Origin of the sequence: Curtobacterium sp. VKM Ac-2852, assembly GCF_013205045.1 — a bacterium.
Classification (GTDB): domain Bacteria; phylum Actinomycetota; class Actinomycetes; order Actinomycetales; family Microbacteriaceae; genus Curtobacterium; species Curtobacterium flaccumfaciens.
In genome coordinates, this window is record NZ_JABMLI010000004.1 from 281,859 (window position 1) to 339,529 (window position 57,671).

Sequence of the window (57,671 nt, forward strand, 5' to 3'; positions counted from 1 at the left end):
CGACGGCCGCGTGGACCGTCTCGGTCACCGGACGGTCAGCGGCTGTGCCGCCACCGCCGGTCTGCACCCCGCCGGACGGGGTGGCGGCGGTCGCGGCGGCGTCCGTCACGGGCACGACCGTCAGGTTGCCCTTGCTGTCGTCGAGGACGAACAGGGTCGAGACGGTGTTGCCGGCGAGGTCGACCTTCGCGGTGCCCCGCTGGCCGCTGCCGGAGACGTCGAGCGACCACTTGCCGGCGTCGACCGTTGCGTACTTGGTGGCGGTGCCGAAGGTGGCGTCCTCGGCGATCGGGGTGCCGTCGGAGGTCTGCACGTCGACGCGCTTCGCGGTGGTGGCGGCCTGCACGAGCCGGAGCTTCGCCTTGCCGTCGCCGGGCTGCTGCAGGTCGTCGGTGAACGCGGTCGTCTTCAGCCCGTCGTTCTTGCCGTAGGCGACGACGGTGCTGGCGTCGCCCTTCTGCACGGTGACGTCGGTGGAGATGACCGGGGTGGAACCCGGCGCGTCAGCGGCGCGCATCGACAGGACGTAGGTGCCGACCGGCAGCTTCTCGTACGGGCTGACCTGGCCGTAGGTGACGTCGTCGAGTTCGAAGACGGTCTTCCCCCCGGCGAGGCTGGACAGTTCGACGTCGACGCCCTTCGTGTCCGGCGACAGGTGTCCGACGCGGAGCCAGCCCTGGTCGGCGGTCGCGGCGGAAGCGGTCTGGGGGGCGGCGAGCCCGACGGTCGCGGCGACGAGTGTGGCGGCGAGCGCTCCGATGACGACGGTGCGGCGGCGGTTCGTGGTGTGTGCGGTCATGATGGTGCTCCTTCGGGTCGAGGTGCGGTGGGCGTGCGGTCGTCGTGTCGAGGTGTGGTTCGTGGGGTTGTCATCCGGGCCGCCGCGCGAGCGGGCGAAATGCCAGGGTGTGCGCCGGAGTCCCCCGGGCATTTCGCCCGCTCGTCCAGCGGGCGTTCCGCCGCGATGCGTTCGCGGGGAGCGGTTCCGCGGCCGATCCGGCGAGCGGGCGGAATGCCGGGGTGAGTGCCGGAGCCCTCCGGGCATTTCGCCCGCTCGCCCAGCAGCAGCAACAGCACCAGCTCCAGCCCCGGCGCGGCCGAGCGATCGGGGGTCACGAGGCGCTCGTCGCGGTCGTCGTCGGGTCGGCCGGGGTGTACGTCACCGTGAGCCGTGCTCCCTCACGCTCGACCGAGTCCGGCCGGAACGCCTGGGACATGGCGTCGAAGGTCCGAGCGACCCGTGCTGCCGACGCGTCGTCGCTCGTGTGCAGGACGACGGTGCGGAACGGCTGGCCGGTCTCCCCGGTGCGCGGGGTGAACCGGTCGACCCGCACGTCCTGGTCGGCGAGCACCTGCCCGAGCGCGATCATCGCCCGCGAGTCGACCTGTCCGGCACGGAACTGCGACTTCGTGCCGTCGTCCGCACGCAGGGCCGGGTTCGACGCGAGCTCGGTTCCCAGGGTCTTCCGGACGTCGGTGGCCCGGGTGATCGCCGTCTCGGCGGCGCTGGCTCCCTCGGCATGGATCCGGCGGACCTCGACCTGCTGGTCACCGGTGCCGAAGGTCGCGACGGCCGTGGAGTTCTCGATCGCCTGCCGCACGTCGGTGGACGAGTTGCCGCCGGTGCGCATGGAGTCCGTCGTGATGACGTAGTCCGAGTCCTTCCAGCCGTTCGGGGACTGCCGTTCCACTGCTCCGTCGGTGTCGAGCTTGTAGTACCAGACGACGTTGTTCCGGGCGAAGCCGTCGTCCACGAGGTCGACCCACATGGCGTCGTCGACCAGCAGACGCGAGGACTTCGGCACGTTGTCGCCCACCCACTGCTCGGCCTGCTGCATGGGCAGGTCGAGATTGCCCAGCAGGAAGCCCCGCAGCTGTGTCCCCCACAGCGGCACCGCGACGACGAGGGCCGCAGCCGTGACGACGGCCCAGGTGATGCCGAGGCCGCGCCGCACCCTCGGGCCGAACCGCCCCCGCGTGTGGACCCGGCCGGCGATCGTCAGGACGGCACGCTCGACGGTGTACGCGACGAGGAGCGCTGCGAACGGGATGAGCATGATGACGTAGGGCACCGGCAGGTACCCGTTCGGCCGGAACATCACCGCGAGCAGGAACACGAGCATCGCGGCGATCGGTCGGACCCGTCGCAGGAACAGCCCGACGACGGCCGCGAGCGAGCCGAGCACGATGAACACCGGGTCGAGTGCCCACCACTGCGCGGCCGCCTCGTTCGCCAGGCTGCCCCCGTCGAACACGGATCCGGAAGCGGTCCGCGACCCGAGCTGGTAGGTGACGCCCTCCCACAGGCTGACTCGCCCGTTGCCCGGCACGAGTTCGCCCTTCACCGCGGCGAGCAGCAGGTACCCGCCGCCGATCAGCACGAGCACGGCCCCGGCGACGCTGAGCGTGTACCGGCGGGTGCTCTTGTCGGCGCGACGCACGGCCATCCAGATCAGGAACGGCAGTGCGAGCAGGTAGGTCTCCTTGGACAGCACGGCGATGCCGAGGCAGGCAGCGGCACCGGCGAACCCGGCGAGCTGCTGGCGACGGCTCAGCACGAGGACGAACGCGGCGAGCAGCCAGGGCGTCGCGACGTTGTCGATGTACACGGTGCGGTGGTACTGCAGCGCGAGCGGTGACAGCGCGAAGACGAGTCCGGCCGCGGCCGCCGTGATCCGTCCGGCACCGAGACGTCGGGCCAGGACGAACAGCAGGATGCTCGAGACGGCGGAGAAGAACACCATGGCCTCGCGCCCGGCCTCCACCGCGAAGGGGTAGCGCGCGAACGCCCCGGTCAACCCGGTGTACCCGGCGATCTGGATCCATCCGAGCGGCGGGTGGTCGTACCAGTACGTGTAGTGGGTGAGCTCGCCGAGGTTCGTGATCGCCCACGCCTGTGCGGTGTAGGTCCCCTCGTCGTCGATGCGCTGCGGTGTGCCCGACATGTTCCAGGCCTGGACGAGCACGGTCACCGCGACGACGGGCAGCAACCACGTCAGGCTGGCCGCGTGCCGGCGGAACCACGCCCCGACGCCGGCCCGGTGCGCGGTGGTGCCACCACGGATCGGGATGCCCGTGGTGTCGGTGATGCTGGCGGTCATCGGGTGCCTCCCGTGGTGGTGCCGGCGAACGCACGATCGGACGACGCGGCATCCGCGGACGACGCTGCGCCCGATCCGGCGCCGGCGGACGACGCTGCGCCCGATCCGTCCAGGTCCGAGGCGAAGCCGACCACCTGTCCGGTGCGGTGCTGGCCGGTGTGCTCGGTCTTCTCCCACCCGTTCTGGCCCTTGGCGTGCCGGACGACTGCCCGGACCGCCGCGGCGGCGAGGAACACCTGGTACGGCACCAGGCCGAGCACGAGCCGCACGTAGTCGCGGAACCGGACCTTCTCGCCGTACAGACGACCGAACTCGTTCAGCCCGACGATCTCGACGGCGAGCAGCATGAGCGTCGGCGCCACCGGCACGAACGACACGAGGGCGATCGCCGTCGGCACCTTGACGAACAGGATCATCAGGACGCTCAGCGGGATGAGCAGCCCGGTGGCCGCCTGGATGAACGGCATCGTGAGCATGTAGCGGGCGAAGAACCGCTGCCGGAAGGACGGCAGCTTCTTCCACTCCCCCTTGCCCAGCACCTGCAGGAAGCCCTGGTTCCACCGCGTGCGCTGTTTGAGCAGCGAGGCGAAGGTCGGCGGGGTCTCCTCGCGGGTGACGGCCTCGGGGCTGTAGGCGACGACGACCTTCGCGCCGTCGGCGGAGAGCCGCACGCCGAGTTCGCAGTCCTCGGCGAGGCAGTGTGCATCCCAGCCGTTCGACCACTCCAGGCGGGAGCGGGTCACGAAGACGGTGTTGCCCCCGAGGGGGATGAACTTGGACCCGGCGTGGAAGTGCAGGCGCGAGCGGAACCAGAAGTAGTACTCCAGGACGTTCCGGAGCGACCACCAGCTCGACGTGAAGTTCATCAGCTGGACGCCGCCCTGCACCACGTCGGCGTCGGTCTCCTGGAACCGCGAGTCGACGAGGGAGAGCAGCCGCGGGTAGACCTCGTCCTCGGCGTCGAACACCCCGACGATGTCACCCGTCGCGTGCTGGAGCGCCAGGTTCATCGCCTTCGGCTTGTTCTTCGGCAGGGTGTCGTCCACCACGACCTTGATCAGGGAGGGGTGCCGAGCCGCCGCAGCACGCACGACGGCGTCGGTCTCCGGGTCGTCCTCCCCGACGATCGCGATGATCTCGAAGTCGGGGTGGTCCTGGGTCGCGAGCATGTCGAGCGTCTGCCCCATCACGTCCTGCTCGTGCCGACCGGGCACCAGGAGCGTGAACCGGTGCGTCGCCGGACGCGGGGTCTGGCTGAAGCTGGTGGACTTCAGCGCGTCCCGGGAGCGCCAGGCGTGCAGCATCCACCAGAGGGTGGTCAACGCGATGATCGTGAGCAGCACGGAGAGGGCGATGAGGGTCGAGTAGCCGAGCCACTCGCCCAGCGACCAGGCGGCCTGTGGGAGCTGCCCCGAGCCTCCCGTCGGCACGTCCGTGGTTCCTCGGTTCGGGACGTCCCCCGTCGTCCCGGTGTCGTTGTCGGGCTGGAGCAGCGGCCCTGCGGCCGTCAGCAACACGGCTGAGATGGTCATTCGGGGAACCCCTTCGGACGTGTGTCGGTGGACCGGAAGACGAGGGCCTTGTACGCGGCGAACCGGAACGCGGTGCCGAGGACGAGGCCGACGCCGTTGCCGGCGACGTTGTCGGCGAGGGTGGACGTGAAGCCGAGGACGTAGTGCGAGACGAACAGGCAGGCAGCGGCGATGCCGAGGCCGACGAGGTTCGTGGCAGCGAAGAGCAACCCCTCGCGGACGGTCTCGCGGCGGCCGGTCTGGCGCTGGGCGCGGAAGGTGATGAAGCGGTTGCCGATCCACGCGATCGAGGTCGCCACGATGGCCGACACGATCTTCGCGGCGATGGGACCGTCCGACATGACGGTGGCGCGGAGCAGGTTGTAGACGCCCAGGTCGATGACGAAGCAGACGGCACCGATGGTGCCGAACGACGCGAGTTGCCTCGCGGTGGCGAGCAGGCGCGGGACCGAGCCAGGGCGTACGGTCCGCACCGCACCGGTGTCGGGTGACACCAGAACGGGGGTATGAGTTCGGGTCATGCCCCCGATTCGGGGGACGCGGACGGGTGGTTTGGGCGGGGTACGCGATTTGCCAGGCCCCTGCCAGATGCGCGACACATGCCGTTCATCTTGACGATCCGTCAGCTGCGGTGGTCATGGGGCGGGCACGACGGACGGGAGGCCCGGTGCCAGCTGGCACCGGGCCTCCCGTCCGTCGGTCGGTTGCCTCTACGCGGGGCGCGACGACGGGGACACGTTCTTGGACGCGTCCCGTTCCGGGATGTCGCCGAGTGCCTCGTCGATCGCCGCGAGGGCGTCCGCGTCGAGCTTGACGCCGGCGGCCTTGACGTTGTCGGTGACCTGCTGCGGACGCGAGGCACCGACGATGGCGCTCGCCACGTTCTCGTTCTGCAGGGTCCACGCGATCGCGAGCTGCGCCAGCGTGAGGCCGGCCTGGTCGGCGACGGGCTGCAGGCGCTGCACGGCTTCGAGGACCTCGTCGCGCATGAACCGCTTGATCATGTCCGCGCCACCCTTCTCGTCCGTGGCTCGCGAGCCCTCCGGCAGGGGCTGACCCGGCTTGTACTTGCCGGTCAGGACGCCCTGCGCGATGGGCGACCAGACGATCTGCGACAGGCCGAGCTGCTTCGAGGCGGGGACGACCTCGCCCTCGATGACGCGCCACAGCATCGAGTACTGCGGCTGGTTCGAGATGAGCTGGAAGCCGAGCTCCTTGGCGAGTGCGGCACCGGCGCGGATCTGCTCGGCGGACCACTCGCTGACGCCGATGTAGAGCGCCTTGCCCTGGCGGACGACGTCGGCGAAGGCCTGCATCGTCTCTTCGAGGGGGGTCTCGTAGTCGTAGCGGTGTGCCTGGTAGAGGTCGACGTAGTCGGTCTGCAGTCGCTCGAGCGAGCCGTTGATCGACTCCATGATGTGCTTGCGGCTGAGGCCGACGTCGTTGTGCCCCTTCGGGCCGGTCGGCCAGTAGACCTTCGTGAAGACCTCGAGGGACTGGCGCCGCTCGCCCTTGAGCGCCTCGCCGAGGACGGTCTCGGCGGCGGTGTTGGCGTACGTGTCCGCGGTGTCGAACGTGGTGATGCCGGCGTCGAGCGCTGCCCGCACGCACTGGGTGGCGACGTCGTTCTCGACCTGCGAGCCGTGCGTCAGCCAGTTGCCGTAGGTGATCTCGGAGATCTTGAGCCCGGAGTTGCCCAGGTACCTGAATTCCATGGTCCCGACGCTACTGGAGTGAGCGCGCACGTGAGGGGTCCCGCGAGTGCCTGTCGGGGCCGGGGTGGGCGGGGGCGCGGGGCTGGGCGCGCGAGCGGGCGAAATGCCAGAGTGCCGCCGACGGCACACCCGGACATGTCGCCCGCTCGCCTGCTCGCCCGCTCGCCTGCTCGACTCGGGCGACCCCGGCATCGGCTTCCGTGCAGCGGGTCCGGAACAGCGGGTCCAGAGCTGTCGGTGAGCGGGCCGCGCGAACGGGCGAAACACCGCCGTGCAGCCAGGCAGCCGGCACGGTGTTTCGCCCGCTGGCGGAAGCAACCATCCCTCCACAGCGGTGAAAGCGGGCCAGCCATCCACAAAGGAGGCCCGACTCACGTCCGCAAGACCGGCTCGCCGTCACGCTGTGGAGATGACCGCAAGACGGCGACTCCCGATGGCACTCCGCGACGCTTCGTTCCGAGTACGCGATGCGCTGCACCGAGGCGTTTCGCGTGGCCGACTCGACGCTCGCGATCTCATCCGACCGTTCCACGGCATCCGATCAGCGTTCCCACCGGTGTCCGTGGATGAACGTGCGAGAGCGCTCGCTCCTCGGCTCCGCCCCGATCAGGTGTTCAGCCACGTCACCGCCGCAGAGATCATCGGCGTCCCGCTGCCCAGACGTCTCGAACGCGACCAGCGGTTGCACGTCACGACGATCGGGACCGATCAAGCGCTCCGGGTTCGCGGCACGGTCGGCCACCGGGCTCGGTACGGATCAGTCCGCGCGACGATCGCACGAGGAGTGCCACTGACCACTCCGGCCGACACGTTCGTCGCGCTGGGCTCGATGCTGACGCTCGACGAACTCATCGTCGCGGGCGATGCACTCGTGGGGTGGCTCGGCTGGACGACGCTCGATGAACTCGCGCAGGCCGTCCGACGACGACGTGGCATCCGCGGGATCGTGAAGCTCCGCCTCGCGCTCGATGAGATCCGGAGGGGATCTCGGTCCCCCGGAGAGACCCGGACACGGCTGGCACTCATCCGCCGCGGACTCCCGGAACCGGCGCTCAACCTCGATGTCGTCGTCGACGGGCAGTGGATCGCATGTGTGGACCTCGCCTACCCCGATGCCAGGGTCGCGATCGAGTACGAGAGCGATCTGCACCGCACCGATCCAGCCAGCTTCCGAAAGGACCTCACGCGCGGCGAGCATCTGAAGGACGTCGACTGGTGGCTCGTCAGAGCAACAGCAGACGACCTCGGTCACGGGGTCGAGCGTTTCGTGCACCGCGTCAGGCGGCTGCTCGAGGTCGGTGCCAGAGGCGCTCACGACACGCGGTTTGCGACACTTGGGTGAACAATGGTTGACGCTTCAACCAAAACGGTGCACACTGTCGTAGTATCAACTCGATGCAGGCGCATGGAACGCGTCGCACCGCAGACTCTCGTTCGGAAGAAGGACCACCATGACGCTCACCGCTGATACCGTTCCCGGCTACAAGACCGGCACCTGGAAGATCGACCCCACCCACTCCGAGGTCACCTTCTCGGTCCGCCACCTCGCCATCAGCAAGGTCAAGGGCAAGTTCGAGACGTTCGACGCCACCGTCGTCACCGCCGAGAACCCGCTCGAGTCGACCGTCGAGGCCAACATCGACGTCGCGTCGATCAACACCGGCCAGGAGCAGCGCGACCAGCACCTCAAGACGAGCGACTTCTTCCTCACCGAAGAGCACCCGCAGCTGACCTTCCGTTCCACGAGCATCGAGGCGAAGGGCGACGACCTGCACATCGCGGGTGACCTGACCCTGCGCGGCGTCACCAAGCCGGTCGTCCTGAAGGCCGAGCTCGGCGGCTTCACCACGGACGGCTACGGCCAGGTCAAGTTCGGCGCCGAGGCGACCACGAAGATCGACCGCACCGAGTTCGGTGTGAACTGGAACGCGGCGCTCGAGGCCGGCGGCTTCACCCTGGGCAACGACGTCACGATCAACCTCGACGTCCAGTTCGTCCTCCAGGCGGCCTGAGCCGCCTCTGACGCAACGCCCGACTGAGGGCACCGAGCGTCACTCCCCGAACCCGAGAAGAACGCCCCGACTCCGCACGGAGTCGGGGCGTTCTTCGTTGCCCGCGCCGGTCCCCCGACCACGAGCGGGCGAAATACCCCGGAGCTTCGTCCTGGCTCGTCGGGCATTCCACCCGCTCGCCGATGCCGGGGCCGAAGTCGAGGCCGATCCCAGCAATCACGCCCACATCCACGCCCACGCCAACGCCCACGTCCACGCCCACGCCCGCGAGCGGACGAAACACCATGCCGGCCCCCGTGGCGCGCCTGACATTTCGCCCGCTCGCGCAAGGACCCGAGCGCCGGGTACGAGCGACCCCGGCGGAGATCGGAGGCGCGGCCGAACGGGCGGAATGCCCGGAACACGGCGGCGACGAAGTGCGGCATTTCGCCCGCTCGCGCACAGGGGCTCGCGCACAGGGGCGCGCGGAGGGGCACCAAGCGCGAGGCAGAGGCAGAGGCAGAGACAGAGCAAGGGCACCAGCGGGAGCGAGCGGACGAGCGAGGGCCGAGCGCCGCCCCCGCGTAACGTTGGCGCGTACGACAAGAGCGAGGGGAATCCACACTCCGGACCCCGAGTTGCACCAAGCGCACACGCCCGCACGACGAACAGGAGCACCACCATGGCCACCGACTGGATCGCGATGCAGGCCCTCGCGGCAGCCGAGTTCGGCCGCCGCGTCGCCGCCGTCACCGACTGGGACGCCCCGACCCCCGACTCCGAGTGGACCACCCGCGACCTCGTCGCCCACGTCGTCGACGAGCAGCGCTGGATCCCGAAGCTCCTGACCGGGTGCGACTACGCCCAGGCCCAGGCCGACCTCGAGCCGATCGGCGACGACCTGGTGGCCGAGTGGCACCGGTTCGCCACCGCGGCCACCGACGCCTGGCGGAACGCCCCGCAGGACACCCCCGTGCACCTCAGCACCGACGTCGTGCCCGCCGCGCAGTACCTCACCGAGCAGACGAGCGACATCACGATCCACACGTGGGACCTCGCCCGGGCGACCGGCACCGAGGAGTCCCTGCCCGACGAGCTCGTCCGCGCCGTGTGGGAGTACTTCGAGCCGCAGATCGAGGACCTCGCCGCCACCGGTCTGTACGCACCCCCGGTCGACGTCACCGAGGACTCCCCGCTCCAGGTCCGTCTGCTCGCGGTCACAGGCCGCGATGCCAGAGTGACGGCATGACCACCGACACGAAACGCCTCGGCAACTCGGGGCTCGAGATCAGCAGCGTCGTCCTCGGCATGATGTCGTACGGCGACCCGGACCGGGGCTCGCACGCCTGGAGCGTCGGCATCGACGAGGCCCGCCCGTTCGTCCGCCGCGCGTTCGAGGCCGGCATCACGACCTTCGACACCGCGAACGTCTACTCGGACGGCAGCAGCGAGGAGATCACCGGCACGCTCCTCGCCGAGCTGGCTCCGCGCGAGGACGTCCAGGTCTTCACGAAGGTCTTCAACCGGATGCGTCCCGGCCGGAACGGTGCCGGGCTGTCCCGCGCGGCGATCATGCACGAGATCGACGCTTCCCTGACCCGGCTCGGCACGGACTACGTCGACCTGTACCAGATCCACCGCTTCGACCCGGTGACGCCGATCGAGGAGACCATGGAGGCCCTCCACGACGTCGTGAAGGCCGGCAAGGCGCGCTACATCGGCGCGAGCAGCATGTGGACGTGGCAGTTCGCCGAGATGCAGCACACCGCGGAACGCCACGGCTGGACGAAGTTCGTGAGCATGCAGGACCAGTACAACCTGCTCGAACGCGAGGAGGAGCGCGAGATGCTCCCCTTCTGCGAGCACACCGGCGTCGGCGTGATCCCGTGGAGCCCCCTGGCCCGCGGCCGCGTCACCCGCCCCTGGGACGCCTCCGGTTCGGGCTCGCGCGCGCAGACCGACGAGTTCGGCAAGACCCTCTACAAGCAGGACGAGGACGCCAACCGCGCGATCGTCGACGCGGTCGAGGCCGTCGCCACGGAGCGCGGCGTCCCGATGGCACAGGTCGCCCTGGCCTGGGTCGCCGGCAAGCCCGCGGTCTCCGCGCCCATCGTCGGCGCGACGAAGGAACACCACATCGACGACGCGGTGGCCGCAGCGTCGCTGACGCTCACCGACGACGAGGTCACGCGACTCGAGTCCGCGTACACGCCCCGGGTGCCGTCGGGTTTCTGACGCCCCCACGAGCGGACGGGAGGCACGGTGCCAGCTGGCACCGTGCCTCCCGTCCGTCAGGTGGTCGCGGTGACGGCCGTGGTCAGGCGACCGCGCTGCCGTCAGCGCGCTGCAGGCGTGCGATGCGCCGCCGCGCGGCTCGTTCGGAACCGGTCTGGTCGTCGAGCACCGCACCGATCCCGTCGAGCACGAGCTTCGTGGTGCGGACCACCGGCAGCTCCACCGGGCCGACGATCGGCGCACGGAGGCCGAGGAGCGAGCGGTGCCGCGGGTCGAGCGTGGACACCGCTCCCTGGAACACGGCGCGGTAGCCGGGTCGCAGCAGGCGGGACAGCGGCGGGTCCTTGATGAACCGGACGACGTCTCGGGTGCGCGAGTCCACCAGGAGTTCGCCGCGGTCGAGGTACCCGTTCATCTGGGCACGGAGCTCCGCCTCGGACTCGGGCGGGTCGACGATGCGCATGAGCCGCCCGGCCTCGGCCCACTCGCGCACGTAGGCGTCCGCGCCTCCGGGGATCGGGCCGCCCCAGCGCTGGGCGGCGCGGAGGAACGCGTCGGTGAAGGCGAGGTGCACCCAGCGTGCCAGGTCCGGGTCGTTGGCCGCGTAGGGACGGGTGGTGCCGTGCGCGTCGACGTACTGCCCACGGACCCGCTCGTGCAGCCGGAGCACCCAGTCGCTGCCGCTGCGGGCGGTCTGCCGGTCGCCGTACGTGACCGTCGCGATCCACCGGCTGGTGCCCGCCAGGCGACCGAACGGGTCCTCGCGGTACCGGGAGTGGTCGGCGACGCCGGCGAGCGCGCCGGGGTGCAGCGCCTGGACGAGCAGTGCTCGCACGCCGGCGACGATGCCGTGGCTCCCGCCGTGCACCGCCCACGTGGCGGAGCCCGGACCGAAGAAGCCCGCGTCGGTGCCGTGTTCGAGGTCGTCCATCCAGGCTTCCGTGCCGGTCGAACCACCCGTGAACGTCTGGTTGAGGCGGGACCGGAAGACATCGGAGACAGTGGACATGTCGTCATGTTCCGTCCGTCACCTGGGCGCGGGGGTGCCATCGCGCAAAGTGGCCCTCCCAGCGTGCACGGGGGTGGCCCACTAGGTTGGGTCGGGTGAGCATCGACACGCCTCGTCCCTGGCTTGCCTCGTACGCCCCGGGGGTCCCGCACGACATCGAGGAACAGAGTGGTTCCCTGTACGACCTGGTCGAGCAGTCGGCCCGGAAGTTCCCCAGGCAGGTCGCCCTCGAGTTCTTCAAGCGCACCACGAGCTACGCCGACCTCGAGGAGCAGATCCTCCGCGCGGCGAACGGCCTGCGGAAGCTCGGCGTGGGCGCGGGTGACCGCGTCGCCATCGTCCTGCCGAACTGCCCGCAGCACATCGTGGCGTTCTACGCGGTGCTCCGGCTCGGCGCGATCGTGGTCGAGCACAACCCGCTGTACACGCCGCGGGAACTCCGCCACCAGTTCGAGGACCACGGCGCCAAGGTCGCCATCGCGTGGGACAAGTCCGTCGCGACGCTGCAGGACTTCCCGGCCGACGTGCACCTCGACGCGATCGTCTCGGTCGACATCACCCGGGCCATGCCCCGGAGCACCCGGCTCGCCCTGGCGCTGCCGGTCGCGAAGGCCCGCGAGTCCCGCGCGAAGCTGACGGCGAAGGTGCGCGGCACGGTCAAGTGGGACGACCTCGCCGACACCCGGAAGCTGTCGAAGCGGCACCCGCGACCGGCGACCGACGACGTCGCGCTGATCCAGTACACGTCCGGCACCACCGGGACGCCGAAGGGCGCGGTGCTGAGCCACCGGAACCTGCTGGCGAACGCCGCGCAGGCCCGGGCGTGGGTGCCGCAGATCCGCCGCGGCGACAACGTCGTGTACGCGGTGCTGCCGATGTTCCACGCCTACGGCCTGACGCTCTGCCTGACCTTCGCGATGAGCATGGCCTCGCGGCTCGTGCTCTTCCCCGCGTTCGACCCCGCCCTGGTCCTGACGGCGATCAAGCGCCACCCGCCGACGTTCCTGCCGGCCGTGCCGCCGATCTACGCCCGGCTGCAGCACGCGGCCGACTCGGCGAAGGTGTCGCTCAAGGGCATCGAGATCGGCATCTCCGGTGCCATGCCGCTGTCGCAGGACATCGTCGAACCGTGGGAGGCCCGGACCGACGGCTACCTGGTCGAGGGCTACGGCCTGTCCGAGTGCTCCCCGGTCCTGATGGCCAACCCGGTCTCCCCCGAGCGTCGACTCGGATCGATCGGCCTGCCGCTGTCCTCCACCGAGGCGCGCGTGGTCGACCCCGACGACGACACGAAGGTGCTCGGAATCGACGAGCCCGGCGAACTGCAGGTCCGTGGCCCGCAGGTGTTCCGCGGCTACTGGGGCAAGGCCGAGGCCACCGACGAGGTCTTCACGCCCGACGGCTGGTTCCGCACCGGCGACATCGTGGCCATCGACGCCGACGGGTACGTCCGGATCGTCGACCGCCTCAAGGAACTCATCATCACCGGCGGCTTCAACGTGTCGCCGTCCGAGGTCGAGGACACCCTGCTGAAGCACCCCAGCGTCAAGGAGGTCGCGGTCGTCGGCATCACGCAGGGCGGCAACGAGCAGGTCGTCGCCGCGGTCGTGCCGAAGGACCCCGCGACGTTCGACGGGGCCGCGCTCCGGGCCTGGTCGCGCGAGCACCTGGCGGCGTACAAGGTGCCACGCCGGGTCGTCGTGGTCGAGGACCTGCCGCGCTCGATGATCGGCAAGGTCCTGCGGCGGAAGGTGCGGGACCAGATCCTGGACGGCTGACGCGTGGGCGCCGGGCGGCGCCGCTCAGCCGGCCCGCCGCGCGGGCAGCGCCAGCACGGACAGCCCGGCCACCACCAGCACGATCCCGGCCCATCCGCCGGTCCCCAGGCGCTCCCCCACCACGAGCACCGCCAGCACCGCTGCCACGACGGGCTCGAGCAGGGACAGCAGCGTCGCGACCGACGCCGTCACCGTCCGGAGCCCGAGCGCGTACAGCGAGTGGCCGATCACCGTCGGCACCAGCGCCAGGTACAGGAACACCGGCCAGTTGTCGGCGTCGGTCAGGAACGGCCCGCCCGCCACCAGCGCGAGCACGACGAGCGGCACCGCGGCCACCCCGAACACCGCGCCGACGAGCCCGCGTTCGTTCGGCCCGCGGGCGGCCCGTGCGGCCGCGACCCCGACGTCCCCGCCGACACGCATGCTGTCGGACTCCGCTCGGACGACGGCGATCGGCATCCGGCTCGTCGCGGCGTGCATCCCCCGCGCCACCGCCCACGAGTACAGCGCGTACGTCAGACCGGCGACCAGGGCGCTGCCGACGCCGACCGCGAGTGACCGCCCGCCGCCGTCGTGCTCGGAGCGCGCGAGGGTGACCACGACCATGCCGACCACGCTCACCAGGGTGGCGAGGACCCACCGACGGGTGACGCGTCTGCGGTCGGCGACCCACTCGACCAGGCCGGCGAAGACGGGCGAGGACCCGATGGCCAGGGTCGTGCCGAGCGCGACCCCGGCGTCGGCGAGGGCCGCGTAGAACGCGACCGCGTAGACCACGAGCGATGCGGCCCCGAGCAGTGCCCAGCCGCGCGTCCGGCGCTGCGTGACGGCACGCAGCGTGCCCCGGCCCGCGGTCGCGGCGAGCACGAGGCCGCCGAGCCCGAAGGTGACCGCACCGAACACGAACGCCGGCACACCGGGCGCGAAGTGCGTCGCGGTCCCGGTGGTGCCCCAGACCGCCGCGGCGACCGCGATCGCCGCCAGGCCGCCGACGGGCCTGGAGGCACGCCCCGCGCCCGGTCCGTGCCTCACGAGACGTGGACGCTGGGCCGTCGGTTGACCTCGGGTTCCGCTTCGCGCAGGACCTCGCGCGTGACGGGGGCGACGTCGCCGGCGCCGGTGAACACGAAGCGCAGGGCGTTGCGGATCGGGCTGCCCTCGTTCCACTCGAAGTAGATGCTCGGCACCACCCCGGCGAGGTCGCGGATGGCGAGGAGCGTCGACGCGATGGTGTTCGGGACGTTGCCGGAGCGGACCTTGAGCACGCGGAACCCGTGGATGACGTGGCCTTCGACCACCAGGTCCTCTTCGAAGTCGGACGAGTCGGCGGGCAGGACCTCGAGGAACATCGTCGGCACGCGGGCCGGGATGCCCGAGTCGCGGCGTTCCTCGCGCCCCTTCGCCCGGTACGCCTCGGCCGTGCCGGCACCGGGCTCGTTCGCGATGATGCAGACCGAACTGAACTGGTCGGCGTCGGCCTCGACGAACTGCCGGGCGGTCGCGTCGAGCTCGATCGACGACGCCCGGAGCTCGAACGAACGCCGCACGCGCGAGATGAGCGACACCACGACGATCGCGATGATGAAGATCGCCGCGATCCGCACGCCGTCGGGCCGCTCGATGACGTTGGCGACCGTGGTGTAGACGAACACGATCGAGATGACACCGAACGCGATGGTGCGCTTGCGCTGCTGCTTGCGGCGCGCGGACAGCGTCACCGCGACCGCTGCGCTCGTGATGAGCACCAGCACGCCGGTGGCGTAGGCGCCACCCTGGGCGTCGACGTCGGCCTGGAAGATGATCGTGATGACGAACGCGATGAGCGTGAAGATGATCACGAGGGGACGCACCGCACGCGCCCACTGCGGTGCCATGCCGTAGCGGGGCAGGAACCGCGGCACCAGGTTGAGGAGCCCCGCCATCGCGCTCGCACCGGCGAACCACAGGATGGCGACGGTCGAGAAGTCGTAGATCGACCCGAACACCCCGCCCATGTACTCGTGCGCCAGGTACGCCAGGGCACGGCCGTTCGCACCGCCGCCCGGCTGGAACTCGCGCTGCGGGATGAGGAACGTCGTCACGATCGACGACGTGATGAGGAAGGAGCTCATGATGAGCGCCGCGACGGTCAGCAGTCGCTTGGTGCCGCGGATCCGGCCCTCGGGTCGGTCGCTGGTGTCGTCACTGGCGTCACCGCGGACCTGCGGCATCACCGCGACGCCGGTCTCGAAGCCGGAGAGCCCGAGCGCGAGCTTCGGGAACACGATCAGGGCGATGCCGACCATCACGAGCGGGTTGCCGTGCTGTGCCGTCAGCCCGGACCACCAGTCGCTGGCCACCATCGGGTTCTCGAACACGTGCCAGAGGGCGACGATGATGACGACGGCGTTCAGGGCGAGGAACACCGCGACGAGCCCGACCGCGATGCCGATGGCCTCCTTGAACCCGCGCAGGAACACGATGCCGAGCAGGAGCAGCAGCGCCAGGGTGAGCGGCACCGGGATCTCGGTGAACCAGTGCGGCGTGTACGGGTTCTCGGCGATGTGCGCCGTGGCGTCGGCCGCCGACAGGGTCATCGTGATCATGAAGTCGGTCACGGCGAACCCGAGCAACACCAGCACGAGGAGCTTGCCCGCCCACCACGGCAGGAGCTTCTCGAGCATCATGATCGACCCGGCGCCCCGGAAGCTGTCGTGGGCGATCCGGCGGTAGACCGGCAGCGCCCCGAACAGCGTGACGAGCACGAGGACGATCGTCGCGATCGGCGACAGCAGCCCCGCGGCGAGCGCGGCGATGGCGGGCTGGTACCCGAGGGTGGAGAAGTAGTCGACGCCGGTCAGGCACATGACCCGCCACCACGGGTGGGTCTTCTCGACCTCGACCTGGTGCGGGCCCTGGTGCGAGGCGCCCTGGTCGGCCCCGTGCAGCATCCACCGGCGCAGGCGGGTGCTGCGGTCGAGGGGCTGCTCGGTGGCGTCGCGCTGGGCGGCCCGCTCGGCGTCTGTCGCGGTCACGTGGTTGATGCTAAGCCGTCCGGGTGACCCCCGCGCACACCTGGACAGCCCGGTGCACGGAGCGGTCCGACTAGCGCCGTGTGCGGGACAGGGCCGCCACGATCCCCGTCACGACCAGCAGCACACCGGCGGCGATGCAGGCGGCCAACAGCAGGGTCGTGGTGTCCACTGAGAACATCGGCAGCGCACTCACGGCCATCGCTCCGGCGAACACCAGGAGCAGCACGCCCCAGAGGATCGTGCCGAAGCGTGCACCACCGCGTCGGGGCCGGCAGGCGGGCCCGTCCGGAGCCACCGGGGAGGCCACCGGTGCAGTCGCCGCGTCGTTCGTGGCACCGTCGTTCGTCGAGCCGTCGTTCGTCGGGTTGTCGTTGGTCGTGCTGTCCGTCGTCATCGTCCCGTTCCTCACTCGCCGACCGTGATCGCCCGCGGCACCTCGACGCCACCGCCGAGGATCCACAGGTGCACCGTCGTCGTCTCGTCCGCGTCGGCCGTGCGTGCCGCACGGTTCTCGAGCGTGGTGGTCCGGAGCACCCCACCGGTGCCGTCGTCGTCGCCCCCGCCGGTGTCGATCCCGTAGCCGACACCGCTCACCTCGACCCGCACCGGCAGGTCGGTCGGCAGCAGCACCTCGGCTCCGCCGGCGCCCAGCCAGAGGCTCACGTCGCCCCCGACGGCCGACGGCTCGAGTCCGCGGAGGTCCAGGGTGGGACCGCCCGCCAGCATCGCGAAGTCCCGTTCGGTCCCCGAGGCGGCGCGTTCGACCTGCCACGTCGTGCCGCCGATCAGCGAGACCTGGGTGCCGGCGGGCAGGACCCCGGTGACCACGAGGGCCACCGCGGCGACCGTCGAGAACAGTCCGAGGACGTCGTCGTCACGGCCGCGGATCCCGGCGACGATCGTGGCGATGGCCAGCACCGCGAGCGCGGCAGCGATCCCGAGGACCGGGACGGACCACCCGGCCTGCTGCGCCCAGAACGCGACGCCGGCTCCGGCAACGAGCGCGAGTCCGAGGGACACGGCGACGTACGCCGCCCCGGGGCGCCGCTCGGCCCGCTCCGCCCGCCGTTCGGCCGTCCGCTCGCGTTCCGCGCGCAGCCGCTCCTCGTGCTGCCGTCGCCGGTCCTCGGGGCTCACCGGTGCACCCCACTGCCAGGAGGCCCGACCCGCGTCCGGCGCGCCGGTCGCCTCCGCGGTCCACGCGCTCGGGGCCGGGCGCGGCTCCTCGGGGCTGGTCCAGAAGTCGCCCCGCGGTGCGGCGGTCGGGCCGGTGCCGGTGCCGGTGCTCGCTGTCCGATCACCGTCCACCCCGCGTCGGGCCAGGACCACGATGAGCCACACGATCCCGCCGACGAGCACGATGCTCCACCCGGTGGCGAGGGTCGCCTCGAGCCAGCCGGGCATCCCCCAGGCGTCCGGGACCCCCTGCCACCAGAGACCCCGGGCCGCGGGCACGAACGTCAGTGCCACGAGCGCGGCGATCGCGATGAGCGCCGGGTCGAGGACCCCGCGGATCATCCGTTCGACGTGGATGCGTCCGGCGGTGTCGGGCAGCAGCGCCCAACCGACGGCGTAGGCGAGGAAGACCGGTCCGCCCAGCAGCGCGACGACGATCGTCACGCCGCGGACCACGAGGGGGTCGAGCCCGGTGCGGCGGGCGACGGCGCCGCACACGCCGGCGAGCCAGCGGTCGTCGGTGCGCGCGATGCCGAGGCCGCGGACCCAGTCGAAGAACCGGGTCGTCGAGTCGGCGCTGCTGGCGGCGGTGCCAGGAGCGGAGTCGTGCTGGTGATCGGTCATGGCCACCAGCATCCCGGCAGTGCTGCGCCGGCACCATCGGGGTTCCCCCTGACCGGTCCCTGATCCCGGCCCCGGATCCTGCTGTGACCGCCGTCCGGGTGCCAGGATTGCCCCATGGCCACCGCGACGATGACGCGCCCGACCCCCAGGGTCGTCGGCGGGGTCTGCAGCGGGTTCGCGGCGCACACCGGGCTGCCGGTCGGGGCCGTCCGGCTCGCCACCGCGGTCCTGGTGGTCTGCGGCGGCGCCGGGCTGCTGCTGTACGCCTGGCTCTGGGCGACCGTGCCGAGCGCAGCCGCCGGAAGCGCACCGCTCAAGTCCGTGCTGACCCCCGCCGCCGACGTCGACCAGGACGAGCCCACCGCGTCCGCCCGGCACGCCCCGGTCGTCGAGATCCTGCTCGGCGTGGCCCTGCTCGCGGCCGCCGGGGCCGTCGTCGCGGCACGGATGGGCGCGACGGTCCCCCTCGAGGTCGTCGTGCCCGCCGTCGTGGTCGTCACCGGCGCCGCACTCGCCTGGCGGCAGTTCGACGCGCTCCGCAACGTCCGCACGGCCGGGTCCTCCGCCCTGGTCGTCCGCGCGCTCGGAGCCCTGGTGCTCGTCGTGCTCGGCATCCTGCTGTTCTTCACGACGAGCAGCCGCCCCAACGTCTGGACCGTGCTCACCGCCGCGGTCGCCGTCCTGGTCGGGGTCGCCGTCGTGGTCGCCCCGTGGGTGGTCCGGCTCGTCCGCGACCTCGCCGAGGAACGCGCCGCCCGCGTCCGCGACCTCGAGCGGGCCGAGTTCGCGGCGCACCTGCACGACTCGGTGCTGCAGACCCTCGCCCTCATCCAGCAGAAGGCCGAGCCGGGTTCGGACGCGGCGCGGTTGGCGCGGGCGCAGGAGCGCGAGCTGCGGTCCTGGCTCTTCACCGAGCAGGCGGAACCGGCACGCGACCTCGGCACGCAGCTGCGGGACGCTGCCGTGGACATCGAGGCCGAGTACCCCGCCCGCATCGAGGTCATCGCGGTCGGACCCGCCCGCAGCGACCTGCCGGACGGGCTCGTCGCCGCCGCCCGCGAGGCGATGCTCAACGCCGCCCGGCACGCCGGTGGGACCGTGAGCGTGTACGCCGAGACCGCCGGTGAGCGGGTCGAGCTCAGCATCCGCGACCGCGGCCCGGGCTTCGACGTCGACTCCGTGCCCGCGGGCCGGTACGGCGTCCGCGAGTCGATCATCGGCCGGATGCAGCGCCTCGGCGGCCTAGCGACCATCGCGCCGGGGCCGGGCCGCACCGGCACCGAGGTCCGGCTGACCCTGCCGCTCGCACCCGCCACCCACGACGAGGAGCACGCATGACCGGACCCGCCCCGTTGACGGTCGCGATCGTCGACGACCACTCCATCTTCCGAGCCGGCGTGCGCGCCGGGCTGCCACCGGGCCTCCAGGTCGTGGGTGAGGCGGCGACCGTCGACGAAGCCGTGACGCTCGTCGCGGCCACGCGCCCGCGCGTGGTCCTGCTCGACGTGCACCTGCCGGGCGGCGCCGGCGGCGGCGGTGCCGAGGTCATCACGCGGTCCGCACCGGGGAACCCGGACACCCGGTTCCTCGCGCTGAGCGTGTCGGACGCCGCCGACGACGTGGTGCGGGTCATCCGGGCCGGCGCCCGCGGGTACATCACGAAGAGCTCGTCGAGTGCCGAGGTCGCCGAGGCCGTGGCCCGCGTGGCGGACGGCGACGCGGTCTTCTCGCCGCGCCTGGCCGGCTTCGTGCTCGACGCCTTCGGGGCGGTCAGCGGCGAGACGGCGCAGCACGACGCCGAGCTGGACCGCCTGTCCGCCCGCGAGCAGGAGGTCATGCGGCTCATCGCGCGCGGGTACGCCTACAAGGAGGTCGCGACGGAGCTGTTCATCTCGGTGAAGACCGTCGAGACACACGTGTCGAAGGTCCTGCGGAAGCTCCAGCTGTCGAACCGGCACGAGCTGACCGCGTGGGCGCTGCAGCGCAAGCTGCTCTGATCACTTCGCGCTGATCCTTGTGTACTTGTTCACCGCCCACGGGACGAAGACCACGAGCATCACGGCGATGCCGATCAGCACCGTCAGCACGGGGTGCTGCATCGTCCAGATGTCCGGTACCGGCGCGGACCCGACGTTGCCGAAGAGCTCTCGCGCGGCCTGCACGAGCGACGACACCGGGTTCCACTCCGCGAACACGCGCAGCACCAGCGGCAGGGTGTCGCTCGGCACGAACGCGTTCGAGATGAACGTCAGCGGGAACAGGATCATGAACGAGGCGTTGTTGATGACCTCGGGCGTCTTGACGCTCATGCCGAGCAGCGCCATGACCCAGCTGAACGCGTAGCTGAACAGCAGCAGCAGGGCGATGCCTGCCAGGAACTCGAGCGGCGACGAGTTCACCCGCCACCCGACCGCCAGGCCGGTGAGCATCATGATCGCCATCGAGATCGAGTTGAGGACGAGGTCGGAGTTGGTGCGCCCGACCAGGACCGCGGACGCCGACATCGGCAGCGTCCGGAACCGGTCGATCAGCCCTTCCTTCAGGTCCTGCGCCATCGCCGATCCGGAGAACGTCGCACCGAACACCACCGTCTGCGCGAAGATCCCCGCCATCAGGAACTGCGTGTAGTCGGTCCCCTGGACCTGGATGGCGCCGCCGTACACCTGGCTGAACAGCAGCACGAACATGATCGGCTGCAGCACGGCGAACACGAGCATGTCCGGCGACCGCTTGAGCTTGATGAGGTTCCGCTTGGTGACGGTCCAGCCGTCCTCGACCCAGACGGCGAGCGGCGAGGTGACGACGACGGGCAGCTGGCGGCCCGGCGCGAGGGACGTGGTGGTCATCGTGCCGTCTCCTTCTGCTTGGTGGCCGCGGGTTCGTCGGCGTCGTCGTCCGTCGCGGCGTGTCCGGTCAGGCGGAGGAAGACGTCGTCGAGGGTCGGGCGTCGCATGCCGGCGTCGTGGAGTTCGATGCCGGCCGCGCCCAGGTCGGCGAGCACGCGCTGCAGGGCTGCCGGTCCGGCCTCCACCGCGATGGCACGGGTGCGGCCGTCGCCCGAGGTCTCGACCTCGCCGACCCCGTAGCGGCGGAGCACCGTGGTCGCCGCGTCGCCGTCGGTCTCGTCGACCAGGGTGACGACCACCCGGTGCCCGCCGACCTGCGCCTTGAGCTGGTCCGCGGTGCCCTCGGCGATGACCGCCCCGTCGTCGATGACCGCGATGTCGTCGGCGAGCCGGTCGGCTTCCTCCAGGTACTGGGTGGTGAGGAGCACCGTCGCGCCCTCGGCCACGAGGTCCTCGATGATGCCCCAAAGCGCCAGCCGGCTTCGGGGGTCGAGGCCCGTCGTCGGCTCGTCGAGGAACAGCACGCGCGGGTTCATCACCAGCGCCCCGGCGAGGTCGATGCGTCGCCGCATGCCGCCGGAGAAGCCCTTCACCGGACGGTCGCCCGCCTCGGACAGGTCGAAGACGTCGATGAGCTCCCGGGCACGATCGCGCGCGGTCCTGCGGCCCAGGTGGTAGAGCCGCCCGATCATCTCGAGGTTCTCGAATCCGGTCAGGTTCTCGTCGACCGCCGCGTACTGCCCGGACACCCCGATGGACCGCCGGGTGGCCTGCGGGTCGCCGATCACGTCGATGCCGTCGATCGTCGCGGTGCCCGAGTCGGGCGTGATGAGGGTGGTGAGCACCTTCACCACCGTGGTCTTGCCCGCGCCGTTCGGCCCGAGCAGTGCCTTCACGGTGCCCTGCGGCACCGACAGGTCGAGTCCGGCCAGCGCGTGCACCGGCCCGGACTTCGACTTGTAGGTCTTGGTCAGCCCGGAGGCTTCGATGATGGCCATGTCGCTCCTTCGTCGGACACGGTGGGTACCCGGGGGTCCGGTGGAGCGACGGACGTCACTCAGACGTCGAAGTCACCACCACCGAAGTCGCTGAAGCCACCGCCGAAGTCGGATCCGCTGTCGCCCCAGCCCGCATTGTCGAAGCCGCCGCCGTCGGATGCGCCGCCGTCGGACGCCCCGGCATCGCCGGATTCAGCACCAGTGTCCTCCGAACCACCGTCACCCGCAGCGTCGGTACCGCCATCGAACGAACCGGGGTCGGGCAGGAACGCGCTCATGATCGCCGAACCGATGACGTAACCGGCCACCGTCCCGAGGATCGAGGCGCCGATCATGCTGCCGAACGACGGGCCCCCGCGCTGGCCGCCGAAGCGTCCGCCGCCACCGCCGACGCCGCCGAGCGAGCGCTCCATGAAGCCCGGCTGGCGGATCTCGGAGCGGGTCGCCGACTGGGCGAGCGAGCGCGGGTCGTCGCCACGGGGCGCCTCACCGGGAGGCGCGGTCCGGGTGAACTCGTCGTAGACCATGCGGCGCTGCTCGTCGGTCAGCTTGGCGAAGGCCTCGGCGTGGACTTCCTCGATGCGCTCCGGCGGGGCCGTGCGGAGCAGGTAGCGGTAGCGCTCGACCGCACGTTCGTCGTCGGTCGTCGCGCCCTGCTGCTGCGTCGGTGCGCCGCCCCACTGCGGGACGCCGTACTGGCCGCCCTGCGGTGCGGACGGTGCCGGCTGCTGGTAGGACTGCTGGCCGTACCGGTAGCCCTGCTGCTGCGGCGGCTGCCCCCACTGGTTCTGCTGGGCGTCAGCGGATCGGTCACGCTCCGGACGTCCGAGCAGGCGGTCGAGGAATCCCATGGTCGATGCTCCTTCGGGTGCACGGCGGATCCGGTCGGACCCGTCGTGGACTGCAACACTACGAACCCCCGGCGTCGGATGACTGAGCGCCCGCTCAGAGTCGGCCGGGAGGCGCGTGCCGGCCTGGCACCGTGCCTCCGGTCCGCACAGAGCGCCGCAGCTCACCCCGCGGCGAGCGCCGCCGTCCACACCGCGTGCAGCTCGTCCGCGGCCCCCGGGTGCGCCACGAGGAACGGCTCCCCCACGGGTGGGAAGCCCTCCACGGGGCCGGTCGGCGTCAGCACGACGCCCCCGGCCTCGTGCACGAGCAGCACCGCGGCGCCGTGGTCGACCGGGTTGAACGCCGAGACGCAGCCGCCGATCCCCCGCCCCGCCGCGACCTGGGCGATCGTCAACGTGCCCGATCCCTGCACCCGGAGCGTGCACGACCGGTCGGCCAGGGCGTCGAGGAACGCCCCGAACCCCGGCCACGGGCGGTGTCCGTCGAGCTCGGTGCCGACGACGGCGCCGGCGAGCGGCCGGGGTGTGTCGTCGAGTCGGAGCTGGCGGTCGCGCAGGGTGGCGCCGCGGCCGCGTCGGGCCTCGAGCACCTCGCCGCGCCAGGGGTCCGCGACGACGCCGACGAGCGGACGCCCGCCACGGGTCAGGCAGAGCGACATCGAGGTCCAGGGCACGCCGTTCGCCAGGTTGGTGGTGCCGTCGACGGGGTCGAGGAACCAGCGGTGCCGGTCGCCGGGGGCCTCGCCGTACTCCTCGCCGGTGAACCCGTGCGTCGGGAACACCATCCGCACGCGGGAGCGGACGTGCTGCTCCACCAGGCGGTCGACGTCGGTGACCAGGTCGGCGGGGTTCGCCTTGGTGTGGACCTCGCTGACCGGGTGTTCGCGCGTGTACGCGATGACCTCGTGGGCGATCCGGTGGGCCAGGGCCTGGGCGCGCGAGGCGACCTCGGTCTCGGTGGGCTCGCGGTCGCGCTCGGGCCAGCCGTCGCGCTCGGCCGCCGACAGGGCTGCTCCGATCGACCCGACGTCGTTCGTGGTGATCGAGTCGACACCGAGCCGGGCTGCCCAGATCGCGGGCTCGACGTCGTCGATGGTCCAGACGGCGACGCGCAGGCCCAGGGCGTGCGCGACCTCGACGGTGCGCGGGGTGAGGAACGCGACGTCGAGGTTGAGCGTCGACGGCGCGAGCGCCTCGAGGTCGGCGGCGACGGGCGGATCGAGCGACTCCCACGCCAGCCAGACGTCGGCGTCGGGCAGCACGGAGCGGACGGCCGCCATCGCCGCCGGCGCCCCGCACCAGGCCACCGCGGTGGAGCCGGTGAAGCCCGCGACGGTGCGGGCGGCGACCAGGGCGTCCTCGGCGTCGGTCAGGTCGACGAGCAGGGTCGACCGGCAGCCGTCGAGCCGTTCGAGCGCACCGTCGAGCCGCGGGATCCGGTCGAGGCCGTTGCCGAGCCGGGCGACGTCGCACCAGTCGACGTCGGACACCCGGCGGGCATCGCCCCACATCCGGCCGAGGGTCTCGTCGTGCAGCAGGACGGCGACGCCGTCGGCGGTGCGACGGACGTCGACCTCGATCACCTCGGCGCCGAGCGCCTCGGCGACCGCGATGGCGGGCAGCGTGTTCTCGCGCCGGACGCGCGGCGCACCGCGGTGGGCGACGAGGCGTGGCGGACGCACGCCGGGCCTGGCGTCCGCGCTGGTCGAGACCACACGGTCGACCGCAGCCGCAGCGGAGACCGTCGACATCGGGACCCCCGCGCTCATCGGGCGACCTCGAGCAGCACGCCGTCGCGGTGGACGAGCACCTCGCCCAGGCGCACCCCGGTCTCGGTGCCGACCGCCGGCGGCGGCCCGGTGACGTAGGCGCGGAGCTCCGCGCCGTCGGTGCTGAGCACGACCTCGGCGAAGTGCCCGCGCATGAGCACCCTCGCGACCGTCGCACGGATCGGCGAGTCGTCGGTGAGCACGACCTGCTCGGGGCGGACCAGCACCGTGTCGGCCGCCGTCGGGCTGACCGAGGTGCCGGCGAGGAACCGGCCGGTGACGACGCTCGTCGACCCGATGAACGACGCGACGAAGCTCGTGGCGGGGCGGGCGTACAGCTCGGTCGGTGTCGCGATCTGCTCGATGCGGCCGTCGTGCATGACGGCGATCCGGTCGGAGATGCTGAGCGCTTCGTCCTGGTCGTGCGTGACGATCACGGTCGTGATGCCGAGTCGCTGCTGGATGCGGCGGATCTCGTCGCGGACGCTCACGCGGAGCTTCGCATCGAGGTTCGACAGCGGCTCGTCGAGGAGCAGGACGTCCGGCTCCTGCACGATGGCGCGGGCCAGGGCGACGCGCTGCTGCTCGCCGCCCGAGATCGCGGTCGGCTTCGAGCCGGCGTGGTGGCTCAGGCCGACGAGCTCGAGCGCGTCGCGCACCCGCTCGGCGACCCGCTGCTTCGGCACCCGTCGGGTCCGCAGCGGGAACGCGACGTTCTGCGTCACCGTCATGTGCGGCCAGAGCGCGTAGTTCTGGAACACCATCGCGCTCGGCCGGCGCTCCGGGCCGAGCGACGTGACGTCGCGGTCCCCCATGGTCACGACGCCGCCGTCGGCGGGCAGGAACCCCGCCACCATGCGGAGCGTCGTGGTCTTGCCGCAGCCGGACGGGCCGAGGAGCGAGACGAGCTCGCCCTTCGCGACGTCGAGGTCGATGCCGGCGACGACGTCGCGCCCACCGAGCGTCTTGCGCAGTCCGCGGATGGTGAGTCCGCCGGAGCGGGTCCGGTCCGCCGTGCTGCCGTCGGCCTGGAGGCCCGGTGCGCGTTCTGCGACGAGCGCCTTGTCCGTCATCTGGTCGCCTTTCGTGCTGGTGTGGGTCATCGGATCTGGAAGCCGTCCGCCAGGCGGCCGCCCATGATGTGCTTCCGGGCGAGCAGCAGCAGGACCACGGACGGGATGCTCAGCGCGATCGCGAACACCGCCGAGACCTGGCGTGGTGAGTTCAGGACGAGCGAGTACATCGCCGTCGGCATCGTCATGTACGTCGGGGCGCCGACCAGGTACGTGCCCTGCGCCTCGTCGAAGGACGCCAGGAACGACATCACCATCGCGACGAGGATCCCGGGCCAGGCGATCGGGAACGTCACCTTCCAGAAGGTGCGCCAGCGGCTCGCCCCGGCGTCGCGGGCCGCTTCCTCGAGGGACCGCGGCACGGCCGAGAAGGCTGCGGCGGGCAACCACGTCATGAACACGACGCAGCCCAGCACGTGGACGATCAGGATGCCGGTGACCGTGTTCATGAGGTTCAGCGCGGTGAACATCGCCGACATCGTGACGAAGAGGCCCATCTTCGGGAACGCGTTCGTGGCGAACAGTCCGACGAGCACGAGCCGCCGCCCCGGGAACTCGATGCGGCTGATCGCCCACGCGGCGGGCAGGCAGACCACCGCGGCGATGAGGACCGTGAGCGGGGCGAGGACGAGCGAGTTCTGCACCGCGACGGCCAGGCTGCGGTCCTCGAACACGGTGCCCCACCACTGCAGGGTCCAGCCGTCGGGCAGCAGGTTCGGGTAGGTCCACGTCGTGGCGAAGGCCCGGGCCGCCAGCCAGACGAGCGGGCCGAGGATGAACACGGCCAGCACGATCGCGGTCGCCCAGACGAGGGCGTTGCCGGTCAGACGCTTGATCACTGCTGCTCCTGACGCTTCTTGTCGAGCTCGCCCGCGTTCGAGCGGACCGTCGAGCGGAGGTAGACGACGCTCGCGGCCGCGGCGAACGCGAACACGATGAACGCCATCGCCGTCGACTGCTGCGGGCGGTTGTAGGCCTGGAAGTACTTCGAGATGTCGACGCCGAGCATCGTCGGGGCGTTCGGACCGGTGAAGTACGGCACGGTGAACGAACCGAGGACCCCGATCACGGTGAACGTCGTCGCGATGACGAGCGGGGTCGCGGCCATCGGCAGGAGCACCTGCCAGACGACGCGCCAGGTGCTCGCCCCGGCGTCCTTCGCGGCCTCGACCAGGGCGTCCGGTGTGCCCTGCAGCGCCCCGGCGATCATGAGCACCGCGAACGGCAGGCTCGTCCAGACGCTGCCGAACACCACGGCGACGAGGGTGTAGCCCCACACCGGGACGTCGAGGCCGAACTGGGCACCGAGGCTCCGGAGGAACCCCTGCGCGTCGGTGAACGTCAGGATCGACCAGCTGGCGATGACCACCGGCACGAAGATCGGCACCACGGCCAGGACACTGAGGGTCTTGCCGAGGAAGCCTCCGCGGAGCCGCAGGATCACCGCGACGACGACCGCGAGCCCCACGGTCAGGCCGGTCGACAGTGCGGTGACCCCGAGCGTCGCGACCAGGTCACGCAGGAACGTGGCGTTGCCGAGCAGGGTGGCGTAGACCGCGAACGAGAAACCGCGCACGGTGTCGCCGCCGATGTCGGCGAGCGCCTGGTTCAGGCCACCGGTGAACCCGAGGCTGAACAGGGCGGCGTTCACCACCGGGACGCCGACGAACAGGACGACGACCAGCACCGGGGCCGCGACGAGGGCGAGGCCCTGCCACCGCCGGCGGCGGGCCAGCCGCTCCTCCGCCGTGCGCCCGATGGCGGGGTGCCCCGGGCCCTGGGCGTGGGGCGGGACGGGCGGGAGGCCCGTGGCGGAGTCGCCACGGGCCTCCCGGCCGGTTGCCGGGCCGTCCTGGACGGTCTGGGTCACTGCGGGACCTTCGCGTCCCACGCCGCGTTCATGTCGGCGGCGAAGTCGCTCTGGAACCCGAGGCGGAGCTGCGAGGGGTTCGCGTCGGCGAACTGCTCGGCGACCGACGCCGGCAGGCTGTCGAGCGGGATCACCGGGTAGCCGGAGACGGCGCTCGCGACGAGCTGCTGCCCCTTCGCGCTGAGCACGAAGTCGGCGAGCTTCTCCGCCGCCGCCTTCTTGGCCTTCGGCTCGGTCTTGGGGATGCCGAGGAAGCTCGCGCTGCCGGTGAACGACGGGTCGTCGATCTGCACGGCCTTGACGGTCTTCGGGATGATGCCGGTCTTCTGCGAGGTGATGAACTGGTCGCTCCAGACCGGGGCCATCGCGATCTGGCCACTGCCGAGCAGCTGCACGACCTGGTCGTTGCCGTTCGGGTAGACGCCCTTCTGGTACGTCGACGGGCCGAGGTCCTTCAGGGCCGCGAAGCCCTTGTCCCACTTCGACTCGAGCGACTTGTCGTACTTCGTCTGCATCGTCTCCTGTTCGGCGGGCGTCAGGTACTTCGCGAGCACCGTGGCCACGAACGAGCCACCCGAACCGCCGGACGACGGGGAGTTGTAGGCGAACTCGCCCGGGTTGGCCTTGATCCAGGCGAGCAGGTCGTCGAGGGTCTTCGGCGGGTCCGTGACCTTCTTCGCGTCGTACGCCAGCAGCACGCTCGAGGCGCGGTACGGGATGGCGCTGTCGCCGCCCTGCTGCTTCGTGGCGTCCGGGACGTCCTTCAGGTTCGGGATCGTGCTGTCGCCGACCTTCGCCATCAGCCCGGCCTTGCCTGCGGTGGTGACGAAGCCGGCGTCGACGAGGTCGTACGCGACGGACTTGCCGGCCTTGACCGCGGTGGCGAGGTTCGCCTGGGTCTGGGCGTCGTGCTCGCCGTGCAGGTCGATGCTGGTGCTGACGTGGATCTTCGGGTTCGCCTTCTCGAAGGCGGGGATGAGCGACTTGTCCCAGAGGTCCTGGACGTTGGTGTCGCCGCTGATGAACACGGTGAGGTCGGTGGTGCCGTCGGCGTCGGAGGCGTTCGAGGCGTTGGCGCTCTGGACGCAGCCGGAGAGTGCGACGGTCGCGGCTGCCGCGATGGCGAGGCCGGCGAGGACTCGGGTCTTCACGTGGGTTCTCCCTGTTCCGTGGTGCGGTGGGGTCGTGCGGGGTGGGGGTGTGCGGGGTCGTGCGGGGTGGGGGTGTGCGGGGTCGTGCGGGTGTGCGGGGTCGTGCGGGCGGGACGTGTGGGAACGTTCCCGCGCCGGGGTCGAGTGTGGCGCTGCCGGGTGAACTCCGGGTGCCTCCGGCGTCGCCGCCGGGTGAACTCCGGGTGCGGGCGTGCGGGGGCGCCTCTCCCTGGTGCGAGGTTCCGTACTCCGTGCCCGCCCCGGAGCCCTGCACCGAGTACGGAACCTCGCACCGTTCGCGCCGCCCCTCGCACCGTGCGAGGTCACCGCGACATCGGTACCCGCGCGTTCCGGAGCTTCGCGCGGAACGCGGACTCGTCCCACACGTCCTTCCAGCCGTACCGGATCACACCGCGCACCTCGGGGAAGGAGCGCAAGCGGTCCTCGCGGTACTTCTCCGCGATGACGACGTCCTCCGCCGACCGCCCTCCGCGCACCGCTGCATCGCGGTACTTCACCTCACCGTCGAACTCGATCACCACGCCCTGGTCCGGTAGCCAGAAGTCCACGACGATGTCCGGCCCGCCCCGGGTGGTGAAGCGTCGTTGCAGCACCGGGGTGGGAGCGCCGTACTCGTCCAGGCGGACCCGGACCAGCGACTCCCCGACCGAGTCGGCGGCTGCGTCCGCGAAACCGACGGACCGCAGGGCACGGCGCCGGCCCTTCCGTCCCCGCCGGGCGACCCCGTCCAGGACGGCGTCGCGGTCCGCGCCGAGGGCGAGGAGCCGGTCGAGGGCCACCACCGCTTCCGTCATCGGCAAGGTCATGGCGAGGTCCACGGCCGTGCGGTCGAACCCCGTCAGGGTCAGGTCGTCCGTGCGGAACCGCCACGTGCCCGCCATCGACGGGTCGAAGTCGGCGTGCACGACGAACGTGGCGTTGGTCGTCCTCGCATCACGCCCGGGTCTGGTCAGGTGGACTCGTTCCGGCCACCGGCCCACGTGCGGCACACCGATGACCGCTGCCGCCGACAGGTGCGACACGACGAAGCGGGGTCTGATCCGGTCGACGAGTGATCGCACGAGCACGTGGTGCCGCTGCTCGGGGCGGAGGCCCTTCCACCGCTCGGCGTCCGCGTACCGGCCGTGCGCGATGCGGACCAGTTCCCCAGCGCGGGCCCGGACCCGGATCGCCGCGGCCTCGTCCGGCCGTGACTCGTGCGCGACGAGGACCGTGCAGTCGGGGACGGCGGGGAAACGGGGATGAGCAGCCATGCATCGGATGCTGGCGGACACCTCGCACGGTGCGAGTGCAGCCGGATCAGGCTGTGGACAGCCGCATCCGTCCACAGTCGCAGGCGGATGAATCATCAGCTGCGAGAATGAGCGGGTGAACGCACGCACCTGGGGTTGGCTCGCAGCCGTCATCGACGTCGTCCTCATCGTCGTCTTCGCACTCATCGGGCGCTCGTCGCACGGTGAGGCCAACACGGCGCTGGCGCTCTGGACCACCGCGTACCCGTTCCTGGCCGGTTGGGCGATCGGGTACGTGACGAGCGGGGCCTGGGCTCGACCGCTGCGCTTCTGGCCGACCGGCATCGTGGTCTGGATCCTCACGGTCTTCGTCGGTCTGGCCATCCGCGTCGCCACCGGGCAGGGCGACGTCGACGGCAACCCGCTGCCGATCTCGTTCGTCATCGTCGCGACGATCGTGCTCGGGGTGTTCCTGCTCGGCTGGCGCGCGATCGCCCGCGGCGTGCTCCGGTTCACCGCGTCGCGGTCGCGGCAGGACGCCGCAGCGTCCGACGCGTGAACGGCAGCCGCGGTTCCCAGCCGACGATCCTCGACGTCGCCGCACGTGCGGGGGTCTCGAAGTCGGCGGTGAGCCGCGTGCTCTCCGGGACCGGCCGGTTCTCGGACGAGACCCGCGAACGCGTCGAACGAGCGGCAGCCGAGCTCGGGTACGTCGCGAACGCGATGGCTCGCGGACTGGTCAGCGGGCGCACGAACACGATCGGGATGCTCGTCCGCGACGCCTCGTCCATGGTCTACACCGCACTGCACGCCGTGATGGAGCGCCGCGCATCGGAGCTCGGCTACCGCGTCGTCACCACGACGGGCGTCGGTCGGGTCGAGGACGAGAAGTCCGCCCTCGCCGCGCTCGTGTCGATGCGCGTTGACGGCCTCGTCGTGTGCAGCGGCCTGATGCCGTCCGCCGACATCGCCGAGTTCGCGCCCCGCATCGCCACCGTCGTCGCGGGTCGACCCGAGCTGCACCCGGCGCTCTCGAGCGTCTACTGCGACGAGGTCGACGGTGGGGCTTCCATCGCGGATGCCGTCGCCGATGCCGGCCACACCACGGCCGTGGTGTTCACCGTCCCGCTCGACAACGCGATCACGCAGCACGCGCGATCCTCGGCGATGCTCGAGCGGCTCCGAGCACGTGGCGTCCGGGTGATCGACATCGACGCGAGCTTCGTGCGGCCACCCGACGACCTCGCCGCCGACCTGGTGGACGCCGTGCAGGAGTCGGGCGTGACCGCGGTGATGTGCCCGACCGACCGGCTCATGCTCGACGTGTGCGAGGCGCTCGCCCGCCGGGGCGTCGAGGTCCCGCGTGACCTCTCCGTCACCGGGTTCGACGGCGTCTACCCGCTGGCGAGCGACTGGATCGGCTTCACGACACTCGAACAGCCGATCGAGCGCATCGGCCGCGAGGCCATCGACCTCGTCATCGGCCGCATCGACGACCCCACACGCCCGGTCGAGCACCGCTCACTGCGCGGCACCGTGATCCCCGGCCGCACCCTGCTCCCCCGCTGACGCCGACCCGCCGACCTCGCACCGTGCGAGGCGCCACGCGAACGGTGCGAGGTTCCGTACTCGGTGCGGCCGGACAACGCTCGCACCGAGTACGGAACCTCGCACCGAACGCACCCGCACCCGCAGCCGCAGCACCGCGCACCACGCCCGCGCCTAGAACAACCCGCTGCGCGGGCCGTCCTCCGGCCCGTCGAACCCGCGGAACATGTCCGACACCAGCGCCTCGATCTGCGGCTCCACGAGCCGTTCGACGGCTTCGGCGATCCGCGGCCGGTGGTCGATGAGCGCCAGGCACACCGCGGTACCGGTCGACCGCGCACACTCGTCGGACAGCGCGATCTCGTGCCGGAGCGCGGCCTTGGCCTCGTCGGACAACGGCTCGCGCGGCGTCTGCTCCCCCGCACCGGTGCCGGCCAGCTCGCCGAGCGTGAACAGGAACGGCGACCCCGGCGACGGCTCGGGGTCCACGTCGAGACCCTGGAACTCCGGCGACAACCCCTCGGCCGGCTGGTACCCCGCGTGCCGCTTCCGGGCCGCCGCCCGCTCGAGTTCACGCTGCAGCAGCGGCAGGTTCTTCGCCGTGTAGTCGTCGACGGCGTCCTCGACGATCGTCGAGATCCGCCCGATCAGCGCGTGCTGGACGGCGTGCGGTACGTCGGGTCCGAACCCCGCGGCCGCGGCGATCGGGGACCCGGTGCACTTCCGGCAGATGCGTGTGCGTGGGCGGGCGGTACCGATCTGCCAGCGCGGCAGCCAGCGCAGCCACAGGTCGACCGCGCCCCGCACGCGACCGTCGATGCCGTCCATCCCTCAACAGTAGGCCTGGAGGCGCGGATCACCCCCGGCACACCGCGCCGGTCGGGCAATCCACCGGTTCTCAGGCCTGTGGTTCCGTCACGAAGTCGATCAGCTCCTCGACACGGCCGAGCAGCTCCGGCTCGAGGTCGGCGAAGGTGCGCACCTGCCCGAGGATCCGCTGCCAGGCCCGAGCGATGTCGGCCTGCTCGGCGTGCGGCCAGCCGAGCGCCTGGCAGATGCCCGCCTTCCACTCGATCGAGCGCGGGATCGTCGGCCACGCCCGCAGCCCGACCCGCGCCGGCTTGACCGACTGCCAGACGTCGACGAACGGGTGCCCGACGACGAGCACGTGCGCTCCCCACTTGCCATGCATCACGGCGTCTGCGAAGCGGGACTCCTTCGACCCGGGCACCAGGTGGTCGACCAGAACCCCGACCCGGCGCTCCCGCGTCGGCTGGAACTCGTCGAGCACGGCGGCCAGGTTGTCGACGCCGGAGAGTTCCTCGACCACGACGCCCTCGACGCGCAGGTCGGCGCCCCAGACCTTCTCGACGAGTTCCGCGTCGTGCTTGCCCTCGACCATGATGCGGCTGGGGAGCGCCACCCGAGCACGCTGCGACTCCACGGCGAACGATCCGGACGCGGTGCGGAGCCGACCACCGTCGGACGCCTGCCGCACGGCGGGCGCACCCCCGGGCCTCCAGTCCGCGTGCACGGCACCGACGGAACCAGCAGCACCCGCGCGGCCAGCGGAACCAGCAGCACCAGCCCCGGCCGACCGCCCGACCGGCGCCGACGGCCGCCCCAGCGTCACCAGTTCACCCTCGAGCAGGAACTGCCCGGTGAAGGGGAAGGAGCGCGTGCGGCCCTTCCAGTCCTCGAGCGCGATGTTGCCGGCCTCGAGCCCCACCACGGCACCGGCCCACCCGGAGTCGGGGTCCTCGAGCACCATGTCCCGTTCGAGCGGCACCTGCCGCACCTTCTTCACTCCGCGCGAGCGCCAGTCCCCCGAGAGCACATCGCCGCCGTACCGGTCGTCGTCCACCCGCACGAGGGTACTGTCGACGACGGCCCGGACGACGTCGACCGCGCCGGTTCCCCATCATCTCGACGGAAGGCCCGCCCGTGCGCGCAGCGATCATCCACGCCCCGAACGACATCCGCGTCGAGGAGCGCGACCGACCCGGGCTCCTGTCCGGCAAGGACGTCGTCGTCAAGGTCCTCGCGGCCTGTGTCTGCGGATCGGACCTCTGGCCCTACCGCGGCGTCACCGAGACGAAGCAGCCGCGGCCGATCGGCCACGAGCTCGTCGGCGAGGTCGTCGCCGTCGGTGACGACGTCACCGGCCTGCACGAGGGCGACTTCGTCATCTCCCCCTTCACCATGAACGACGGCACCTGCCAGGCCTGCCGCAACGGCATGACCACCGGCTGCGACCACCTGTCCGGCTTCGGCAGCACGGACGCCTACGGCGACCCCGTCGGTGGCGCACAGGCCGAGTACGTGCGGATCCCGGACGCCGACGCCACGCTCGTCGTCGTGCCCGGCCCGGTCGACCCGGCCCTGGTGCCGTCGCTGCTCACCCTGTCCGACGTCTTCTCGACGGGGCACCACGCCGCCGTGTCGGCAGCGGTCGGCCCCGGCAAGACCGTCGTCGTGGTCGGCGACGGCGCGGTCGGTCTGTCCGCCGTGCTCGCCTCGAAGCGGCTCGGTGCGGACCGCATCATCGCGATGAGCCGGCACGCGGACCGCCAGGCGCTCGCCCGCGAGTTCGGCGCGACCGACATCGTGGCCGCCCGTGGTGCCGAGGGCGTCGACGCCGTCCGGGAGCTCCTGGGCGGCGACCTGGCCGACTGCGCCGTCGAGGCCGTCGGCACCGAGGAGAGCATGGACCAGGCGCTGCACTCGGTGCGCCCCGGTGGCAACGTCGGCTTCGTCGGGGTCCCGCACGGGGTGCCGACGATCGGCACGCGCTACCTGTTCGACACGAACATCGCCATCGCGGGCGGCATGGCCCCGGCCCGGAAGTACATCCCCGAGCTGCTGCCCGACGTGCTGTCCGGCGCGATCGACCCCGGTCGCGTCTTCGACCTGGAGCTGCCGCTCGACGAGGCCGCCGAGGCCTACCGCGCGATGGACGAGCGCCGGGCCATCAAGGTGCTGCTGCGCCCGTAGCGGCGCGCGTCGTGGACGCACCGTCAGACGGACGGGAGGCCCGTGGCGGCGTCGCCACGGGCCTCCCGTCCGTCATCTGGTCGCGTCGGGCAGCCGCCGCCCGCTCACGCATCGCGGATCGCCAGCACCCGGTGCGGTGCAGCCGCCTCGGCCCGCCACCCGCCGGGCAGCACGTCGCGGAGTTCGGGCACGGTGAAGCTCCGGCGGATCGACCGCAGACCATCGACGCGGATGAACGTCCCCGCCGCCACGAGCGGTGACGCCAGCGCGTAGGCACGGTAGGCCGCCGGCGACCGCCGGATGTCGGAGTGCAGGCTGCGCCCGCTCGCGAGCAGTTCGGAGTCGGCCAGGAACCCCCGCCGCTCCTCGTCACCCAGGTGGTGCAGCACGTGGTTCGACACGACGACGTCGAACCGCTCACCAGCCGCGACCAGGTCACCGCTCGACTGCTGCCGGAACGTCACACCGGTCGGGGACGACCGCCGTGCCGCGGCGATGGCGCGTTCGTCCGGGTCGACCCCGACGACCTCGAGGTCGAAGCCGTCGCTCGCCGCCCAGCGCACCAGCGAGCGGGCCAGGTCGCCGCCGCCGCACCCCAGGTCGAGCACCCGGCCACGGCCGCTGGCGGGCAGGGCCGGCACGACGTGCGAGCGCCAGGCCGCGCGCCAGCCACTCACGAGCGCGTTCACGACGGCGAAGCGCCCGAAGGTGCGCGCGAGCGCACGCGGGTCGCAGTCCGGGTCGTCCATCAGTTCGGTCAGGTCGAGCGCGCGGGTGCGCAGGTCGACGGCCGGGAGGCCCCTGGTGCCGCCGCCCTGACGGCTCACGCCGCGCCCGTGGTCGCGACGGGCACGCGGTCGGCTGCGACGGCGGGTTCCGCCGCGGGCAACACCGCGGGTTCTGCCGCGGGCGACGCCTCGGGTTCCGCCGCGGGCGACGCCTCGGTCCGCACCGCGGTGAGCCGCGCACTCTCCACTGTGAGTCCGGGGCCGAAGGCGAGCGCGACGACGGCGCTGCCGTCCTCGAGGCCGGCGTCGACCGCGTCGCGGAGGACGAAGAGCACGGTGGCGCTCGACATGTTGCCGTGTTCGCGCAGCACCCGCCGACTCGACTCCATCGCACTGTCCGGCAGGCCGAGCGACTCCTGGGTGCGGTCGAGGATGGCTCGGCCGCCCGGGTGGACCGCCCACACCGGCACGTCCGAGGCGGGCGCGCCGTCGAGCAGCGGTTGCACGGCGCTCGGGACGTGCAGGCCGACGAGCTTCGGCACGGCGGTGGACAGGACCATCTCGAAGCCCTCGTCCCCGATGTTCCACGCCATCTCGGACGCTCCCTCGGGCACCACGGCCGTCGTGAAGTCGTCGAAGCGCAGACCGGCTCCGTCGCGGGCGACCACCGCGGCGGCCGCACCGTCGCCGAAGACGCTGTTCGCGACGATCTGGTCGGGGTCGTTCGAGGCGCGGACGTGCAGGGTGCAGAGTTCGCCGCAGACCACGAGCACGACGGCGTCCGGGTCCTGGTCGACGAACGCCGCGGCGATCCGCAGCGCGGGGAACGCGGCACAGCACCCCATGAAACCGATGTGGTGCCGGAAGACGCCACCGGGGAGCCCGAGCTGCTCGACGACGTCGATGTCGGGCCCGGGCTGCGTGAACCCGGTGCAGGACACGGTCACCAGGTGTGTGACGGCCTCCGGCGCGATGCCGGCGCGTTCGACGGCGTCGCGAGCGGCGGCGACGAACAGCGGCGGGGCGAGTTCGCGGTACCGGTCGTTGCGTGACCCGGTGGACGGCGAGCGCAGGGTGCCGTCGTCGTCACGGAACGCACCACCGGCACGTGCGGAGTCGAGTTCCTGGAGGACGGTGTGCCGCTGGTCGACCGCCGACCCGTCGAACGCGGCGGGGACGAGCCGTTGGCCGAGCCGCCCGAGGTCGGGTTGGGCGGAGAACAGGTCACGCACCCGGGGCTGGTCGAGGGTCGTCTCGGGGACGGCGGTTCCGATGGCGCGGATCGTTGCGGACACGACTCATCCTGTCACCCGATCGCTGACGTGTCCCCAGGATGCCCACGGCGACCGGGACGCACACAAGGGCACGGCACCGACCGGTGCCGTGCCCTTGCGAGGTGGGACTGCCTACGACTGCTGTGCGCGCTCCAGCACGAGTTCCCGCACGCGGGCGGCGTCGGCCTGGCCCTTCATGGCCTTCATGACCGCACCGATGATCGCGCCGGCTGCCTGGACCTTGCCGTCCTGGATCTTCGCCAGCACGTCGGGCTGCGCCGCGAGTGCTTCGTCGACCGCGGCCGTCAGGGCGGAGTCATCCGAGACGACCTTGAGCCCGCGGGCCTCGACGACCTGCGCCGGAGAGCCCTTGCCCGCGATGACGCCCTCGAGCACCTGGCGTGCCAGACGGTCGGTCAGGTCGCCGGACTCGACGAGCGCGATGACCTCGGCGACGTGCTTCGGCGACACCAGGTCACCGGGGGCTGCGTCCTGCGCGTTGGCGACGCGGCTGATCTCACCGGTCCACCACTTGCGGGCGGCCTGGGGTGCGGCGCCGGCGGCGACGGTGCCCTCGACCTCGTCGAGCAGGCCGCCGTTGACGACGTCCTGGAACTCCAGGTCGGCGAAGCCCCAGTCACCCTTCAGGCGACGGCGGCGTGCGACGGGGGCCTCGGGCAGCGAGGCACGGAGCTCCGCGATGACGGCCGGGTCCGGCACGACGGGCAGCAGGTCGGGCTCCGGGAAGTACCGGTAGTCGTCGGCGTCCGACTTGGGGCGACCGGCCGACGTGCGGCCGGTGTCCTCGTGCCAGTGGCGGGTCTCCTGCGTGATCGTGCCACCGGCGGCGAGGATCGCGGCCTGACGCTGGATCTCGTAGCGGATCGCACGCTCGACGGCGCGGAACGAGTTGACGTTCTTGGTCTCGGTGCGGGTGCCGAGCTTCTCCTGCCCGCGGGGGCGCAGCGAGATGTTCGCGTCGCACCGCAGGTTGCCGCGCTCCATGCGTGCCTCGGAGACACCGAGCGCCCGGACGAGGTCGCGGATGACCTGCACGTAGGCGGCTCCGAGCTCGGGGGCACGGTGCTCGGCGCCGAAGATCGGCTTCGTGACGATCTCGACCAGGGGCACGCCGGCGCGGTTGTAGTCGACGAGCGAGTACTCGGCGCCCTGGATGCGGCCGGTGGCACCACCGACGTGCGTCAGCTTGCCGGCGTCCTCTTCCATGTGGGCGCGCTCGATCGGGATGTTGTAGATCGTGCCGTCGGCGAGCTCGACCTCGACCTCGCCCTCGTAGGCGATGGGCTCGTCGTACTGCGAGACCTGGTAGTTCTTCGGGTTGTCCGGGTAGAAGTAGTTCTTCCGGGCGAACCGCGAGGACTCGGCGATCGAGCAGCCGAGCGCGAGCCCGAGCTGGATCGAGTACCGCACGGCCTGTGCGTTCACGACCGGCAGCGACCCGGGCAGCCCGAGGTCGACCGGGGTGACGTTCGTGTTGGGCTCGCCGCCGAAGAAGTTCGGGGCGTCCGAGAACATCTTGGTCTTCGTCGCGAGTTCGACGTGGACCTCGAAGCCGAGCACCGGCTCGTAGCGCTCGAGCGCCTCGTCGAAGTCCATCAGCGCGTCCTTCTGCGCCATCAGATCACACCTTCCTGCGCAGCCGACTGCTGACTCTGGTCGAGGTCCGGGACGGACGCGATGAGCGGCGCGCCCCACTGCTGTTCGAGCAGACGCTCGAGGGCGGCACCGTAGCGGTACAGCCGGGCGTCCTCACGCTGGGGCGCCATCAGCTGCACGCCGACGGGCAGGCCGTCCTCGGGCGCGAGGCCGTTCGGGATGCTCATCCCGGGGACACCGGCGAGGTTCGCCGGGATCGTGGTGAGGTCGTTGAGGTACATCGCCAGCGGGTCGTCGATGCGCTCACCGATCGGGAACGCTGTCGTCGGCGCCGACGGGCTGACGAGCAGGTCGACCTGCTCGAAGGCGGCCTGGAAGTCCCGCTGCACGAGCGTGCGGACCTTCTGCGCCGAGCCGTAGTAGGCGTCGTAGTAGCCGGCGCTCAGGGCGTAGGTGCCGAGGATGATGCGCCGCTTGACCTCGGGTCCGAAGCCGGCTTCACGCGTGGCGGCCATGACGTCCTCGACGGTGGCGCCGTTCTCGGGCGTGACCCGGAGGCCGAAGCGCACCGAGTCGAACTTGGCGAGGTTCGACGACGCCTCGGCCGGGAGGATCAGGTAGTACGCACTGATCGCGTACGCGAACGACGGGGCGTCGATCTCGACGACGACCGCACCGGCCGACTCGAGCAGCGCGACCGTCTCCTGGAAGCGCTGGGTGACACCGGCCTGGAACCCGTCGCCCCCGGCGAGTTCCTTCACCACGCCGACGCGCAGGCCGCGGAGCGTGTCCGCCTGCAGCCCTTCGCGTGCGGCGGCGGCCATCGAGGGCCACGCGTCCGGGATGGACGTGGAGTCCTTCGGGTCGTGCCCACCGATGACGTCGTGCAGGAGCGCGGCGTCGAGGACGGTGCGGGACACCGGGCCGATCTGGTCGAGGCTGGACGCCAGCGCGATGGCGCCGTAGCGGCTCACCCCGCCGTAGGTCGGCTTCACGCCGACCGTGCCCGTCACGGCACCGGGCTGGCGGATCGAGCCACCCGTGTCCGAACCGAGGGCGAAGGGTGCTTCGTGCGCGGCGACCGCGGCGGCCGAGCCACCGCCGGACCCGCCGGGGATCCGGTCGAGGTCCCACGGGTTGCGGGTCGGACCGTACGCCGAGAACTCGGTGGTCGAGCCCATCGCGAACTCGTCCATGTTGGTCTTGCCGAGCGGCACGAGGCCGGCGGCGCGGAGCTTCGCGACGGGGGTGGCGTCGTACGGCGGCACCCAGCCCTCGAGGATCCTGGACCCGGCGGTCGTGGGCATGTCCTGCGTGCACAGGACGTCCTTGACGGCGATCGGCACACCGGCGAGGGGCCCGAGGTCGTCGCCGGCGGCACGGCGGGAGTCGATCGACTTCGCCACTGCCAGGGCGTTCTGGTTGACGTGCAGGAACGCGTGCACGTCGCCGTCGACGGCGGCGATCCGGTCGAGGTGGGCCTGGGTGGCCTCGACGCTCGAGACGTCGCGCGCCACGAGGGCGTCGGCGAGCGCCGCGGCGCTCAGCTTCGTGATGTCGTCAGTCACTGTTCTTCGCCCTACTGTTCTTCGCCGAGGATGGCGGTCACGCGGAACCGTTCGCCGTCGGAGTCGGGCGCCCCGGAGAGCGCCTGCTCCTGCGTCAGCGTCGTGCCGACCACGTCGGGTCGGGTGACGTTGCCGAGCGGCACGGGGTGGCTCGTCGCCGGGACGTCGTCGGTCGCGACCTCGGCGACCTTGGCGACGCTCTCGACGATGTGCGACAGCTCCCCGGTCAGCTTCTCGATCTCGTCGGGCGTGAGTGCGATACGTGCGAGGTTCGCCAGGTGCGCGACCTGCTCGCTCGTGATGTCAGGCATGGTGCTCCGTCGATCGGTTCGTGGAATGCCCCACAGTCTATTGGCTGCGTCGGGCGCGCAGGCGCGGCTGTGGACAACGCCCTGCAAGGCCCGGTGCCGGTCCGCCGGACCGGCACCGGGCCTTGCAGGGTGTCAGAGTGTCACTTCCCGTTCTGGTCCCTCGCAGCCGGCGCCGCCGGGGCCACCGTCGCGGCGGGCGCCGGCGCAGCCGGTGCAGCGGGTGCAGCCGGAGCAGCGGGTGCAGCCGGAGCAGCGGGCGCAGCCGTCGGCGTCGTCTGGTCGTCCTGCGCCGTCCCCTGCCCGGACGAGGACCCCGACGACGAAGACGACGAAGACGACTTGCTCGCCTGCCCGATCATCGCCTGGCTCGGCGCGGGCAGCGCTCCCCCGCCGACGGTCTGGTCCAGGTACGCCATCATCGACTTCCCGACCCCGAACTTCGCGCTGTACCCGGTGGTGCCCTGCAGGAACGGCCAGTTCGCCAGGCTCACGTTCCCCTGCACGTTGCCGACCCAGGTGGCGTTCGTGTACTTCGTCGACGACGCGACCAGCCAGTTCTGCACGTCACCGTCGGTGGTGCCGGTCTTCGCGAACTTCGCCACGCTGTCCCCGGGGTTCGCACTCGCGGCCGTCCCCGACCCGGACAGCACGCCCTGCAGCGCGTAGTCGACCGTGCCCGCGACGTCCGCCGAGACGCCCTGCGTGCAGGACGACGGCGTCGGGGTGATCTTCGTGCCGTCTGCCTCGGTCACCGAGTCGATCGCGGTGGGCGTGCACACGATGCCGCCGTTGGCGAAGCCCGCGTACGCCTCGGCCAGGTCGATCGGCGACAGCTCGTTCACGCCGAGGATCGAGGACGGCGTCTGCGTCAGGTCACCGCCGTCGGCGCGGTGGATGCCCATCGACTGCGCGAGCTGGGCGATCTTGCACAGGTCGAGCTGCTTGCCCATCTGGGCGTACGCGGTGTTGATCGACTCGACCGTCGCCGCCTCGACCGACATCGACGTCGGCACGCTCTCGGCGTTGGCGACGTTCCAGGTGCCGCCCGCGACGTTCTGGCAGGTGTTGGTGAACTCGGCGTTCTCGAACTGGTGCTCCGAGGTGGTGACCGAGTCGGACAGGGTGTGCCCGCTGGCGAGCCACTCGGCCAGTGTGAACACCTTGTAGGTCGAGCCGGTCTGGAACCCGCCCGAGTTGCCGTACCCGGAGTCGGCGCTGTAGTTCACCGCCGTGGCACCGGCCCCGGCGTGGTCCCCCTGCGTGTAGGTGGTGTTCTGGACCATCGACATGATCCGGCCGGTGCCGGGCTCCACGGTGATGTTCGAGCCGCCGACGTCGACGCCGGCCATCGTGGCCGGCACGTAGGTGGACAGGGCGGACTGTGCCTGACCCTGCAGGTCGAGGTCGAGCGAGGTGTGGATCTGCAGGCCCTTGGTGTCCAGCGTGGCGATGCGTGCCGCCGCGGTCTTGCCGAACGCGGGGTCCTGCAGCACCTGGTCGCGGACGTAGTCGCAGAAGTAGCCGGCGTCGTGGTTCGTCGCGGCGGTCGAGCACCCGTTGGCGGTCTCGGTGATCTTCGGCGTGACCGGCGTCGCGATCGCCTTCGTCATCTGTGCCTTCGTGATCGACCCGTGCGCCTGCATCCGGCGGAGCACGTAGTCGCGGCGCTCCTTCGTCAGCTCGTACCCGTTGGCCTTGCCGTTGTCCTTGTCGCTCGGCACGTCGATGCGCAGGTTCGACGGGTTGTTGAGGATCGCGACGAGCGTGGCCGACTGCACGAGCGACAGGTCCTTCGCGTGCACGCCGAAGTAGTACTCGGCCCCGGCCTCGGCGCCGTAGACCCGCCCGCCGAGCCCGACGATGTTGAGGTACCCGGTCAGGATCTCGTCCTTCGAGTACTTCTTGTTCACCGCGATGGCGTACCGCATCTCCTGCAGTTTGCGCTGCGGCGTGACGCCGGCCGCATCCTCGTAGCAGGCTTCGACCTTCTTCTCGGTGGCGGCCTGGTCCGCGCCGGTGAGCTCCTCGCACTGCTGCACCAGGACGTTCTTGACGTACTGCTGCGTGATGCTCGAGCCGCCCTGCACATCGCCGCCGACGACGGTCGCGGCGACGCCGCGGAGCGTGCCGAGCACGTCGATGCCGCCCTCGTCGTAGTAGCGCGGGTCCTCGGTGTCGATCGCCGCCTGCTTGAGCGTGTCCGCCATCTGGTCGGCCGTGACGTTCGTGCGGTTCTCGGCGTAGAACGAGGCGATCTTGACCTGCTTCCCGCCCTGCTCCGCGTACATGGACGACACCTGCTGCGGGGTCTGCACGTCGAGGTAGGTCGGCAGGTCCTCGAAGAACGAGACCGCCCCGGAGGTCCCCTCTCCCGCGACGGCGACCGCCGGGGTCACCGCGACGGCGACGAGCATGCCGGCGAGCACGGACATCACCACGAACATCAGGAGAGCACCAGGCCATCGCACCACACGCATGACGGCACCGTAGGCAGCAGGGCTGTACTGGTTCTGCCCCGGAACGAGTGCAGGCTGCGGTCGCGTTCAGGTTGCCACCCAGCCCGTTCCGAGGACGGGTCGCGATCCGCGCGGGCGCACCGATCCGGCCGGGAGGCCCGCGTCGGCTCCGGCACGTCGGCGGCCGGTCACGATCGGGTCACGCCCACCGCGTCGCCACGACCGGCGGGTCCACCCGGTCGGCGGTCGGGCACGGCCGGTCAGTCACGGGGCTGCAGATCCTGCGGGCGCACGAGGTACATGTCCGGCGAGGCGCCGACGATGCCGTCGCCACCCGACTTCCCGCGTCGGACCTGCTCGCGCACCAGGTCGCCGCGTCCGATGCCGATCAGGGCGACGTCGTGCAGCGATGCCGTGCCCGGTTTGAGGTAGTCGTTGTGCCCCACGGGACGCCGGAACACGTCACCGGCCGACAGCGCGTCGGCGCCCCCGGCCAGGTCGAGCACGGTCGAGCCGAACGACGCCCCACCCGGGTCGGTACCGAAGTACCCGGAGCCCGCGATGGGGTCGCTGTGCGCACCGCCGACGAAGACCTGCCCGGTGGCGACGGCGAGGTCGTCCGCCGTCCGGACGTCGCTGCCCGGCGACCCGAGCACGGTCAGGGTGTCGGCGGTCATGCGCCCCGACGCCAGGGCCGTCATCGCCGTGGTCGACCCGTACGAGTGCGCGACGATGTTCACCCGCGGTTGGTCGCCCGCGCGGATCACGCGCAGCCCTGCGACGGTCCGTTCGAGCCGCTCCGCCCCGGTCCGTGCGAGCCCGAGCGACAGGATGTTCGACAGGTCCGGAGTGCGGTACCCCATCCACGCGACGACGGCGACACCCGACCCGTTGCCGGTGGCGGCGAGCGGCGCCAGGGTGGCCTGCTCCCGGGACAGGTCGTTGGCGGTGTTGGTGAAGTCGGTCATCTGCCCGGTGACCGTGAAGAACATGCCCGGCACCACGACGGTGACGTCGGCCGCGGTGTCGAGGTCGCCGATGCTGATCGCCGCACGCCCGGAACCCCGGGTGTCGAGCGCCACCAGGAAGCGCCGCGGGTCGCCCGGCTCCTGCACCAGGGAGTCGCGGACCTGCCCGAGCATCGCGGCCCGGGCTGCACCGAGGTCGGCGTCGGCGAGGCCGGCGGTCAGCGTCGCGCGGTTGGCCTGGTCGCGGACGGCGTACGGCACGCCCTCGAGGTTCCCCACCAGGGCGGGTGCGTGCACCCGGAGCCGGTCCTGCTCGTCGGCCGGCAGGTGCGACCACCACTGCGCGACGGTCTGCGCGGGCGGCGGGTCGTCCTGCACCGTCGCCACGACACGACGGTCGGTGGCCGCGCTTCGCAGGTCGGCGGCGCCGAGTGCACCGAGGTCGTCGACGAAGGCTCGTCCGTGCGCGGCGGCGAGGTCGTCGACCCCCACCCCCGTCGTCGACGTCGATGTCGACGACGACGACGCCGCCGCTGGTACCGCCGGCGCCGCCGGGAGCGTGGCGACGGCGGGGTCCACGACCGGGACGATGCGGGTCGCGGCGGTGCTGGTGACCGTGACCTGGTGCGTCGGGGGCATGCCTGGGGCCTCGATCACTCCGAGCGAGTGCACCGAGGCGGTGAGCAGAGCCGCAGCGATGAGCAGCATTCGGGTCTCCCCCGGGAAGGCCGTCCCGACGTCCCCCTGCAGACGACGGGTGATGCTCGGTCGAGTCTATGGAGATGTCTGCCGATCATCCATGCGCGATGCAACTTGTCCCCCGAACTGGGCGCGTTCGACGGCGCGCCGCGCTCAGCGGATGCGACCGGGCGTGCTGGGCATCCCGGCTCGGTCCTCGGGCCTCAGTCCTCGGTCGTCGGCGCTTCCGGTTCGGCGAGCGCCGCCGGCCCCTCGGTCACGAGCAGGTGGAACTGCTCGGCGTCGATGATCCGGACGCCCAGCTGCTCGGCCTTCGTGAGCTTCGAACCGGCCCCCGGACCGGCGGCCACGAAGTCGGTCTTCTTGCTCACGCTCGACGCCGCCTTGCCGCCGGCGGTGATGATCGCCTCCAGCGCACCTTCGCGCGTGTAGCCCTCGAGTGACCCGGTCGCGACGACGGTGACGCCGCTCAGCACGCCGCCCTCGACGTCGGCGCTGCCCGGGCCGGGGTGGCCCGGGGTGGTGAACTGCACGCCGGCCGCGGTCCAGCGGTCGATGATCTCGCGGTGCCAGTCGACGTCGAACCAGGCGAGCAGGGCGTCAGCGATGATGCCGCCCACCCCGTCGACGGCCGCGAGGTCCTCGCGCGAGGCCGACCGGATCGCGTCGAGGGAGCCGAAGTGGTTCGCCAGGGCTCGGGCGGCGACCGGTCCGACGTGGCGGATGCTCAGGCCGACCAGGATCCGCCACAGGGGCTTCGTCTTCGCGGCGTCGATGTTCGCGAGCATCTCGAACGCGTTCTTCGACGGGTAGCGGCTCGGCTCACCGGTGTAGTCGGCGCCCCGCGCCTCGGGGTCGAACGGCGGGTCGGTCTTCTTGCGCGCCCGGCTGAACGGTGTGACGCGCTTCGGGGCGCCGTCGTCGTCGACCTTCTCCATGCCGGTCTCGGCGTCGCGGACGATGACCTCGATCGGGACGATGTCCTGCATCGTCAGGTCGAACAGTCCGGCCTCGGTGACGAGCGGCGGGGTCTCCGGGCGGAGCGGCTGCGTGAGCGCCGCGGCCGCGACCTCGCCGAGCCCCTCGATGTCGAGCGACCCGCGCGAGGCGATGTGCTCGACCCGACCGCGCACCTGCGCCGGGCAGCTCTTCGCGTTCGGGCAGCGCAGGTCGATGTCGCCTTCCTTCGCGGGGGCGAGCTCGGTGCCGCACTCGGGGCAGTTCGTCGGCATCACGAACTCGCGCTCGGAGCCGTCACGGAGCTCGACCACCGGGCCGAGCACCTCGGGGATGACGTCGCCGGCCTTCCGCAGGACGACGGTGTCGCCGATCAGCACGCCCTTCGCCTTGACGACCTGCTGGTTGTGCAGCGTGGCCTGGCGGACGACGGACCCGGCGACCTCGGCCGGGGCCATCACCGCGAACGGGGTCGCACGGCCGGTGCGGCCGACGCTGACCACGATGTCGGTGAGCGTGGTGTGCACTTCTTCCGGCGGGTACTTGTAGGCGATCGCCCACCGCGGCGCCCGTGACGTCGACCCGAGTTCCTCGTGCAGGGCGAGGTCGTCGACCTTCACCACGACGCCGTCGATCTGGTGCTCGACGGCCGACCGGCGCTCCCCCGTGGTCCGCACGAAGCCGTTGACCTCGTCGATGGTGTCGAACACCCGGTAGTGGCTGCTGGTCGGGAGCCCCCAGGTCTGCAGCAGCTCGTACACCTCGGACTGACTGCGGACGTCGGTGCCCTGCTCGAGTTCGCGGACGGGCCACGCGCCGATGCCGTGCACGAGCATCCGCAGACGCCGCAGCCGGTCGACCATCAGGGCACGCTTCGCCTCGGACTTGCCCTCTTCCTTCTGGCGGAGGGACCCGGCGGCGGCGTTGCGCGGGTTGGCGAACACGCGCTCCCCCGCCTCGCGCTGGTTCGCGTTGAGCTCGTCGAACTCGGCGACCGGGAAGAAGATCTCGCCCCGGACCTCGACCAGGGGCGGGTGGCCGGTGCCCGACAGGCGGTCCGGGATCGTGCCCATCGTGCGGACGTTGCCGGTGACGTCCTCGCCGACCACGCCGTCACCGCGGGTGGCGGCCGAGACGAGCCGACCGTGCTCGTACCGCAGGTTGATGGCCAGGCCGTCGATCTTCAGCTCGGTCAGGAACCGCACCCGCTCGGCGCCGGCGTCCCGCTGCACCTTGAGGGCCCACTCGGTGAGCTCGTCAGGGCTGAAGACGTTGTCGAGCGAGAGCATGCGCTCGGCGTGCTCGACCGGCGCGAACTGCGTCGTCTGCGCCTGCCCGCCCACGGTCTGCGTCGGGCTGTCGGGCGTCAGGAGTTCCGGGAACCGCCGTTCGATCGCGTCGAGGCGGTGCACCAGGGCGTCGTAGTCGGCGTCCGACAGGGGCGAGGCGTTGCCCTCGTAGTAGTCGTGGCGCAGCTCGTTGACGCGGGCGCGCAACCGGTCGACCTCGCGCGCGGCCTGGGCGGCGTCGAGCCCGTCGGGGTCGATGGTCTCGAACGTCGCGTCGGTCTCGCTCATGGCATTAGTTCTACCGTGCACCACCGACGCGGCGTGCAGCGAGCGTGCGCCCCGGGAGCGGCGGGGTCAGGCGTCGACGGGGACGGCGCTGACCGTGGTGTCGATCGTGCACTGGCCGAGCACCCGCGTGCCGACGTAGACCACGGCGGTCTGCCCGGGAGCGACCCCGTGCAGCGGCTCGTCGACGTCGATGACGAGCACGTCGTCCTGCACCCGGGCGGTCGCGGGCACCGGGTCGGCGTGCGCGCGGATCTGCACGTCGCAGGCGAACGGCGTCGCCGGGTCGGCCGGGGCCGTGCCCGCCCAGGTGAACCGCGAGCCGGACATCGAGGTGACGGCGAGGGCTTCCTTCGGCCCGACGACGACGGTGTTGTCCTTCGGGCGGATCTCGAGCACGAACCGGGGCTTGCCGTCCGGTGCCGGGCGGCCGAGGGCCAGGCCGCGGCGCTGTCCGACGGTGTAGCCGGTGGCGCCCTCGTGCGAGCCGACGACGGTGCCGTCGCGCTCGACGACGTCGCCGGGGGCGGTGCCGACGCGGTCCGCCAGCCAGCCGCGGGTGTCGCCGTCCGGGATGAAGCAGATGTCGTACGAGTCCGGCTTCTGGGCGACCGTCAGCCCGCGCTCCGCGGCCTCGGCCCGGACCTCGTCCTTCGACGGGGTGGCGCCGAGCGGGAACATCGCGTGCTGCAGCTGCTCGGCGGTCAGGACGCCGAGCACGTACGACTGGTCCTTCGCCCACGCGGCCGACCGGTGCAGTTCACGGGAGCCGTCCGGACCGGTGACGATCGAGGCGTAGTGCCCGGTCGCGACGGCGTCGAACCCCAGGGCGAGTGCCTTCTCGAGAAGCGCCGCGAACTTGATCCGCTCGTTGCAGCGCATGCAGGGGTTCGGGGTGCGGCCGGCCTGGTACTCGGCCACGAAGTCATCGACGACGTCCTCCTTGAACCGGGCCGAGAAGTCCCACACGTAGTACGGGATCCCGAGGGCCGACGCGGCGCGCTGGGCGTCCATCGAGTCCTCGATGGTGCAGCATCCGCGGCTGCCGGTGCGCAGGGTGCCGGGCATCCGGCTCAGGGCCAGGTGCACGCCCACCACGTCGTGGCCGGCGTCGACCGCCCGGGCTGCGGCCACCGCCGAGTCGACACCACCGCTCATCGCCGCAAGAACACGCATGCGTCCAGGGTAACCCGCCGACGAAGCGGTACCGCTGGCGTACCGTTGGTCGGGCGATGGCCACGACGGGGAACGACTCATTCGACTTCCGGTCCGTCCTGCTGTCCGGGTTCCTGCCCGCCGCGCTCTTCGCGATCGGCGAGGGCGCGATCATCCCGATCATCCCGATCGCCGCCGACTCCCTCGGCGCCAGCCTGGCGTTCGCGGGCTTCGTCGCCTCGCTCATCCTGGTCGGCGAGCTCATCGGCGACGTGCCGTCCGGCATCGTCGTCGCCCGCATCGGTGAGCGGAACGCGATGATCGGCGCCGCGCTCGTCTCGGTGGTCGGGCTCGTCGTCGCCACGACGGCCGCGAACGCCTGGGTCCTGGCGCTCGGGGTGTTCCTGGTCGGCGTCTCCACCGCGGTGTTCGCGCTCGCCCGGCACGCCTACATGACCACCGCGATCCCCCTGCGGATCCGGGCCCGGGCGCTGTCGAGCCTGGGCGGCGTCTTCCGCTTCGGCTACTTCGTCGGCCCCTTCATCGCCGCCGGCGTCATCCACCTGACCGGCACCACCAGCAGCGCCTTCTGGATTCACGTCGTCTGCTGCCTGGCGGCGGCGACCGTGCTCCTGGTGCTGCGCGACCCGGCGACGGGCACACGCGGCCTGCGGTTGCCGCCACGGGCCTTCCGGCACTCGGCCGACCACGCGACCGACGCGAGCGACCACGCGACCGAACCGCCCGCCGACACCGGCGCGCAGTTCGTCCAGCAGGAGGCGCAGGGTCTCTTCCGCACCATCCGCGCGAACGGGGCGGTCCTGCTGCGACTCGGCAGCGGTGCCGGCCTGATCGGCGCGATGCGCGCCGGACGACAGGTGATCCTGCCGCTCTGGGCGGTGAGCGTCGGCCTCGACGACTCGACCGCGGCCCTCGTGATCGGCATCGCCGGAGCCGTCGACTTCGCGCTGTTCTACACGAGCGGGCAGATCATGGACCGATGGGGACGGCTCGGGAGCGCCCTGCCCTGCATGCTCGGCCTGAGCATCAGCTACTTCCTGCTCGCCTGGAGCGGCCACCTGGACGCCCGGGTCGGCTGGTTCGTCGCGATCGCGATGGGCATGTCCCTGGCCAACGGCGTCGGTTCCGGCATCCTCATGACGCTCGGCGCGGACCTCGCACCGCGCGACGCCCCGGCACCGTTCCTGGGGGCCTGGCGGTTCACCGGCGACTTCGGGTCGGCGGCGGCACCGCTCCTCATCTCCGGCGTGACCGCCGTCGCGTCCATCGCGGTCGCCAGCGGGGTGATGGGGGTGCTCGGCCTGGTCGGCGCGGGCATCCTGCTCCGGTACGTCCCCCGGTACCTGCCGCGCCCGCTGCGCTGACGCGCTGACGTGCTGCCGCGCTGTCGTCCCGTGCGAGGTTCCGTACTCGGTGGCACTCGGCCAGCCCCGCACCGCGTCCGGTTCCTCGCACCACGTCACGTCCCGCGCACGGTGCGTCCCACGGCCTGGAGGCCCGGCGCACGTCCGCCCCGCACGCCGCGCTCGGTAGACTGCCGCTGCTCGCGGGAGTGGTGGAATCGGTAGACACGCAGGATTTAGGTTCCTGTGCCCCAGGCGTGAGGGTTCGAGTCCCTCCTTCCGCACCGAGTCCCCCCACGCGCACCGTTGCGGTCATCCGCACGCCTCGAGCAGGTCAACCCTGCGAGGGATGGCCCGGTCACTTCCGGGCGGTACCCTCATCCCGCGGGAGTCCTCCCCGTGACTCCCGCCTCCACGACCGGAAGAACCATGCACTCCGTCGCACTCGCCCTGATCCCGTGGCTCGATCCGCAGTACATCCTCGACCACTTCGGGGCCATCGCCGTGCTCGTGGTCTGCGCGATCGTGTTCGCCGAGACCGGTCTGCTCATCGGCTTCATCTTCCCGGGCGACAGCCTGCTGGTCATCACCGGCCTGTTCGCCTTCGACCGCGGTGGCGAGATCGGCGGCATCCCGATCTGGGTCGCGGCGCTGATGATCGGCGCCGCCGCGTTCCTCGGCGGTGAGCTCGGGTACTACATCGGCAAGAAGGCCGGGCCACCGATCTTCGAACGCAAGGACAGCGGGCTCTTCTCGAAGGCGAACGTCGAGCGCACCAACGCGTTCTTCCACCGCTTCGGCCCCCTCGCCGTGATTCTGGCGCGCTTCGTGCCGGTCGTCCGCACCTTCGCCCCGATCGCCGCGGGCGTCGGCCGGATGGACTACAAGAAGTACTCGCTCTACAACGCGATCGGCGCCGTGGTCTGGGGCGTCGGCGTGACGTTCCTCGGGTACTTCATCGGGCACATCCCCTTCGTGGCACACATCGTCCGCGAGTACATCGACATCATCCTGCTCGCCGCGGTCGTCGTGACCGTCGTGCCGATGGCGCTGACGTACCTGCGCAACGCCCGCAAGGCGAAGCACACGAACGATGCCGAGGCCACCACGGCCCCGACGGTCGACCCGACGCTCTAGCCGCAGGGCTGGCGCACCGCGCACCGGCGTACCGCGCACCGCGCACAACCGAAGTCGCCCCGAACCACGAGATCACGTGGTTCGGGGCGACTTCGGTCGTGCGGAACGGAAAGAGCGCGGGCGCTCAGACGCCGAAGTGCTCCCGCACGATCGGCGCGATGCCCCGGAACGCCTTGCTGCGGTGCGACAGGGCGTTCTTCTCGTCGCGGGTGAGCTCCGCCGACGAGCGGTCGGCGTCGTCCGGCCGGAACACCGGGTCGTAGCCGTGCCCGCCGTCACCGACGGGCTCGGTCAGCACCTCGCCGTTCCAGACCGCCTCGACGACGTGCTCCTGACCGTCGGGCGTCACGAAGGCCGCTGCGCACACGAACGCGGCGGTCCGCTCGACGACACCCTGCAGGTTCGTGAGCAGCAGCGCGATGTTGTCGGCGTCCGAGCGGGTGCCGGCGTAGCGGGCCGAGTGGATGCCCGGTGCGCCCCCGAGGGCGTCGACCGCGATCCCGGAGTCGTCGGCGAGCGCCGGCAGCCCCGTGTGTGCGACCGCGGCACGCGCCTTGATCAGGGCGTTCGCCGCGTAGCTGTCGCCGTCCTCGACCGGCTCGGGACCGTCGTACCCGACGAGTTCGACACCCTCGCCGAGCGCCGACCCGAGGATCTCGCGCAGTTCGACGACCTTGCCCTGGTTGTGGGTGGCCAGCACCACCTCGCGGGACGTCACGCCAGACCCAGGACCGAACGCTGGATCGCCGCGAGCGACTGGTTGCCGGCCAGGCCGAGGTCGAGCAGGACGTTCAGCTCGTCTCGGTCGAACGGCGCGTGCTCGGCGGTGCCCTGCACCTCGATGAACTTGCCCGAGCCCGTGGTGACGATGTTCATGTCGGTGTCCGCTGCGGAGTCCTCGGTGTAGGCCAGGTCGAGCATCGGCTCCCCCTTGACGATGCCGACCGAGATCGCCTGCACGCTGTCGGTGAGCGGGGTGGCCTTCTTCGCGATGAAGCCCTTGGCGCGGCCCCACTCGATCGCGTCGGCCATCGCCACGTACGCGCCCGTGATCGACGCCGTGCGCGTGCCGCCGTCGGCCTGCAGCACGTCGCAGTCGATGACGAGGGTGTTCTCGCCCAGGGCCTTCGTGTCGACGACGGCGCGGAGCGAACGCCCGATGAGGCGGGAGATCTCGTGCGTGCGGCCGCCGACCTTGCCCTTGATGGACTCGCGCTGCATGCGCTCGTTGGTCGACCGCGGCAGCATCGAGTACTCGGCGGTGACCCACCCGGTGCCCTTGCCGGCGAGCCAGCGGGGCACGCCGTTGGTGAACGACGCGGTGCAGAGCACCCTGGTGTTGCCGAAGGAGATGAGCGCGCTGCCCTCGGCCTGCGTGCTCCACCCCCGCTCGATGGTGACGGGACGGTGGTCGGTGGCGGTGCGGCCGTCGACGCGGAGGTTGTCGGTCATGGGGTCCTTTCGGTGCGGGGCAGCGTGATGGCCCCCGTCTGGAGGTGGCCGACGCTCGAGACCTCGGGACCGAGGAAGCGCCGGGCGAGCCGGATGAAGCCGTTCTTGTCGTCGCCCGTCGCCTCGAACGAGTAGGTCGGGGCGGTGGTCGCGGTGCGCTCGAGCCCGTGCTCCACGAGCCGGCGGTAGACGTCGTTCGCGGTCTCCTCGGCGCTGGAGACGAGCGTGACCTCCGGACCCATGACGAACTGGATCGCGGCGGACATGAGCGGGTAGTGGGTGCAGCCGAGCACGAGGGTGTCGACGTCGGCGGCACGGATCGGGTCGAGGTACCCGGCCGCGATCTCGCGCAGCGACGGCGACGAGGTGTCACCCGCCTCGACGAACTCGACGAACCGGGGGCACGCGGCGGTGGTCAGCGTGACGTCGGCGGCGACCGCGAAGGCGTCCTCGTAGGCGCGCGACGCGATGGTGCCGACGGTGCCGATGACCCCGATGCGGCCCGTTCGGGTCTGCTTGACGGCGGCGCGGGCCGCGGGCTGGATGACCTCGACCACGGGGATGCCGTACGCCTGCTCGTACCGTTCGCGGGCGTCGCGGAGCACGGCGGACGAGGCCGTGTTGCACGCGATCACCAGGGCCTTCACGCCCTGCTCGACCAGATCGTCCATGACCTCGAGCGCGTAGCGGCGGACGTCGGCGATGGGCTTCGGGCCGTAGGGCGAGTGCACGGTGTCGCCGACGTACCGGATGCTCTCGCGCGGGAGCTGGTCGATGATGGCGCGGGCCACGGTGAGGCCCCCGACCCCGCTGTCGAAGACTCCGATCGGTGCATCCGTCACGGCACCAGCGTACCGACGCCCGCCCCGGACCCTCGCACCGTGCGAGGTCCGCCCACGCGCCGTGCGAGGTTCCGGACTCGGTGCGACCCTCGGCGGGTACCACCGAGTACGGAACCTCGCACGAACCGAACCGTGACGCCGGGCGCCCGGGGTGATCCGGGCCTCCCGAGGGTCACGTCACTAGTGTCGGAGACGTGACCAGCGCGCTCCTCACCGACCAGTACGAGCTCACCATGGTGGACGCCGCCCTGAAGGACGGCACCGCCGACCGCCGATGCGTCTTCGAGGTGTTCGCCCGGCGGCTGCCGGACGGCCGCCGCTACGGTGTCGCGGCCGGACTCGGACGCTTCCTCACCGCCCTCGGCGACTTCCGCTTCGGCGACGAGGAGATCGGGTTCCTGCGCGACCGCGGCGTCATCGACGCCGGCACCGCCTCGTGGCTCGCCGACTACCGGTTCAGCGGCGACGTCCGCGCCTACCGGGAGGGCGAGGTCTACTTCCCGAACTCCCCCATCCTGCAGATCGAGGGCACCTTCGCCGAGGCCGTCGTGCTCGAGACCCTCGCCCTCAGCATCTTCAACGCGGACTCCGCGATCGCCTCGGCCGCCGCCCGCATGGTGTCCGCCGCCGACGGCCGCCCGCTCGCCGAGATGGGCTCCCGCCGCACCGGTGAGTGGAACGCCGTGGCCGCCGCCCGTGCCGCGTACATCGCCGGCTTCGGTGCGACGAGCAACCTCGAGGCCGGCCGCACCTGGGGCATCCCCACGATGGGCACCGCCGCGCACGCCTTCACGCTGCTGCACGACTCCGAGGAGCAGGCGTTCCGTTCGCAGCTCGACGCGCTCGGCAGCGGCACGACCCTGCTCGTCGACACCTACGACATCGAGGCCGCGGTCGAGACGGCCGTCCGCCTCACCGACGGCAAGCTCGGCGGCGTCCGGATCGACAGCGGCGACCTGCCGTCCGTCGTCGCCGCCGTGCGTGCGCAGCTCGACCGCCTCGGCGCGACGGGCACGAAGATCACGGTGACGAACGACCTCGACGAGTACACGATCGCCGCGCTCCGAGCCGCCCCGGTCGACTCGTACGGCGTCGGTACCTCGGTCGTCTCCGGCTCCGGGCACCCGGCCGCCGGCATGGTGTTCAAGCTCGTCGCGCACCGGGACGCGGACGGCGGCGACTGGGTCCCCGTCGCCAAGAAGTCGGCCGACAAGGCGTCGATCGGCGGCCGGAAGGAGGCGGGCCGACGACTCCGCAACGGCGTCGCGACCGCCGAGATCGTGCTCACGGGTGCGCAGGTCGGCCCGGACGAGCGGCCGCTGCTGGTCCCCGTCGTCACCGGCGGCGAGGTCGACCCGGCGTTCCTCGGCACGCAGGGCGTCGAGGCCGCACGCGCGCACCACAAGCGCGCGAAGGCGGAGCTGCCCGCCGACGCGTCCCGCATCGGGCGCGGCGACCCCGCCATCCCCACCCTGGTGATCTAGGGCGCGAACGCGCGCACGCGCGAACGCGCGCCTCGCGCCTCGCGTTCGCGTTCGCGTCGCCGCTTCGTGAGCAGAAATGGTCGGGTGTCCGAGGGCGACCCGACCTCTGCTGCTCACGATGTGCGGTCAGCTGACGCAGACGACGGACGGGAGGCCCGTGGCGGCGTCGCCACGGGCCTCCCGTCCGTCTGCTGGTCGCGTCTACTCGGCCTTCATCTTCTCGTAGATGGCCTTGCAGTCCGGGCAGACCGGGAACTTCTCCGGGTCGCGACCCGGGATCCACTTCTTGCCGCACAGGGCCTTGACCGGCTTGCCGGACATGGCCGACTGCAGGATCTTGTCCTTCTTCACGTAGTGCGAGAACCGCTCGTGGTCACCGGGTTCGATCGCTTCGTCTTCGAGGAGCTTCTCGAGCTCCCGGTCCATCACGTCGAGGCCGCCGCCTGGTTCCGTCATGCTCATGGGTCCAGGGTACGACGGTCCGCCCTCGGGCGCGCCGCTCGTTGCGCTGCGGCGCTCGTTGCGCTGCGCTGCGCCGCTAGTTGCGCTGCGCCGCGGCGAGCAGGTCGGGGCCGCGGCGGTCGAACAGGCGTCCGCCCGCGGACACACCGATCACGAGCACGACGGCACCGACCCCGATGCCCACCAGGAGCGTCAGCACCGACCAGGGCTCCGGTCCCTGCACGGCGGCGAGCACCGCGAGGCCGACAGCGGGGACCGTGCAGAGCACGATCCCGAGCACCATGGTCGCCTGCGCGACCGTGGCGGTGACGCCGGCGGCCTGCGGCTGCTGGAAGGGGTGGTCGCCCGGGCGCACCGTCGGGTAGGGCATGAGCACGGACAGGACGCTCGACAACCCGAGCCCGGACAGCAGAGCACTCGCACTGACGCCGATGAGCAGCGGGAAGGCGGCCCAGTCGCCGAACAGCCACGCGGACAGCGCGGCCCCGGCGACGATCGCGGGCGCCCCCACGACCAGCACGGGAACGACACGACCGAGCCGGTCACTCCACCCGGGCGCACCCGAGGCGACGTGCAGCCAGACGGCGGTGTTGTCGTACGAGACGTCGTTGTGCGGCAGGAACCCGGCGATCAGGGCCATCAGCGGCAGCGGCACGAGGGCGGTCCACTGCCACGGCACCCCGGCGACGCCGAGCGGGATGACGACGATCGGCACGAGCAGGATGATCAGGTACGACGTGCGGTACCGCGGGTCGCGCGCCCAGTAGGTGAGCGCCCGGGCGGCGACGGCCGACACCGGGGCCGAGCCGAACCGGTCGAACCAGCCCAGGCCCTGGTAGCGGCGGGTGCGAGCGCGGTCGTCGAAGGTCTCGAGCGCACGGCCGACGAGCGCCCACCACGCCCAGGCGAGGAGCGCGACGACGGCGACCGCGACGAGGAGCTTCACGACACCGGCGCCGACGTGGCCACTCGCGACCTCGGCGGGCACGGCCCACGCGGCACCCCAGGGGGTCCAGCCGGCGACGTCCGCGACGCGCTGCATCTCGGTGCCCTGCGGGTCGAGCCAATCGACGCGCAGCAGCAGCGCCACCGTCGGGATCGAGAGCGCGATGATGACGAGGGCCACCAGCCACCCGGCGTCGCGGGAGCGGTCCGGCCCGATCAGCCGGGAGCCGACGGTGCAGCAGACGCGGATCAGGAGCGCGCAGGTCGCGACGCCGAGCACCCCGCCGAGGACCGCGAGCAGTCCGAGACCGGGATCGCGGGCCCAGGCGACGACCTGGCCGACCGCCACGACGACCACGCCGATCACCGGGATGCCGACGAGTCCGGCGACGACGAGCCCGATCGCCAGGCGACGGCGCTCGATGCCGAACACCGCGAAGCGCCGCGGGTCGAGCTGGTCGCTCCGGCCGAGGACGAGCGGCACGACCGTGAACCCGAAGGTGATCAGGGTGCCGACGGGCACGATGACCGCACGCGCGACGTCCGGGTCGACGTCACCGAGGGCGATGGTCTGCGACGCGACGAACACGGCGGCGAGGAGTCCGACGAGGCTGGCGAGCACGACGGCGACGGACCGGCGGGCGGTGCCCCGGACCTCGCCCGCGAGCAGGTCCGCCCTCAGCCGGAGAAGCTGTGCAACCATTCCATGCTCTCCGCGACGACACGACCGCCGGCGAGTTCGACGAACTTGTCCTCGAGGCTCTTGCGCCCTCGGACCTGGGCCATGGTGCCGGACGCCAGGACCTTGCCGCCGACGATGATGGCGACCGAGTCGCAGGTGCGCTGCACGAGCTCCATCGAGTGGCTCGACAGCACGACCGTGCCGCCGCCCTGTGTGTACCGGCGCAGGATGTCCGTGATCGTCGCCGCACTCACCGGATCGACCGACTCGAACGGCTCGTCGAGCACGAGCACCCGCGGCGAGTGGATCAGGGTCGCGGCCAGGGCGATCTTCTTCGCCATGCCGACCGAGTAGTCGGCGACCTGGCGGCCGAGCGCCTCGCCCAGCCCGAAGGCCTCGGCGAGGTCGGCGCTGCGCTTCCGTGCGGTGGCACCGTCGAGCCCGCGGAGCGTCGCCGAGTAGTAGAGGAGCTGCGCACCGGTCAGCCGGTCGAACAGCCGGAGCCGATCCGGCAGGACGCCGAGACTGCGCTTCGCCGCCGTCGGGTCGGCCCAGACGTCGTGGTCGAGCACGGTCACCGAGCCGGCGTCGGGGCGCAGCAGTCCGGTGATCATGGACAGGGTCGTCGTCTTGCCGGCGCCGTTCGGGCCGACCACGCCGAAGATCGAGCCCTGCCGGATCTCGAGGTCGACCTCGTCGACGGCCAGGGTCTGCCCGTACCGCTTGACCAGACCGCTCGCTGCGAGCACGACGGGCTGGAGCGTCTGCGGCTGCTTCGGTGCGGCGCTGCGCGGCACACGCTTCTTCGTCGAGGGCGGGGCGGCGGTGGTCGCCCGGCCGGCGTCGTCCGTCACGTCGTCCGCGTCGGTCGGGACGGGAGGCTCGGCGTCGGTCCGCGGGGCGGCCTTCGTCGGGCGCTTGGTGCGCCCCTTGCCGTTGCGCGCCTTCGCGGGGCGCGGCGCCGCGGCCGTCGTGTCGTCGGCGAGGGTGTCCGTCGTGGCGTCGTCGGTACGGGTGTCCGTCGTCGCGTCGGTACGGGTGTCCGTCGTCGCGTCGGTCATCGCGTCATCAGTGGCGGCGTCGTCCGCATCAGTGTCCCCCGTGTCGTCGTCGGCTGCGTCGCCCTCAGCAGCCGCGGCGGTGTCCGCTTCGTCGGCGTCCCCCGCCTCGGTCATCCAGGCAGCGTCGGCCGTGGCGTACACGTCCTCGTTCTCTGCTCGCGCTGGCATCGACCCACCGTACCAACGCTCTCCGACCGTCGGGAACCGTCGCGGCCCGGGTCACGAATTGAGTACGAAGCGCGCAGACCCGTACCCCGCGAGGGGGTGTTTCCGTATCATTCACCAGGGCACGAAGGAGTGTTCACCACTTGGAAACCTGCTCCAGCAGGCGATCCCGGCGGCCTCTTCGCAGCGACGACCACGTCGACACGAACGGTTCTCGGGCAACTCGGACGTTGGAAGCGCAG

Annotated in this window: 49 protein-coding genes and 1 tRNA gene (1 of these 50 only partly in view); 14 read left to right on the forward strand and 36 right to left on the reverse strand. The window is 71.7% G+C overall.

The genetic code is table 11. The annotated features are described in order from the left end of the window. The 5 genes from HQQ79_RS16385 to HQQ79_RS16405 form a co-directional block, all read right to left on the reverse strand. A protein-coding gene (locus HQQ79_RS16385; protein ID WP_173035694.1) for a DUF4397 domain-containing protein crosses the window boundary here: on the reverse strand, window positions 1–799 show its 5' portion. The gene continues 26 nt to the left of window position 1, outside the view; 799 of the gene's 825 nt are visible here — the first part of the coding sequence; the start codon lies at window positions 797–799; its stop codon lies off the left edge, out of view. 313 nt (window positions 800–1,112) lie between these two features. Continuing rightward, on the reverse strand, window positions 1,113–3,101 hold the full coding sequence (locus HQQ79_RS16390) for a glycosyltransferase family 39 protein (RefSeq protein ID WP_173035696.1): 1,989 nt from the start codon (window positions 3,099–3,101) through the stop codon (window positions 1,113–1,115). Then, window positions 3,098–4,633 (reverse strand): glycosyltransferase, encoded by a 1,536-nt coding sequence (locus tag HQQ79_RS16395; protein ID WP_173035697.1) that lies wholly within the window; start codon window positions 4,631–4,633, stop codon window positions 3,098–3,100. The genes HQQ79_RS16390 and HQQ79_RS16395 overlap by 4 nt, the downstream gene beginning before the upstream one ends. Further along, entirely contained in the window at window positions 4,630–5,127 is a 498-nt protein-coding gene (locus HQQ79_RS16400) for a GtrA family protein (protein WP_367948119.1), read from the reverse strand. Before HQQ79_RS16400 ends, HQQ79_RS16395 begins: the two co-directional genes overlap by 4 nt. A 216-nt stretch (window positions 5,128–5,343) precedes the next feature. Further along, a complete protein-coding gene (locus HQQ79_RS16405) occupies window positions 5,344–6,348 on the reverse strand; it encodes an aldo/keto reductase family protein (protein WP_027464631.1) in 1,005 nt (334 codons plus the stop codon). Window positions 6,349–6,904: 556 nt separating this feature from the next. Between HQQ79_RS16405 and HQQ79_RS16410 the strand changes: the two genes are divergently transcribed. From HQQ79_RS16410 to HQQ79_RS16425, 4 genes are all read left to right on the forward strand, one after another. Continuing rightward, complete coding sequence (locus HQQ79_RS16410; protein WP_216852640.1) at window positions 6,905–7,690, forward strand: hypothetical protein; 786 nt, start codon at window positions 6,905–6,907, stop codon at window positions 7,688–7,690. A gap of 109 nt (window positions 7,691–7,799) precedes the next feature. Beyond that, complete coding sequence (locus HQQ79_RS16415) at window positions 7,800–8,360, forward strand: YceI family protein (RefSeq protein WP_027464630.1); 561 nt, start codon at window positions 7,800–7,802, stop codon at window positions 8,358–8,360. A gap of 661 nt (window positions 8,361–9,021) precedes the next feature. Further along, window positions 9,022–9,588, forward strand: coding sequence for a TIGR03086 family metal-binding protein (locus tag HQQ79_RS16420; RefSeq protein ID WP_027464629.1), 567 nt, complete (start codon window positions 9,022–9,024; stop codon window positions 9,586–9,588). Then, entirely contained in the window at window positions 9,585–10,574 is a 990-nt protein-coding gene (locus HQQ79_RS16425; RefSeq protein WP_027464628.1) for an aldo/keto reductase, read from the forward strand. The genes HQQ79_RS16420 and HQQ79_RS16425 overlap by 4 nt, the downstream gene beginning before the upstream one ends. Window positions 10,575–10,656: 82 nt before the next feature. On the opposite strand, the gene HQQ79_RS16430 is transcribed toward HQQ79_RS16425, so the two are convergent. After that, window positions 10,657–11,583, reverse strand: coding sequence for an oxygenase MpaB family protein (locus HQQ79_RS16430; protein ID WP_110864492.1), 927 nt, complete (start codon window positions 11,581–11,583; stop codon window positions 10,657–10,659). Between the two features lie 95 nt (window positions 11,584–11,678). Between HQQ79_RS16430 and HQQ79_RS16435 the strand changes: the two genes are divergently transcribed. Further along, complete coding sequence (locus HQQ79_RS16435; RefSeq protein WP_071246596.1) at window positions 11,679–13,361, forward strand: long-chain-fatty-acid--CoA ligase; 1,683 nt, start codon at window positions 11,679–11,681, stop codon at window positions 13,359–13,361. 24 nt (window positions 13,362–13,385) lie between these two features. On the opposite strand, the gene HQQ79_RS16440 is transcribed toward HQQ79_RS16435, so the two are convergent. The 4 genes from HQQ79_RS16440 to HQQ79_RS16455 all read right to left on the reverse strand — a co-directional run bounded on the left by HQQ79_RS16440 (window position 13,386) and on the right by HQQ79_RS16455 (window position 18,175). Further along, complete coding sequence (locus HQQ79_RS16440) at window positions 13,386–14,393, reverse strand: EamA family transporter (protein ID WP_173035703.1); 1,008 nt, start codon at window positions 14,391–14,393, stop codon at window positions 13,386–13,388. Further along, window positions 14,390–16,291 (reverse strand): amino acid transporter, encoded by a 1,902-nt coding sequence (locus HQQ79_RS16445; RefSeq protein ID WP_254066360.1) that lies wholly within the window; start codon window positions 16,289–16,291, stop codon window positions 14,390–14,392. The genes HQQ79_RS16440 and HQQ79_RS16445 overlap by 4 nt, the downstream gene beginning before the upstream one ends. Window positions 16,292–16,445: 154 nt before the next feature. Further along, entirely contained in the window at window positions 16,446–16,769 is a 324-nt protein-coding gene (locus HQQ79_RS16450) for a hypothetical protein (RefSeq protein ID WP_173035707.1), read from the reverse strand. A gap of 11 nt (window positions 16,770–16,780) precedes the next feature. Beyond that, entirely contained in the window at window positions 16,781–18,175 is a 1,395-nt protein-coding gene (locus HQQ79_RS16455) for a PspC domain-containing protein (RefSeq protein WP_173035709.1), read from the reverse strand. A gap of 114 nt (window positions 18,176–18,289) precedes the next feature. Between HQQ79_RS16455 and HQQ79_RS16460 the strand changes: the two genes are divergently transcribed. Both HQQ79_RS16460 and HQQ79_RS16465 read left to right on the forward strand, forming a co-directional pair. Next, window positions 18,290–19,513, forward strand: a complete 1,224-nt coding sequence (locus HQQ79_RS16460) for an ATP-binding protein (RefSeq protein ID WP_173035711.1) — start codon at window positions 18,290–18,292, stop codon at window positions 19,511–19,513. Further along, on the forward strand, window positions 19,510–20,172 hold the full coding sequence (locus HQQ79_RS16465) for a response regulator transcription factor (RefSeq protein ID WP_111057048.1): 663 nt from the start codon (window positions 19,510–19,512) through the stop codon (window positions 20,170–20,172). The genes HQQ79_RS16460 and HQQ79_RS16465 overlap by 4 nt, the downstream gene beginning before the upstream one ends. Here the strand turns inward: HQQ79_RS16465 and HQQ79_RS16470 are convergent, their stop codons facing one another. From HQQ79_RS16470 to HQQ79_RS16510, 9 genes are all read right to left on the reverse strand, one after another. After that, the gene (locus HQQ79_RS16470; protein ID WP_051596514.1) at window positions 20,173–21,021 is read right to left on the reverse strand and encodes an ABC transporter permease; all 849 of its coding nucleotides are present in this window, start codon (window positions 21,019–21,021) and stop codon (window positions 20,173–20,175) included. Beyond that, window positions 21,018–22,019, reverse strand: a complete 1,002-nt coding sequence (locus HQQ79_RS16475) for an ATP-binding cassette domain-containing protein (protein WP_173035713.1) — start codon at window positions 22,017–22,019, stop codon at window positions 21,018–21,020. The genes HQQ79_RS16470 and HQQ79_RS16475 overlap by 4 nt, the downstream gene beginning before the upstream one ends. Before the next feature lie 59 nt (window positions 22,020–22,078). Next, window positions 22,079–22,870, reverse strand: a complete 792-nt coding sequence (locus tag HQQ79_RS16480; protein WP_071246581.1) for a hypothetical protein — start codon at window positions 22,868–22,870, stop codon at window positions 22,079–22,081. A 161-nt stretch (window positions 22,871–23,031) separates the two neighbouring features. Continuing rightward, complete coding sequence (locus HQQ79_RS16485; RefSeq protein WP_173035715.1) at window positions 23,032–24,639, reverse strand: inositol monophosphatase family protein; 1,608 nt, start codon at window positions 24,637–24,639, stop codon at window positions 23,032–23,034. Continuing rightward, window positions 24,636–25,712, reverse strand: coding sequence for an ABC transporter ATP-binding protein (locus HQQ79_RS16490; protein ID WP_231495611.1), 1,077 nt, complete (start codon window positions 25,710–25,712; stop codon window positions 24,636–24,638). Before HQQ79_RS16490 ends, HQQ79_RS16485 begins: the two co-directional genes overlap by 4 nt. Before the next feature lie 26 nt (window positions 25,713–25,738). Then, window positions 25,739–26,551 (reverse strand): ABC transporter permease, encoded by an 813-nt coding sequence (locus HQQ79_RS16495; protein WP_017886992.1) that lies wholly within the window; start codon window positions 26,549–26,551, stop codon window positions 25,739–25,741. Then, window positions 26,548–27,582, reverse strand: a complete 1,035-nt coding sequence (locus HQQ79_RS19225) for an ABC transporter permease subunit (protein WP_173035717.1) — start codon at window positions 27,580–27,582, stop codon at window positions 26,548–26,550. Before HQQ79_RS19225 ends, HQQ79_RS16495 begins: the two co-directional genes overlap by 4 nt. Further along, window positions 27,579–28,733: an extracellular solute-binding protein gene (locus tag HQQ79_RS19000; RefSeq protein ID WP_173035719.1), complete on the reverse strand. Its 1,155-nt coding sequence runs from the start codon at window positions 28,731–28,733 to the stop codon at window positions 27,579–27,581. The genes HQQ79_RS19225 and HQQ79_RS19000 overlap by 4 nt, the downstream gene beginning before the upstream one ends. Before the next feature lie 323 nt (window positions 28,734–29,056). Then, a complete protein-coding gene (locus tag HQQ79_RS16510) occupies window positions 29,057–30,007 on the reverse strand; it encodes a hypothetical protein (RefSeq protein WP_173035721.1) in 951 nt (316 codons plus the stop codon). Window positions 30,008–30,122: 115 nt separating this feature from the next. On the opposite strand from HQQ79_RS16510, the gene HQQ79_RS16515 reads away from it, so the two are divergent. Together HQQ79_RS16515 and HQQ79_RS16520 are read left to right on the forward strand one after the other, a co-directional pair. Continuing rightward, window positions 30,123–30,545 carry a DUF3054 domain-containing protein gene (locus tag HQQ79_RS16515; RefSeq protein ID WP_027464614.1) on the forward strand — a complete coding sequence of 141 codons (423 nt, stop codon included), beginning with the start codon at window positions 30,123–30,125 and terminating at the stop codon, window positions 30,543–30,545. Next, entirely contained in the window at window positions 30,542–31,555 is a 1,014-nt protein-coding gene (locus HQQ79_RS16520) for a LacI family DNA-binding transcriptional regulator (protein ID WP_027464613.1), read from the forward strand. The genes HQQ79_RS16515 and HQQ79_RS16520 overlap by 4 nt, the downstream gene beginning before the upstream one ends. 153 nt (window positions 31,556–31,708) lie before the next feature. On the opposite strand, the gene HQQ79_RS16525 is transcribed toward HQQ79_RS16520, so the two are convergent. Together HQQ79_RS16525 and HQQ79_RS16530 are read right to left on the reverse strand one after the other, a co-directional pair. Continuing rightward, a complete protein-coding gene (locus HQQ79_RS16525; RefSeq protein ID WP_017886998.1) occupies window positions 31,709–32,362 on the reverse strand; it encodes a hypothetical protein in 654 nt (217 codons plus the stop codon). 70 nt (window positions 32,363–32,432) lie between these two features. Beyond that, the gene (locus tag HQQ79_RS16530) at window positions 32,433–33,398 is read right to left on the reverse strand and encodes a DUF3097 domain-containing protein (RefSeq protein WP_173035723.1); all 966 of its coding nucleotides are present in this window, start codon (window positions 33,396–33,398) and stop codon (window positions 32,433–32,435) included. 80 nt (window positions 33,399–33,478) lie between these two features. On the opposite strand from HQQ79_RS16530, the gene HQQ79_RS16535 reads away from it, so the two are divergent. Continuing rightward, window positions 33,479–34,528, forward strand: a complete 1,050-nt coding sequence (locus HQQ79_RS16535) for a zinc-dependent alcohol dehydrogenase family protein (RefSeq protein ID WP_111046337.1) — start codon at window positions 33,479–33,481, stop codon at window positions 34,526–34,528. Between the two features lie 104 nt (window positions 34,529–34,632). Here the strand turns inward: HQQ79_RS16535 and HQQ79_RS16540 are convergent, their stop codons facing one another. The 9 genes from HQQ79_RS16540 to mnmA all read right to left on the reverse strand — a co-directional run bounded on the left by HQQ79_RS16540 (window position 34,633) and on the right by mnmA (window position 47,856). After that, window positions 34,633–35,355 (reverse strand): methyltransferase domain-containing protein, encoded by a 723-nt coding sequence (locus HQQ79_RS16540; protein ID WP_173035724.1) that lies wholly within the window; start codon window positions 35,353–35,355, stop codon window positions 34,633–34,635. After that, the gene (locus HQQ79_RS16545) at window positions 35,352–36,551 is read right to left on the reverse strand and encodes a 3-oxoacyl-[acyl-carrier-protein] synthase III C-terminal domain-containing protein (RefSeq protein WP_173035726.1); all 1,200 of its coding nucleotides are present in this window, start codon (window positions 36,549–36,551) and stop codon (window positions 35,352–35,354) included. The genes HQQ79_RS16540 and HQQ79_RS16545 overlap by 4 nt, the downstream gene beginning before the upstream one ends. 111 nt (window positions 36,552–36,662) lie before the next feature. Beyond that, window positions 36,663–38,168, reverse strand: coding sequence for an Asp-tRNA(Asn)/Glu-tRNA(Gln) amidotransferase subunit GatB (gene gatB, locus HQQ79_RS16550; protein ID WP_173035728.1), 1,506 nt, complete (start codon window positions 38,166–38,168; stop codon window positions 36,663–36,665). After that, complete coding sequence (gatA, locus tag HQQ79_RS16555) at window positions 38,168–39,715, reverse strand: Asp-tRNA(Asn)/Glu-tRNA(Gln) amidotransferase subunit GatA (RefSeq protein ID WP_027464607.1); 1,548 nt, start codon at window positions 39,713–39,715, stop codon at window positions 38,168–38,170. The genes gatB and gatA overlap by 1 nt, the downstream gene beginning before the upstream one ends. A gap of 11 nt (window positions 39,716–39,726) precedes the next feature. Beyond that, window positions 39,727–40,026, reverse strand: a complete 300-nt coding sequence (gatC, locus tag HQQ79_RS16560; RefSeq protein ID WP_017887005.1) for an Asp-tRNA(Asn)/Glu-tRNA(Gln) amidotransferase subunit GatC — start codon at window positions 40,024–40,026, stop codon at window positions 39,727–39,729. A gap of 140 nt (window positions 40,027–40,166) precedes the next feature. Continuing rightward, on the reverse strand, window positions 40,167–42,503 hold the full coding sequence (locus tag HQQ79_RS16565) for a transglycosylase domain-containing protein (RefSeq protein WP_173035730.1): 2,337 nt from the start codon (window positions 42,501–42,503) through the stop codon (window positions 40,167–40,169). A 239-nt stretch (window positions 42,504–42,742) separates the two neighbouring features. Further along, entirely contained in the window at window positions 42,743–44,158 is a 1,416-nt protein-coding gene (locus HQQ79_RS16570; RefSeq protein WP_173035732.1) for an alpha/beta hydrolase, read from the reverse strand. Between the two features lie 194 nt (window positions 44,159–44,352). Continuing rightward, entirely contained in the window at window positions 44,353–46,683 is a 2,331-nt protein-coding gene (gene ligA / locus HQQ79_RS16575) for an NAD-dependent DNA ligase LigA (protein ID WP_173035734.1), read from the reverse strand. Between the two features lie 66 nt (window positions 46,684–46,749). Next, entirely contained in the window at window positions 46,750–47,856 is a 1,107-nt protein-coding gene (gene mnmA / locus HQQ79_RS16580) for a tRNA 2-thiouridine(34) synthase MnmA (protein ID WP_027464605.1), read from the reverse strand. A gap of 56 nt (window positions 47,857–47,912) precedes the next feature. Between mnmA and HQQ79_RS16585 the strand changes: the two genes are divergently transcribed. From HQQ79_RS16585 to HQQ79_RS16595, 3 genes are all read left to right on the forward strand, one after another. Beyond that, the gene (locus HQQ79_RS16585) at window positions 47,913–49,220 is read left to right on the forward strand and encodes an MFS transporter (protein ID WP_173035736.1); all 1,308 of its coding nucleotides are present in this window, start codon (window positions 47,913–47,915) and stop codon (window positions 49,218–49,220) included. A gap of 182 nt (window positions 49,221–49,402) precedes the next feature. Beyond that, window positions 49,403–49,483, forward strand: a tRNA-Leu gene (locus HQQ79_RS16590). A gap of 145 nt (window positions 49,484–49,628) precedes the next feature. After that, window positions 49,629–50,336 (forward strand): DedA family protein, encoded by a 708-nt coding sequence (locus tag HQQ79_RS16595; protein ID WP_173035738.1) that lies wholly within the window; start codon window positions 49,629–49,631, stop codon window positions 50,334–50,336. 124 nt (window positions 50,337–50,460) lie between these two features. On the opposite strand, the gene rdgB is transcribed toward HQQ79_RS16595, so the two are convergent. The 3 genes from rdgB to murI are packed head-to-tail and all read right to left on the reverse strand — an operon-like array spanning window position 50,461 to window position 52,630. After that, a complete protein-coding gene (gene rdgB / locus HQQ79_RS16600) occupies window positions 50,461–51,054 on the reverse strand; it encodes an RdgB/HAM1 family non-canonical purine NTP pyrophosphatase (RefSeq protein ID WP_027464602.1) in 594 nt (197 codons plus the stop codon). Next, on the reverse strand, window positions 51,051–51,788 hold the full coding sequence (gene rph / locus HQQ79_RS16605) for a ribonuclease PH (RefSeq protein ID WP_173035740.1): 738 nt from the start codon (window positions 51,786–51,788) through the stop codon (window positions 51,051–51,053). The genes rdgB and rph overlap by 4 nt, the downstream gene beginning before the upstream one ends. Next, window positions 51,785–52,630 carry a glutamate racemase gene (murI, locus tag HQQ79_RS16610; RefSeq protein ID WP_027464600.1) on the reverse strand — a complete coding sequence of 282 codons (846 nt, stop codon included), beginning with the start codon at window positions 52,628–52,630 and terminating at the stop codon, window positions 51,785–51,787. The genes rph and murI overlap by 4 nt, the downstream gene beginning before the upstream one ends. 194 nt (window positions 52,631–52,824) lie before the next feature. Between murI and HQQ79_RS16615 the strand changes: the two genes are divergently transcribed. Beyond that, the gene (locus HQQ79_RS16615; protein WP_027464599.1) at window positions 52,825–54,114 is read left to right on the forward strand and encodes a nicotinate phosphoribosyltransferase; all 1,290 of its coding nucleotides are present in this window, start codon (window positions 52,825–52,827) and stop codon (window positions 54,112–54,114) included. Between the two features lie 201 nt (window positions 54,115–54,315). Here HQQ79_RS16615 and HQQ79_RS16620 read toward each other — a convergent pair whose 3' ends face one another. The 3 genes from HQQ79_RS16620 to HQQ79_RS16630 form a co-directional block, all read right to left on the reverse strand. Further along, window positions 54,316–54,576 carry a DUF3039 domain-containing protein gene (locus HQQ79_RS16620; RefSeq protein ID WP_123313364.1) on the reverse strand — a complete coding sequence of 87 codons (261 nt, stop codon included), beginning with the start codon at window positions 54,574–54,576 and terminating at the stop codon, window positions 54,316–54,318. A gap of 76 nt (window positions 54,577–54,652) precedes the next feature. Beyond that, on the reverse strand, window positions 54,653–56,224 hold the full coding sequence (locus HQQ79_RS16625) for an ABC transporter permease (protein ID WP_173035742.1): 1,572 nt from the start codon (window positions 56,222–56,224) through the stop codon (window positions 54,653–54,655). Next, entirely contained in the window at window positions 56,200–57,432 is a 1,233-nt protein-coding gene (locus HQQ79_RS16630; protein ID WP_254066333.1) for an ABC transporter ATP-binding protein, read from the reverse strand. Before HQQ79_RS16630 ends, HQQ79_RS16625 begins: the two co-directional genes overlap by 25 nt. Between the last annotated feature and the right edge of the window lie 239 nt (window positions 57,433–57,671).

Bases quoted from the DNA above. Each gene is read 5' to 3' on its own strand.
- HQQ79_RS16390 (WP_173035696.1), bottom strand. From the start codon at position 3,101: ATGACCGCCAGCATCACCGACACCACGGGCATCCCGATCCGTGGTGGC.
- HQQ79_RS16395 (WP_173035697.1), bottom strand. From the start codon at position 4,633: ATGACCATCTCAGCCGTGTTGCTGACGGCCGCAGGGCCGCTGCTCCAG.
- HQQ79_RS16405 (WP_027464631.1), bottom strand. From the start codon at position 6,348: ATGGAATTCAGGTACCTGGGCAACTCCGGGCTCAAGATCTCCGAGATC.
- HQQ79_RS16415 (WP_027464630.1), top strand. From the start codon at position 7,800: ATGACGCTCACCGCTGATACCGTTCCCGGCTACAAGACCGGCACCTGG.
- HQQ79_RS16420 (WP_027464629.1), top strand. From the start codon at position 9,022: ATGGCCACCGACTGGATCGCGATGCAGGCCCTCGCGGCAGCCGAGTTC.
- HQQ79_RS16425 (WP_027464628.1), top strand. From the start codon at position 9,585: ATGACCACCGACACGAAACGCCTCGGCAACTCGGGGCTCGAGATCAGC.
- HQQ79_RS16430 (WP_110864492.1), bottom strand. From the start codon at position 11,583: ATGTCCACTGTCTCCGATGTCTTCCGGTCCCGCCTCAACCAGACGTTC.
- HQQ79_RS16445 (WP_254066360.1), bottom strand. From the start codon at position 16,291: ATGCTGCACGGGGCCGACCAGGGCGCCTCGCACCAGGGCCCGCACCAG.
- HQQ79_RS16450 (WP_173035707.1), bottom strand. From the start codon at position 16,769: ATGACGACGGACAGCACGACCAACGACAACCCGACGAACGACGGCTCG.
- HQQ79_RS16455 (WP_173035709.1), bottom strand. From the start codon at position 18,175: ATGACCGATCACCAGCACGACTCCGCTCCTGGCACCGCCGCCAGCAGC.
- HQQ79_RS16460 (WP_173035711.1), top strand. From the start codon at position 18,290: ATGGCCACCGCGACGATGACGCGCCCGACCCCCAGGGTCGTCGGCGGG.
- HQQ79_RS16465 (WP_111057048.1), top strand. From the start codon at position 19,510: ATGACCGGACCCGCCCCGTTGACGGTCGCGATCGTCGACGACCACTCC.
- HQQ79_RS16470 (WP_051596514.1), bottom strand. From the start codon at position 21,021: ATGACCACCACGTCCCTCGCGCCGGGCCGCCAGCTGCCCGTCGTCGTC.
- HQQ79_RS16475 (WP_173035713.1), bottom strand. From the start codon at position 22,019: ATGGCCATCATCGAAGCCTCCGGGCTGACCAAGACCTACAAGTCGAAG.
- HQQ79_RS16480 (WP_071246581.1), bottom strand. From the start codon at position 22,870: ATGGGATTCCTCGACCGCCTGCTCGGACGTCCGGAGCGTGACCGATCC.
- HQQ79_RS16485 (WP_173035715.1), bottom strand. From the start codon at position 24,639: ATGAGCGCGGGGGTCCCGATGTCGACGGTCTCCGCTGCGGCTGCGGTC.
- HQQ79_RS16490 (WP_231495611.1), bottom strand. From the start codon at position 25,712: ATGACGGACAAGGCGCTCGTCGCAGAACGCGCACCGGGCCTCCAGGCC.
- HQQ79_RS16510 (WP_173035721.1), bottom strand. From the start codon at position 30,007: ATGGCTGCTCATCCCCGTTTCCCCGCCGTCCCCGACTGCACGGTCCTC.
- HQQ79_RS16525 (WP_017886998.1), bottom strand. From the start codon at position 32,362: ATGGACGGCATCGACGGTCGCGTGCGGGGCGCGGTCGACCTGTGGCTG.
- gatB (WP_173035728.1), bottom strand. From the start codon at position 38,168: ATGGCGCAGAAGGACGCGCTGATGGACTTCGACGAGGCGCTCGAGCGC.
- gatC (WP_017887005.1), bottom strand. From the start codon at position 40,026: ATGCCTGACATCACGAGCGAGCAGGTCGCGCACCTGGCGAACCTCGCA.
- HQQ79_RS16565 (WP_173035730.1), bottom strand. From the start codon at position 42,503: ATGCGTGTGGTGCGATGGCCTGGTGCTCTCCTGATGTTCGTGGTGATG.
- HQQ79_RS16570 (WP_173035732.1), bottom strand. From the start codon at position 44,158: ATGCTGCTCATCGCTGCGGCTCTGCTCACCGCCTCGGTGCACTCGCTC.
- ligA (WP_173035734.1), bottom strand. From the start codon at position 46,683: ATGAGCGAGACCGACGCGACGTTCGAGACCATCGACCCCGACGGGCTC.
- mnmA (WP_027464605.1), bottom strand. From the start codon at position 47,856: ATGCGTGTTCTTGCGGCGATGAGCGGTGGTGTCGACTCGGCGGTGGCC.
- HQQ79_RS16585 (WP_173035736.1), top strand. From the start codon at position 47,913: ATGGCCACGACGGGGAACGACTCATTCGACTTCCGGTCCGTCCTGCTG.
- HQQ79_RS16595 (WP_173035738.1), top strand. From the start codon at position 49,629: ATGCACTCCGTCGCACTCGCCCTGATCCCGTGGCTCGATCCGCAGTAC.
- rph (WP_173035740.1), bottom strand. From the start codon at position 51,788: ATGACCGACAACCTCCGCGTCGACGGCCGCACCGCCACCGACCACCGT.
- HQQ79_RS16620 (WP_123313364.1), bottom strand. From the start codon at position 54,576: ATGAGCATGACGGAACCAGGCGGCGGCCTCGACGTGATGGACCGGGAG.
- HQQ79_RS16625 (WP_173035742.1), bottom strand. From the start codon at position 56,224: ATGGTTGCACAGCTTCTCCGGCTGAGGGCGGACCTGCTCGCGGGCGAG.
- HQQ79_RS16630 (WP_254066333.1), bottom strand. From the start codon at position 57,432: ATGCCAGCGCGAGCAGAGAACGAGGACGTGTACGCCACGGCCGACGCT.